Source organism: Bradyrhizobium sp. HKCCYLS20291, assembly GCF_051167715.1.
Lineage (GTDB): Bacteria > Pseudomonadota > Alphaproteobacteria > Rhizobiales > Xanthobacteraceae > Bradyrhizobium.
In genome coordinates this window covers 1-56,715 of sequence record NZ_JBNPTO010000013.1, presented here as the reverse complement: position 1 = coordinate 56,715, position 56,715 = coordinate 1, and the positions used below count along the sequence as shown (strand labels likewise).

The 56,715-nt window shown below is 65.8% G+C and carries 52 protein-coding genes (1 of these 52 only partly in view); 20 read left to right on the top strand and 32 right to left on the bottom strand.

Translation table 11 applies throughout. From position 1 onward, the window contains the following. From ACQR07_RS25305 to ACQR07_RS25275, 7 genes are all read left to right on the top strand, one after another. Positions 1 to 896, top strand: the 3' portion of a protein-coding gene (locus ACQR07_RS25305) for a sugar ABC transporter ATP-binding protein (protein ID WP_434904836.1). It extends 628 nt beyond the left edge of the window; only the last 896 of its 1,524 coding nucleotides appear in the window; its start codon lies off the left edge, out of view; its stop codon occupies positions 894 to 896. Then, the gene (locus ACQR07_RS25300; protein ID WP_434904835.1) at positions 889 to 1,944 is read left to right on the top strand and encodes an ABC transporter permease subunit; all 1,056 of its coding nucleotides are present in this window, start codon (positions 889 to 891) and stop codon (positions 1,942 to 1,944) included. The genes ACQR07_RS25305 and ACQR07_RS25300 overlap by 8 nt, the downstream gene beginning before the upstream one ends. Before the next feature lie 99 nt (positions 1,945 to 2,043). Further along, the gene (locus ACQR07_RS25295; RefSeq protein WP_434904834.1) at positions 2,044 to 2,991 is read left to right on the top strand and encodes an ABC transporter substrate-binding protein; all 948 of its coding nucleotides are present in this window, start codon (positions 2,044 to 2,046) and stop codon (positions 2,989 to 2,991) included. A gap of 237 nt (positions 2,992 to 3,228) precedes the next feature. After that, positions 3,229 to 4,014: a hypothetical protein gene (locus ACQR07_RS25290; RefSeq protein WP_434904833.1), complete on the top strand. Its 786-nt coding sequence runs from the start codon at positions 3,229 to 3,231 to the stop codon at positions 4,012 to 4,014. Then, positions 4,011 to 6,116: a hypothetical protein gene (locus ACQR07_RS25285; protein WP_434904832.1), complete on the top strand. Its 2,106-nt coding sequence runs from the start codon at positions 4,011 to 4,013 to the stop codon at positions 6,114 to 6,116. The genes ACQR07_RS25290 and ACQR07_RS25285 overlap by 4 nt, the downstream gene beginning before the upstream one ends. Continuing rightward, positions 6,098 to 7,975 (top strand): DNA translocase FtsK, encoded by a 1,878-nt coding sequence (locus ACQR07_RS25280; protein WP_434904831.1) that lies wholly within the window; start codon positions 6,098 to 6,100, stop codon positions 7,973 to 7,975. The genes ACQR07_RS25285 and ACQR07_RS25280 overlap by 19 nt, the downstream gene beginning before the upstream one ends. Positions 7,976 to 8,089: 114 nt before the next feature. Further along, positions 8,090 to 8,428, top strand: a complete 339-nt coding sequence (locus tag ACQR07_RS25275; RefSeq protein WP_434904830.1) for a Rieske 2Fe-2S domain-containing protein — start codon at positions 8,090 to 8,092, stop codon at positions 8,426 to 8,428. Between the two features lie 66 nt (positions 8,429 to 8,494). Here ACQR07_RS25275 and ACQR07_RS25270 read toward each other — a convergent pair whose 3' ends face one another. Together ACQR07_RS25270 and ACQR07_RS25265 are read right to left on the bottom strand one after the other, a co-directional pair. After that, positions 8,495 to 9,805: a methyl-accepting chemotaxis protein gene (locus tag ACQR07_RS25270; protein WP_434904829.1), complete on the bottom strand. Its 1,311-nt coding sequence runs from the start codon at positions 9,803 to 9,805 to the stop codon at positions 8,495 to 8,497. Next, entirely contained in the window at positions 9,783 to 10,304 is a 522-nt protein-coding gene (locus tag ACQR07_RS25265) for a PAS domain-containing protein (protein ID WP_434904828.1), read from the bottom strand. The genes ACQR07_RS25270 and ACQR07_RS25265 overlap by 23 nt, the downstream gene beginning before the upstream one ends. A 547-nt stretch (positions 10,305 to 10,851) precedes the next feature. Here ACQR07_RS25265 and ACQR07_RS25260 point away from each other — a divergent pair. Beyond that, positions 10,852 to 11,250 (top strand): hypothetical protein, encoded by a 399-nt coding sequence (locus tag ACQR07_RS25260; RefSeq protein ID WP_434904827.1) that lies wholly within the window; start codon positions 10,852 to 10,854, stop codon positions 11,248 to 11,250. Positions 11,251 to 11,301: 51 nt separating this feature from the next. On the opposite strand, the gene adh is transcribed toward ACQR07_RS25260, so the two are convergent. Together adh and ACQR07_RS25250 are read right to left on the bottom strand one after the other, a co-directional pair. Further along, positions 11,302 to 12,819 (bottom strand): aldehyde dehydrogenase, encoded by a 1,518-nt coding sequence (gene adh / locus ACQR07_RS25255; RefSeq protein WP_434904826.1) that lies wholly within the window; start codon positions 12,817 to 12,819, stop codon positions 11,302 to 11,304. Positions 12,820 to 13,119: 300 nt separating this feature from the next. After that, a complete protein-coding gene (locus ACQR07_RS25250; RefSeq protein WP_434867820.1) occupies positions 13,120 to 14,082 on the bottom strand; it encodes a helix-turn-helix domain-containing protein in 963 nt (320 codons plus the stop codon). 327 nt (positions 14,083 to 14,409) lie between these two features. Between ACQR07_RS25250 and aroQ the strand changes: the two genes are divergently transcribed. The 3 genes from aroQ to ACQR07_RS25235 all read left to right on the top strand — a co-directional run bounded on the left by aroQ (position 14,410) and on the right by ACQR07_RS25235 (position 16,721). Then, positions 14,410 to 14,865: a type II 3-dehydroquinate dehydratase gene (gene aroQ, locus ACQR07_RS25245; RefSeq protein WP_434904825.1), complete on the top strand. Its 456-nt coding sequence runs from the start codon at positions 14,410 to 14,412 to the stop codon at positions 14,863 to 14,865. Further along, entirely contained in the window at positions 14,862 to 15,899 is a 1,038-nt protein-coding gene (locus tag ACQR07_RS25240; RefSeq protein WP_434904824.1) for a Gfo/Idh/MocA family protein, read from the top strand. Before aroQ ends, ACQR07_RS25240 begins: the two co-directional genes overlap by 4 nt. A gap of 288 nt (positions 15,900 to 16,187) precedes the next feature. Further along, on the top strand, positions 16,188 to 16,721 hold the full coding sequence (locus ACQR07_RS25235; protein ID WP_434904823.1) for a hypothetical protein: 534 nt from the start codon (positions 16,188 to 16,190) through the stop codon (positions 16,719 to 16,721). 111 nt (positions 16,722 to 16,832) lie between these two features. Here the strand turns inward: ACQR07_RS25235 and ACQR07_RS25230 are convergent, their stop codons facing one another. The 4 genes from ACQR07_RS25230 to aspA form a co-directional block, all read right to left on the bottom strand. Further along, complete coding sequence (locus ACQR07_RS25230; RefSeq protein WP_434904822.1) at positions 16,833 to 18,254, bottom strand: CapA family protein; 1,422 nt, start codon at positions 18,252 to 18,254, stop codon at positions 16,833 to 16,835. Beyond that, positions 18,254 to 21,082: a DUF3160 domain-containing protein gene (locus ACQR07_RS25225; RefSeq protein ID WP_434904821.1), complete on the bottom strand. Its 2,829-nt coding sequence runs from the start codon at positions 21,080 to 21,082 to the stop codon at positions 18,254 to 18,256. The genes ACQR07_RS25230 and ACQR07_RS25225 overlap by 1 nt, the downstream gene beginning before the upstream one ends. 258 nt (positions 21,083 to 21,340) lie before the next feature. Then, on the bottom strand, positions 21,341 to 22,657 hold the full coding sequence (locus ACQR07_RS25220) for a dicarboxylate/amino acid:cation symporter (protein WP_434904820.1): 1,317 nt from the start codon (positions 22,655 to 22,657) through the stop codon (positions 21,341 to 21,343). 25 nt (positions 22,658 to 22,682) lie between these two features. Next, positions 22,683 to 24,182 carry an aspartate ammonia-lyase gene (gene aspA, locus ACQR07_RS25215; RefSeq protein ID WP_434904819.1) on the bottom strand — a complete coding sequence of 500 codons (1,500 nt, stop codon included), beginning with the start codon at positions 24,180 to 24,182 and terminating at the stop codon, positions 22,683 to 22,685. 223 nt (positions 24,183 to 24,405) lie between these two features. On the opposite strand from aspA, the gene ACQR07_RS25210 reads away from it, so the two are divergent. Next, positions 24,406 to 25,293, top strand: coding sequence for a LysR family transcriptional regulator (locus tag ACQR07_RS25210; protein WP_434904818.1), 888 nt, complete (start codon positions 24,406 to 24,408; stop codon positions 25,291 to 25,293). 93 nt (positions 25,294 to 25,386) lie between these two features. Next, positions 25,387 to 26,097 (top strand): aspartate/glutamate racemase family protein, encoded by a 711-nt coding sequence (locus ACQR07_RS25205; protein WP_434904817.1) that lies wholly within the window; start codon positions 25,387 to 25,389, stop codon positions 26,095 to 26,097. 94 nt (positions 26,098 to 26,191) lie between these two features. Here ACQR07_RS25205 and ACQR07_RS25200 read toward each other — a convergent pair whose 3' ends face one another. The 4 genes from ACQR07_RS25200 to ACQR07_RS25185 all read right to left on the bottom strand — a co-directional run bounded on the left by ACQR07_RS25200 (position 26,192) and on the right by ACQR07_RS25185 (position 30,081). After that, on the bottom strand, positions 26,192 to 27,811 hold the full coding sequence (locus ACQR07_RS25200) for an outer membrane protein (RefSeq protein WP_434904816.1): 1,620 nt from the start codon (positions 27,809 to 27,811) through the stop codon (positions 26,192 to 26,194). Positions 27,812 to 27,898: 87 nt separating this feature from the next. Further along, positions 27,899 to 28,438, bottom strand: coding sequence for a hypothetical protein (locus ACQR07_RS25195; protein WP_434904815.1), 540 nt, complete (start codon positions 28,436 to 28,438; stop codon positions 27,899 to 27,901). A 64-nt stretch (positions 28,439 to 28,502) separates the two neighbouring features. Continuing rightward, positions 28,503 to 29,483, bottom strand: a complete 981-nt coding sequence (locus ACQR07_RS25190) for a catalase family peroxidase (RefSeq protein ID WP_434904814.1) — start codon at positions 29,481 to 29,483, stop codon at positions 28,503 to 28,505. Between the two features lie 208 nt (positions 29,484 to 29,691). Next, complete coding sequence (locus tag ACQR07_RS25185) at positions 29,692 to 30,081, bottom strand: VOC family protein (RefSeq protein ID WP_434904813.1); 390 nt, start codon at positions 30,079 to 30,081, stop codon at positions 29,692 to 29,694. Between the two features lie 243 nt (positions 30,082 to 30,324). On the opposite strand from ACQR07_RS25185, the gene ACQR07_RS25180 reads away from it, so the two are divergent. Further along, positions 30,325 to 30,843, top strand: a complete 519-nt coding sequence (locus ACQR07_RS25180) for a ParB N-terminal domain-containing protein (RefSeq protein WP_434904812.1) — start codon at positions 30,325 to 30,327, stop codon at positions 30,841 to 30,843. A gap of 170 nt (positions 30,844 to 31,013) precedes the next feature. Here ACQR07_RS25180 and ACQR07_RS25175 read toward each other — a convergent pair whose 3' ends face one another. After that, positions 31,014 to 31,271, bottom strand: coding sequence for a hypothetical protein (locus ACQR07_RS25175; protein ID WP_434904811.1), 258 nt, complete (start codon positions 31,269 to 31,271; stop codon positions 31,014 to 31,016). A gap of 208 nt (positions 31,272 to 31,479) precedes the next feature. Between ACQR07_RS25175 and ACQR07_RS25170 the strand changes: the two genes are divergently transcribed. Further along, positions 31,480 to 31,776 (top strand): hypothetical protein, encoded by a 297-nt coding sequence (locus ACQR07_RS25170; RefSeq protein ID WP_434904810.1) that lies wholly within the window; start codon positions 31,480 to 31,482, stop codon positions 31,774 to 31,776. 92 nt (positions 31,777 to 31,868) lie between these two features. Here the strand turns inward: ACQR07_RS25170 and ACQR07_RS25165 are convergent, their stop codons facing one another. The 5 genes from ACQR07_RS25165 to ACQR07_RS25145 form a co-directional block, all read right to left on the bottom strand. After that, complete coding sequence (locus ACQR07_RS25165) at positions 31,869 to 32,918, bottom strand: L-idonate 5-dehydrogenase (protein ID WP_434904809.1); 1,050 nt, start codon at positions 32,916 to 32,918, stop codon at positions 31,869 to 31,871. After that, a complete protein-coding gene (locus ACQR07_RS25160) occupies positions 32,915 to 34,321 on the bottom strand; it encodes a TRAP transporter large permease (RefSeq protein WP_434904808.1) in 1,407 nt (468 codons plus the stop codon). The genes ACQR07_RS25165 and ACQR07_RS25160 overlap by 4 nt, the downstream gene beginning before the upstream one ends. A 4-nt stretch (positions 34,322 to 34,325) precedes the next feature. Continuing rightward, a complete protein-coding gene (locus ACQR07_RS25155) occupies positions 34,326 to 34,904 on the bottom strand; it encodes a TRAP transporter small permease (RefSeq protein WP_434904807.1) in 579 nt (192 codons plus the stop codon). 83 nt (positions 34,905 to 34,987) lie between these two features. Then, entirely contained in the window at positions 34,988 to 35,962 is a 975-nt protein-coding gene (locus ACQR07_RS25150; protein WP_434904806.1) for a sialic acid TRAP transporter substrate-binding protein SiaP, read from the bottom strand. Between the two features lie 54 nt (positions 35,963 to 36,016). After that, the gene (locus ACQR07_RS25145) at positions 36,017 to 36,751 is read right to left on the bottom strand and encodes a FadR/GntR family transcriptional regulator (RefSeq protein WP_434904805.1); all 735 of its coding nucleotides are present in this window, start codon (positions 36,749 to 36,751) and stop codon (positions 36,017 to 36,019) included. A gap of 135 nt (positions 36,752 to 36,886) precedes the next feature. On the opposite strand from ACQR07_RS25145, the gene ACQR07_RS25140 reads away from it, so the two are divergent. Further along, positions 36,887 to 38,368: a mannitol dehydrogenase family protein gene (locus ACQR07_RS25140; RefSeq protein WP_434904804.1), complete on the top strand. Its 1,482-nt coding sequence runs from the start codon at positions 36,887 to 36,889 to the stop codon at positions 38,366 to 38,368. A gap of 14 nt (positions 38,369 to 38,382) precedes the next feature. On the opposite strand, the gene ACQR07_RS25135 is transcribed toward ACQR07_RS25140, so the two are convergent. The 12 genes from ACQR07_RS25135 to gspD all read right to left on the bottom strand — a co-directional run bounded on the left by ACQR07_RS25135 (position 38,383) and on the right by gspD (position 49,576). Then, positions 38,383 to 38,982, bottom strand: a complete 600-nt coding sequence (locus ACQR07_RS25135) for a hypothetical protein (protein ID WP_434904803.1) — start codon at positions 38,980 to 38,982, stop codon at positions 38,383 to 38,385. Positions 38,983 to 39,056: 74 nt separating this feature from the next. Then, a complete protein-coding gene (gene gspM / locus ACQR07_RS25130) occupies positions 39,057 to 39,620 on the bottom strand; it encodes a type II secretion system protein GspM (RefSeq protein WP_434904802.1) in 564 nt (187 codons plus the stop codon). Further along, a complete protein-coding gene (locus tag ACQR07_RS25125) occupies positions 39,617 to 40,681 on the bottom strand; it encodes a PilN domain-containing protein (protein WP_434904801.1) in 1,065 nt (354 codons plus the stop codon). Before ACQR07_RS25125 ends, gspM begins: the two co-directional genes overlap by 4 nt. Before the next feature lie 15 nt (positions 40,682 to 40,696). Beyond that, entirely contained in the window at positions 40,697 to 41,665 is a 969-nt protein-coding gene (locus tag ACQR07_RS25120; RefSeq protein ID WP_434904800.1) for a general secretion pathway protein GspK, read from the bottom strand. Next, positions 41,665 to 42,405, bottom strand: a complete 741-nt coding sequence (locus ACQR07_RS25115) for a PulJ/GspJ family protein (RefSeq protein ID WP_434904799.1) — start codon at positions 42,403 to 42,405, stop codon at positions 41,665 to 41,667. Before ACQR07_RS25115 ends, ACQR07_RS25120 begins: the two co-directional genes overlap by 1 nt. Next, entirely contained in the window at positions 42,402 to 42,797 is a 396-nt protein-coding gene (locus ACQR07_RS25110; protein WP_434904798.1) for a PulJ/GspJ family protein, read from the bottom strand. The genes ACQR07_RS25115 and ACQR07_RS25110 overlap by 4 nt, the downstream gene beginning before the upstream one ends. Then, entirely contained in the window at positions 42,787 to 43,260 is a 474-nt protein-coding gene (locus ACQR07_RS25105) for a prepilin-type N-terminal cleavage/methylation domain-containing protein (RefSeq protein WP_434904797.1), read from the bottom strand. Before ACQR07_RS25105 ends, ACQR07_RS25110 begins: the two co-directional genes overlap by 11 nt. Positions 43,261 to 43,269: 9 nt before the next feature. After that, positions 43,270 to 43,752 (bottom strand): type II secretion system major pseudopilin GspG, encoded by a 483-nt coding sequence (gene gspG, locus ACQR07_RS25100; RefSeq protein WP_434867848.1) that lies wholly within the window; start codon positions 43,750 to 43,752, stop codon positions 43,270 to 43,272. Positions 43,753 to 43,765: 13 nt separating this feature from the next. Beyond that, on the bottom strand, positions 43,766 to 44,977 hold the full coding sequence (locus ACQR07_RS25095) for a type II secretion system F family protein (RefSeq protein ID WP_434904796.1): 1,212 nt from the start codon (positions 44,975 to 44,977) through the stop codon (positions 43,766 to 43,768). A 3-nt stretch (positions 44,978 to 44,980) separates the two neighbouring features. Next, entirely contained in the window at positions 44,981 to 46,702 is a 1,722-nt protein-coding gene (locus ACQR07_RS25090) for a GspE/PulE family protein (RefSeq protein ID WP_434904795.1), read from the bottom strand. Continuing rightward, a complete protein-coding gene (locus ACQR07_RS25085) occupies positions 46,699 to 47,256 on the bottom strand; it encodes a tetratricopeptide repeat protein (protein WP_434904794.1) in 558 nt (185 codons plus the stop codon). Before ACQR07_RS25085 ends, ACQR07_RS25090 begins: the two co-directional genes overlap by 4 nt. Beyond that, a complete protein-coding gene (gene gspD / locus ACQR07_RS25080; protein ID WP_434904793.1) occupies positions 47,228 to 49,576 on the bottom strand; it encodes a type II secretion system secretin GspD in 2,349 nt (782 codons plus the stop codon). Before gspD ends, ACQR07_RS25085 begins: the two co-directional genes overlap by 29 nt. A 631-nt stretch (positions 49,577 to 50,207) precedes the next feature. On the opposite strand from gspD, the gene ACQR07_RS25075 reads away from it, so the two are divergent. From ACQR07_RS25075 to ACQR07_RS25065, 3 genes are all read left to right on the top strand, one after another. Then, positions 50,208 to 51,233: an amidohydrolase family protein gene (locus ACQR07_RS25075; protein ID WP_434904792.1), complete on the top strand. Its 1,026-nt coding sequence runs from the start codon at positions 50,208 to 50,210 to the stop codon at positions 51,231 to 51,233. Continuing rightward, entirely contained in the window at positions 51,230 to 52,069 is an 840-nt protein-coding gene (locus tag ACQR07_RS25070; RefSeq protein ID WP_434904987.1) for an IclR family transcriptional regulator, read from the top strand. Before ACQR07_RS25075 ends, ACQR07_RS25070 begins: the two co-directional genes overlap by 4 nt. A 217-nt stretch (positions 52,070 to 52,286) precedes the next feature. Then, a complete protein-coding gene (locus ACQR07_RS25065; protein ID WP_434904791.1) occupies positions 52,287 to 53,465 on the top strand; it encodes a cytochrome P450 in 1,179 nt (392 codons plus the stop codon). 156 nt (positions 53,466 to 53,621) lie between these two features. On the opposite strand, the gene ACQR07_RS25060 is transcribed toward ACQR07_RS25065, so the two are convergent. Then, complete coding sequence (locus ACQR07_RS25060) at positions 53,622 to 55,037, bottom strand: argonaute/piwi family protein (RefSeq protein ID WP_434904790.1); 1,416 nt, start codon at positions 55,035 to 55,037, stop codon at positions 53,622 to 53,624. Beyond that, complete coding sequence (locus ACQR07_RS25055) at positions 55,034 to 56,461, bottom strand: SMEK domain-containing protein (RefSeq protein ID WP_434904789.1); 1,428 nt, start codon at positions 56,459 to 56,461, stop codon at positions 55,034 to 55,036. The genes ACQR07_RS25060 and ACQR07_RS25055 overlap by 4 nt, the downstream gene beginning before the upstream one ends. A 46-nt stretch (positions 56,462 to 56,507) precedes the next feature. On the opposite strand from ACQR07_RS25055, the gene ACQR07_RS25050 reads away from it, so the two are divergent. Next, the coding region (locus ACQR07_RS25050; RefSeq protein ID WP_434904788.1) for a hypothetical protein at positions 56,508 to 56,715 on the top strand (208 nt) is incomplete at its 3' end.

Sequence of the window (56,715 nt, the reverse complement as noted above, 5' to 3'; positions counted from 1 at the left end):
ACCGCGTCACCGTGCTACGCGACGGCCGGCTGGTCGGCTCGCTCGACAAGCCGGAGATCCGCGCCGACAGCATCGTCCGCATGATGGTCGGCCGCGACGTCTCGTCGTTCTACAAGAAGGATCACGACCCGCACGCCAAGCGCGATCGCGCGGTGCTCACGGCGGTCGATCTCGGCGATGGCCATCGCGTCAGGAACTGCTCGCTCACGGTTCATGCCGGCGAGGTGGTCGGTCTTGCCGGGCTGATCGGTGCCGGGCGGACCGAGCTCGCCCATCTCATCATCGGGGCTGCGCCGAAGACCACCGGGCATCTCGAGCTCGACGGCGAGCGGATCGAGATCGGCACCCCGCGCGATGCGCTCGATGCCGGCATCGCCTATCTGACCGAGGACCGCAAGGCGCTCGGCCTGTTCCTCGACATGTCCTGCGCCGACAACATCAACCTCGCCGTGATCGGCCGCGATGCGCGGCTCGGCGGCATTCTCGATCGCGACAAGGCGCGCAGCCGCGCCGACGAGGCGTTCAGCGCGCTCGGCATCCGCGCGCCGAATCCGGGCGTCACGGTCGGCGGCCTGTCGGGCGGCAATCAGCAGAAGGTGCTGCTGTCGCGTCTGCTCGCGACCGCGCCGAAGGTGCTGATCCTCGACGAGCCGACGCGCGGCGTCGACGTCGGCGCTAAATCCGAGATCTATTCGATCATCGACAATCTCGCCAAGTCGGGCACCGCGATCCTGGTGATCTCGTCCGACCTGCCGGAGATCCTCGGCATCTGCGACCGCGTTCTGGTGATGCGCTCCGGCCATCTCGCCGGCGAGCTGCAGCAGAACGCGACATCACCCATCACCCAGGAAGACATTATGGCGCTGGCCACGGGGACGGAGCACGTCGATGCCTGACAACAGCCCAGCTCAAGCCCAGCCCGCGGCAGCGCAATCCAAGGCGGCGGCGGGCCTGCCGGCCGCGTCCGACAACAAGCAGCAGCGGCTGCGGCTCGTGGTCCGCGCCGCCGGCATGCTTCCGGTGCTGCTGATCCTGTGTATCGGCTTCCATATGCTGTCGGAAGGCCGCTTCTTCACCGGACAGAATCTGGGAATCGTGCTGCAGCAGGCTGCGGTCAACACCGTTCTCGCGGCCGGCATGACCTTTGTCATCCTGACCGGCGGCATCGATCTCTCGGTCGGCTCGATCCTCGCCGCTGCGGCGATGGCCGGGCTCACGCTATCGAAGATGCCGGATCTCGGCGCATTGTGGCTGCCGGCCGCCGTGTTGACGGGACTCGCGTTCGGTGTAGTCAACGGAGCTCTGATCGCGCTGCTCAGATTGCCTCCGTTCATCGTGACGCTGGGCTCGCTCACCGCCGTGCGTGGTCTCGCTCGCCTGATGGGCAGCGACACCACCGTGTTCAATCCGTCGATCCCCTATGCCTTCATCGGCAACGCTTCGCTGACGATCATTCCAGGTGTCGTGTCGATCCCCTGGCTGTCGGTGATCGCCCTGCTGGTCATCCTCGGCTCGTGGCTGATCCTGCGCCGTACCGTGCTGGGCGTGCACATCTATGCCGTTGGCGGCAATGAGAGCGCGGCACGCCTCGCCGGCATCAAGGTCTGGGCCGTTCTGCTGTTCGTCTATGGCATGTCCGGCCTGCTCGCCGGCCTCGGCGGCGGCATGCAGGCGGCGCGGCTGTACGCCGCCAACGGCCTGCAGCTCGGCCAGTCCTACGAGCTCGACGCCATCACCGCGGTCATCCTTGGCGGCACCTCCTTCGTCGGCGGCATCGGCTCGATCTGGGGCACGCTGGTGGGCGCGCTCATCATCGCGGTGTTGTCGAACGGGCTCATATTGGTCGGCGTGTCCGACATCTGGCAATACGTCATCAAGGGGCTCGTGATCATCGGCGCCGTCGCGCTCGACCGCTACCGGCTACAGGGATCGGCCCGCACCTGAGACATCGGCGAGCGCCGCCCGCGCTCGCCACAATGAATTCTTCCACGGTGACTGGTCCGCCGTGCGTAGACGAACAAGGAAGGACCAGGGAGGAAACCAATGTTGAAGTCGATGTTGTTTGCCGGTGCCGCGCTGGCGCTCGTCATGAGCTCCGCGCCGTCGTCGGCCAAGGAGCTGAAATCGATCGGCGTGTCGCTGGGCTCGCTCGGCAACCCGTTCTTCGTCGCGTTGTCGAAGGGTGCCGAGTTCGAGGCCAAGAAGACCAACCCGAACGTCAAGATCACCACGGTCGGCTTCGAATACGACCTCGGCAAGCAGGTCACCCAGATCGACAACTTCATCGCCGCCGGCGTCGACATGATCCTGCTCAACCCCGGCGATCCCAAGGCGATCGGTCCGGCGATCAAGAAGGCGCAGGCCGCAGGCATCCTCGTCGTCGCCGTCGACACCGCGGCCGAAGGCGCCGACGCCACCGTGACGACCAACAACGTCCAGGCCGGCGAGATCGCATGCCAGTACATCGTCGACAAGCTCGGCGGCAAGGGCGACGTGATCATCGAGAACGGCCCACAGGTGTCGGCGGTGATCGACCGCGTCAACGGCTGCAAGAATGTGTTCGGCAAGGCATCGGGCATCAAGGTGCTGTCGAGCGACCAGGACGGCAAGGGCTCGCGCGAGGGCGGCCTGACGGTGACGCAGGGCTATCTGACGCGCTACACCAAGATCGACGCGATCTTCGCCATCAACGATCCGCAGGCGATCGGCAGCGATCTCGCCGCCCGCCAGCAGGGGCGCACCGGCATTGTCATCACCGCGGTCGACGGCGCGCCCGACATCGAAGCGGCGCTGAAGGATCCGGCCGCCCAGCAGATCCAGGCCTCTGCCTCGCAGGATCCATTCTTCATGGCCCGCCGCGCCGTGCAGATCGGCGTCGGCCTCCTGAACGGCCAGAAGCCGGCCTCGACCGTCGAGCTCCTGCCGTCCAAGCTGATCACCCGCGACAACGTCGGAGAATACAAGGGCTGGACCTCGGAGCGGAAGGAGTAGAGTCCTCCGCTTGATCAGCGTCGCGCTGCATAAACTTGAGAACGCCGCCCGCCTGGGCGGCGTTCTGTTGACACGCTCCGTCTTTGGCATCGTGGTTCCAGCCAACGCCCGACAGGAAGCACGGACGACTGACTCGCGCCCCGCCGGGAGATATGGCAAACAACGAACGCGACGGAGAATTCCGGCGACGCCAGTCGCATCGAAGCTGGCGAAAGTCCTTTTCGGGGATGAATGCCGATGGCTGCGACGCTCGACGACCTCTTGCCTGCGATCACCAAGGCCGGTGATCAAGGACTGAGCCTGGCGAAGATCAAAGCCGCGTTCGGCAGCAAAGCGGCGGCCAAAAAAGGCTCGCCGGAACTTCGAGACAAGCTGGCCACGCTGGTCCGGAGTGGTGATGTCTGGGGCCCGCTGAAGCAGGGCGTGGCCCAATTGTATTTCGCCAGGGGGCGCGGCCCTTCCATCGAGACGGCGAGCCATGCCATCGTGACGGCGATCGGCTCCTCCGGAGTCAAGCTGATTTCCAAGCCGGGTTTGGAAAAGAAGATCACCGGCACGAACAAGAAGTTCTTCCCGGACGGCCTCAAGCACGCCATCGCCAGCCAGGCGATCGTCGAGCTGACCTGCGGCAGTTCGAAATATTATCTGCATCGCAACGTCGCGGCGGACTATTTCGGTTTCGAGGCCACGACGTCCGATCAGGCGCCGACGCCATCCCGGGCGCGCGATGGAGCGCCTGCTTCAGGGCCCACGCTCACGTTGGAGGACCTGCTCCCCGCCTATCGCCATCTCAAGGCCGAACAGGGCGGCTTCTCCGCTGTGAAGATCTTCGACCTGATGAAGGCAAGCGGTGAAGCGAAGGAAGATCTTCATCGTCTGCTGATCGAAGAGACCAGAGCGGGCCGTGTGACGATTCATCCGACGACCACCGTCGACCTTCCCAGGGAGGAGATGGACGCCGGCATCCGGCTCGCCGGCTTTCCCGAGCCATTTGTGACGGTGGTGGTCAAAAACGAACCATGACCGACGCCTACGTCGACATCCAGGTCAATCCGTTCGAGGACGCCATCGTCCGCGAGCCCCGGGACGTGACGTTTTCGGTCAGCGGTCTCAATGATGCGCCACTCGACCGCGTGCTCGCCAAGTTCACCGCACTCGACCGGGGCGAGCTGCCGCGCAACAGCCCAGTCAAGGCCGACCGCGCCCAGCTCGTGGTCTCGCCCGATCGCGGCTACGGCAAATCACATCTGCTGGGCCGGCTGTTCGCGTCGCTCGGCCGCAAGGCCACCAAGGTGTATCTCCGTCCCTTCCAGGATCCCTACAAGGCCTGGCAGTCGATCCTGCTGCTGACGGTCCAGGAGCTGGATCGCCCCGATGACGGGACTGCTGATGCGCCGACCCAGCTCAGCTCGCTGGCCATCGGAACGTTGGCGCATATCGTTGCCGACTTCGCACAGAACGGAGCGCCTGAGATCAACGCAGCGGTGCCGGCGCTGCGGCAGTTGGCGAGCGGCACACTTCCCGCAGCCGAGATGCCGGCCCGGCTCGCATGGCTCGGCGCGCTGTTCGCCAGCAACGGGCCGATCAACCGGCTGGTTGGCCTTCTCAGAAGCCGGCACATCGACCTGCATGGACACGAGAAGGCCTGGCTCAAGATTCTCGTGGCCTGCGCGTTCGACGAGCCCGACGGCGAGCGGCGGCGCGCCGCGCTCAAATGGCTGCGGGCCGAACCGCTGGAGCAGGACGAGGTCGAGCAGCTTCGCCTGGAGCAGTCCGACAATGACGGGCGCGGCGACGCCAGCCCCCAGGAGATCAACACCCTGAGCTTCCGCCGTCTGCAGGGTCTTTGTCAGCTCGCGTCCTACTACCGCCCGTTCGTGTTCTGCTTCGACCAGACCGAGTGCTATGCCAGCGATCCCCTGCTGATCAAGGCGCTCGGTAATTGCATTGAGCAGCTCTACGCCGAGCTTCGCAATCATCTCACCGTCGTCACGGCCAATCAGCGAAACTGGGTCGACGACATCAAGCCGCATCTGGAGCCGGCGCACCGCGACCGCTTCTCCCAGGAGATCGCGCTCGAAGGCATCAACAAGGCCGGCGCACGCGAACTGATCGAAGCACGGCTGAAGAGCGGCGGAGTGCCGGCCCGGAGCATTGCGCGCTTTTTTGCCGACAACTGGTTCGACGAGCTGTTCTCGACACTCGTCGAGCTCGGCGTGCGCGCGCTGCTGATGCGCGCGGAGGATCGGTTCAGGGCCCTGGCGCGCCCCAATGCTGCGCCGCCGGCCCTGCAGACGCTCGACGATCTCTTCCAGATCGAGCTCAACAACATCCGCTCCCAGAAAGCGCTGCAGGCCTACAATCAGGATTGCCTGATGTGGTTCGCCAAGGATGTCGGCCAGGCGATGGCCTGCGTGAAGGTCGGCCGCACCTCGGGCCGGCGCTACTTCTCGTTCGAATGGCGCTGGCCGGATCGCAGCGTCTATTTCGCCTTCGAGGGCGGCGACCATTGGCGGCGCTGGAAGGCGATCGCTGACGAGGCGATTGCCTTGGCCGATGCGCAGGCCGGGCGGCGCACGCTCAGCTATGTGTTCCGCACACCCGATCTCGCCCGGGTGCCGCGCGCGTCCTGGGCAGTCGCCAAGGCGACCATGGATCGCGCAAGCGGCCGCGGCTTTCACATCGTCGAACTGACCGCCGATCAGGTCTGCGAGCTCCACGCCGCGCGCGAGCTCTATTCCAACGCGCTGCAAGGCAACATCGCCTTTGGAGGCGCGGAAACGCTGGCCTGGCTGCAAACGCGGTTCGCGGCGATGCTGTCGGACATCGTATCCGCCGGACTGCCGATCCGGGTCCGCCGCGTCGATGCCGGCGGTCCGGCCCCGAAGGAGCGTGCGAAGGCGGAACAAACCTCCGCTGCATCGGACGGGCTCGATGGCGAGCAACTTCGTCGCGTGCTCGACCTCGTCCGCGAGCAGCGCGTCGTCGACATCTCCGTCGTCCTCGACAGGCTCGGCCGAGTTGATTTGCGCGATCCGCTGTTGCGCAGCGTCGAGGCCCATCCCAATCTCAAGGCCCATCCCGGCCCCAAGACGATCTTCCTGCAATGGCGCATCACAGCATAACGGCGACCGAGCTCACCTTCGCCGTGCTCGAGCCGGACTGGCGCAAGAGATGGCTTGATGGCGAGAAGCCGTCGACCAAGAGCTTCGCGCCGCCCGGGACCGCGCGTGCCATGGGCGTGCAGTTCCACAAGGAGGTGGAGAAGGTCGTCACCTGGCTGACCGCGCCGGGTAGCCTGAAAAAGGCAGCGCGCATCGACACCGCCAGCGGCCTCGTCGACCATGTCTGGGCTACCACGCTGCAGGCCATGACCGACAAACTGTTCGAGGCGGGACGCGGCGAGGATGCCGCCGCCTTCACCGAACGCATGCGTCATTTCTGCGCCCGCCTGATCGCGCTGAGAACGCGAGCGCGCCACTTCGAGACCTGGCAGGACGTCTTCGTCGGCGCCGAGCAGGATCTGGCTTCGATTCCCGTCCGTGTCGGCGATGGAACGGTGGAGGTCCGCGGCCGCGTCGACGCCATCCGCATTCACCCCGCCGGGCATCTGGAAGTCATTGACTACAAGCTGAGCCAGGGCGCGCGGCAGAAGGCCGACCTCGTGCAGCTTGCGATCTATGCACACCTCCTGCCGATCTGGCGTCCCGGCTGCGAATTCGCCGGCACGCTGGAGTACTACCTGCCGGAATTCCAGGAGGTCTCGGTCGCACCCGACGAGCTGAGGGACATCTTCACCGGCATGGTCGAGCCGGTGCTGCTGGAGATGTTCAGCCACGAGGCCGGCTCGCCTGCGCGCGCTGCGGCCACGCCAATCAAGGCACGGCCGATCGCGCCGATACCAGCCGAGGAAAGCGCGCACGCAGCACCGCCCGGCTCGAATTCACTCGGCAAGGCCGTCGTCGAGGCGTTCCGCAGCTTCAACCTCGCGGTCGAATGCGCCGATGTCATCGAGGGACCGCAACTGATCCGGCTGCGTCTCACGCCGGGCTCCGGCGTGAAGGTGTCGTCCCTCGCCAACCGCGCGGCGGACCTGCAGGTGAAGCTCGATCTCACCGAACCGCCGCTGATCAAGGCCGGCAAAGGCTTCGTCATTCTCGATCTGCCGCGGCCCGATCCGAAGCCGTGCCTGCTCAAGGACGCGCTGGCCGGTTCGCTCGCGTCCGCCTTGAAGAGCATCGTGAGCTTCCCGATCGGCATCAACGTCGACGGCAACATGATCGTTGCGGATTTTGCCGATCCCAACACCTGCCATGCGCTGGTCGCCGGCTCGACCGGCAGCGGCAAGAGTGAATGGCTGAAAGCCATGGTCGCGAGCATGCTGCTGCGGGGCTCGCCCGACCAGGTGAAGATCGCGCTGATCGATCCGAAGATCCTGACCTTCGCGGGCGTCGAGGGCAGCCCCTATCTCTGGCGTCCGGTCGCCACGACGCTGACCGAAGCGCTAAAGATCCTGCGCGATGCCGTGAAGGAGATGGATGCGCGCTATGCCATTCTGAGGCGCGAGAACGTCGTCAATCTGGGCGACTACATCAAGGCCGGAAAATCGGACCTGCCATTTCTCATCCTGATCTTCGACGAATTCGCCGACCTGATTCTGACCGGGAAGGAGGACAAGAAGGAATTCGAGACCCTCGTCGCCCGCATCGCCGGCAAAGGCCGCGCAGCCGGCATCCACCTCGTGCTGGCGACGCAGCGGCCGGATCGCGCCGTGGTTACGGGCCTGATCAAGTCCAACCTGCCGCTGAAGGTCTGTCTCAAGGTCGCCAACGCCGTGAACGCCCAGATCGTGCTCGACGAGCCCGGCGCCGAGAGCCTGTTCGGCAAGGGCGACCTGCTCTGCGATCTCGGCCGCGGCCTGGTGCGCGCGCAGGGTCTGTTCATCCCCCAGGCTGAATTCCTCGCCGCGCTCGGCCGCAGCTAATCGGCCTGTCGCGTTTGCGACAACGATGCAGGCCTCCACGCGATTTGTAGGCTGTCTCCGCTGGTCCGGAACTTGCGTGAGGCTGCCTGACGGCATCAATCAGCGGGTGATCCGATGGCTTTCACTGCAGTCTGTCCGACAAGCGCCATGACCGAGGGCGGCATGGGCCTGTATCAGGTCGGCAAGAAGAGCGTGCTGCTGCTATGGCCCGCCGGCGGAGAACTGAGGGCCTATCGCGGCCGCTGTCCGCATGCCGACGTGCCGCTGACCGAGGCGACGTTCGATGGCAAGACCATCATCTGCCCGCACCATCAATGGGGCTTCGACGGCGTGAACGGCAGGTGCGTGACCCATCTCGTCCGCAATGCGCTGCACGCCTACCCGCTGCAGGTCGAAGGCAGCGAGATCCAGGTCGACGTCGGTCCGGTGAAGCCGGCGCGCGCCGCCAACTGATCGGGTCGAACTCGCCGCGGCTGCGCGACGTCCGCGCAGCAAACGGCGGGCGACGGGTTGCCCCGACTATCCCGTCGCCATCAGCCGCTTCATGAACTGGTCGACCTCGCGACGCAGCGTTTCGACCTGACCATGAACCCGCTCGGACGCGTTGTTGACCCGCGACGCGATCCGGCCGGTGTCGGCGGCAGCGCTGCTGATCGCGCCGATGTTGGACGCGACCCGTGCCGTACCGGACGAGGCTTCCTGAACGTTGTGCGCGATGTCCTGCGTCGCCGCGCCCTGCTGCTGGATCGCGACCGAGATGGTCGAGGCGATCTGGTCGATCTCCGCGATCGTTCGTGCGATCGCCTCGACCGCCGCGACCGACGTGGAGGTCGAGTGCTGCATCTCGGTGACCTTGGCGCTGATCTCTTCGGTCGCCTTGGCGGTCTGGTCGGCAAGACTCTTGACCTCGGCCGCAACGACGGAGAAGCCGCGCCCGGCTTCGCCGGCTCGCGCCGCCTCGATCGACGCATTCAGCGCCAGGAGATTGGTCTGTTCGGCGATTTCGCTGATCAGCTTGATCACGTCACCTATCCGGACCGCGGCATTGGCAAGCTCGCGGATCTCGCTGCCGGCACGATTGGCCTCACCGACCGCACGCCCCGCGCTTTCGGTGGAGCGTGAGACCTGCCGGCCGATTTCGGCGATCGAAGAGGCGAGCTGATCTGCCGCGCCCGCTGCCGTCTGAACATTGGACGACGCACGCCCCGAGGCGGCGATCACATCTTCGGTCTGACGGCTGGTTTCCGTCGCGGCGGTCGCAACGTGGCCGGCGTCGGACTCGAGATCCTCCGCTGCCCCGGCGAGGCCGACGACGATCTGATCGAGTTGCGTGCCGAATTGCCGCGCAAGGCCCGCGATCTCGACCACCCGGCGGCCGAGGCTGTCGGTGCCCTGGTTGATGAGCGCTGCCGAGCGGCGGAATGCACCAGGCAAGCCTCGCACCATGATCTTGCGGAAATGCTTGCCTCGGCTGGCATAGTCCATCGACGCCGACGCCTCGCGCACGAACGCATCGGTGATGTCGAGCATGTCGTTGATCGATTTCTGCAGCAAGCCGAGGTCGCCGTGCTGGCGCCGGCTCAGCACCCGCGGCTCGAGATTCCCCTTGGCCGCGCTGTGGCAGACCATGGCCGCCTCCGCGACCACGGCGGCGGCGACCCGGAGCTGCCACAGGGCAAGGCCGAGCAGCAGCACGACCGCGATGAGCAGCGCCACGCCTCCGGCGAGTGGGGTCGCGCCGGCGACGACGAGCCAGACCATCCCGCCGAGCGCCAGCAGCGCAGCGGCCGCGATCGACATCTGCGCCTTAGAGAGAGAGCACGAACTCATCATATTCAACGCCCTGTTGTTTGATCACGCCGACCATCATGTCGAAGCTTGCACGCAGGCCGTCCTTGGCATTGGCGTGGCGCGCCTCTTCGTCGCACAGCGTCTTGTAGATGGGCTTGAGGCGCTCGATCGGCGCCCGCTCCGGTCTGCGGCGGTTGGAATGATAGCCGATGATATTGCCTTGGTCGTCCAGCGTCGGCGTCACATGGGCGAGCACCCAATAGTGGCTGCCGTCCTTGGCCAGGTTGATGACATAGGCGAAGATCTCGCGCTTGGCCTCCAGCGTATCCCACAGCAGCTTGAAGACGCAGCGCGGCATCTCGGGGTGGCGGATCAAATTGTGCGGCGCAGCCAGGAGCTCATCATAGCTGTACTTGGCCATGCGGATGAAGACGTCGTTGGCGTAGGTGATGCGTCCCTTGCGGTCGGTCTTCGAGACGATCAGGTCCTCTTCGCCGAGCATGTGCTCGATTCCGGTCGGTCGCACAATATGGGCCATGGCTGGTCCTTCTCGCAGTCATCACGATGCAGGGCGGACAGACGGGATGGCCCGGTCGACGCGTTGGCAGAACCGGCGCCGCCCGGCGAGCGGCCGGGTGTCGCCAGAACCCCCATCGGCCGGCTTTCGTCGGCGCCAAGGAAAAGGCTGTCCGCCTCCCGGGCCTCAATATGACGTTAACTGTCAAACATCCCGTTAACCTGGAGCTCCGCCAAAATACAGAAGCGGCCCGCGGCGGGGCAGGACGTTTCCCTGCTCGGCAGCGCCGCCGAGCAGGTCGCCGGCCGCCGCGAGCTGATGTACGGCGAGCCAGCTGCCATGGTCGATGATCTCGATGGCGAGACCGGGCGACAGACGATGACGAGCGCCGCGAGACGTCGTGGATCGTCGACCAGACCCAGACGTTCGGGGTGAGTTCGAGGACGAGGCCTATCCGTCACGGCGGGACGAAGTCGGTTCCGCACGCAGCGCGGTTTCGGCTATATCGGAGGTGGCCGCCCGACCGGCGGCGACGTGAGCCACCGCTGCACCGGAGACCGCGATCCAGATGGACCTCTCGACCGAGGAACTGCTCGGCCTGTCGGAGCCGGCCTTGATCGCGGCCTACGCCGATGCGCGCCGCCGCTTCGTGCAACAGAAATTTGCGCGGGACACGCAGCGCGCGCGGCTCGAATGGATGCGGGCCAAGGCATTCGTCAACAGCTCTGGCAACGTGACCGAGCGCAACATGGCCGTGATGTTGTCGGACGAACTCGCGCGCAAGGGCCAGGAGGTCCGTGAGCTGACGCGGGAGTTGGACCTCGCCAAAGCCGAGGTCGACGTGATCGACATGGTGATCCGCCTGCGCGGCGCACATGGGCTTTCGTCCCGCTCATCGTCGACCGGACAAGCCGACGAGCCCGGCGAGGGTCTCGCCGAGCCGGATGCCGAGCAGGATCTGGGCTGACGCACGGGCCGGTCGGGGCGCTCATGCCCGACCGGCCCGGCGCCCCCTGCCTCAGAAGAAGCCGAGCTTCTTCGGGCTGTAGCTGACCAGCATGTTCTTGGTCTGCTGGTAGTGGTCGAGCATCACCTTGTGGGTCTCGCGTCCCACGCCCGACTGCTTGTAGCCGCCGAACGCCGCATGCGCCGGATAGGCGTGATAGCAGTTGGTCCAGACGCGTCCGGCCTGGATCGAACGGCCGAAGCGGTAGCAGGTGTTGGCGTCGCGGCTCCACACGCCGGCTCCCAAGCCGTACAGCGTGTCGTTGGCGATCGACAGCGCCTCGTCCTCGGTCTTGAAGGTCGTGACCGAGACGACGGGTCCGAAGATCTCCTCCTGGAACACGCGCATCTTGTTGTGCCCCTTGAACACCGTCGGCTTGACGTAGTAGCCGCCGGCGAGATCGCCGCCGAGCAGATTGCGCTCGCCGCCGATCAGGAGCTGCGCGCCCTCGTTCTTGCCGATGTCGATGTAGGATAGGATCTTGGCCATCTGCTCGGACGAGGCCTGCGCGCCGATCATGGTCGCCGGATCGAGCGGGCTGCCCTGCACGATCGCGCCGACGCGCTTGAGCGCACGCTCCATGAAGCGCTCGTAGATCGACTCGTGGATCAGCGCGCGGCTCGGGCAGGTGCAGACCTCGCCCTGGTTGAGCGCGAACATCACGAAACCTTCGATCGCCTTGTCGAGGAAGTCGTCATCTTCCGCGCAGACATCCTTGAAGAAGATGTTCGGCGACTTGCCGCCGAGCTCGAGCGTGACCGGGATGAGGTTCTGCGAGGCATATTGCATGATCAGCCGCCCCGTCGAGGTCTCGCCAGTGAAGGCGATCTTGGCGATGCGGGGCGAGGACGCCAGCGGCTTGCCGGCCTCGAGGCCGAAGCCGTTGACGACGTTCAGCACGCCTGGCGGCAGCAGGTCGCCGATGATCTCCATCCAGACCATGATCGAGGCCGGGGTCTGCTCCGCGGGTTTCATCACGACGCAATTGCCGGCGGCGAGCGCGGGCGCAAGCTTCCAGGCCGCCATCAGGATCGGGAAATTCCACGGAATGATCTGGCCGACGACGCCGAGCGGCTCGTGGAAGTGATAGGCGATGGTGTCGTGATCGATCTCCGCGATCGAGCCTTCCTGGCCGCGGATGACGCCGGCGAAGTAGCGGAAGTGATCAATCGCAAGCGGGATGTCGGCGGCTGTGGTCTCGCGGATCGGCTTGCCGTTGTCCCAGGTCTCGGCCAGCGCGAGCTTGGCGAGATTGGCCTCCATGCGGTCGGCGACCCGGTTGAGGATCAGCGCCCTCTCGGTCACGCTGGTGCGTGCCCAGCCGTCCTTGGCCGCATGCGCGGCATCGAGTGCCGCCTCGATGTCGGAGGCGTCGGAACGCGCGATCTGGCACACCGTTTGGCCGGTGATCGGCGAGACGTTATCAAAATACTTGCCGGCGTTCGGAGCCTTCCAGCCGCCGCCGATGAAGTTGTCATAACGCGCAGCGAACGGCGGCTTGAGCGCCGCATTGACGTCAACCTTGGTCATCTGTCTCTCCCATTCACGCCGATGCACACGGCGTTGAGGACAAGCTCGGTCAAATGCGCGCGACAAGCCAGAGGCCGGCTCGACCCCTGCTGCGGAAGTGTCGCAGTTCTGAGACAGATGGCAGTGGAATGATGGAGGAGCGGACGCGATCAGAACTCCTGATCGGACGAAACGATCGCCACAGGATCGTCAGCCCGCCGGCCCGCGCCGCCACATTGTTAGTTCCGCGAAGACAGCTACGCCCGGAGTAAGATCCGGGCGTGACGACGAACTAACGACATTGGTTCTAGTTGCGACTGGTCAGCGCTCGAGCCCGAGCCGCTTCATCTTCCGGTGCAGCGTCGCGCGCGACATGTCGAGTTCTTTCGCCGCCTTGGAGACATTGCCGCCGGCGCGCGCCAGCGCGCGCTTCAGCACAGCCCGCTCGGCGGCGTCGATGTCATCGTCCCCGGCGGTCGTGCCCTTGATGACGTCACCGGCCGGCACCGGACGCGCCAGGGCTGAGCCGGACAGGCCCAGCGCGCGGCGGGCGGCGCGCGTGGCACCGACGACGAGGTCGTTGTTGTCGACCGCGAGCAGCGAGTTGATCTCGCGCTCGCTGTCCGGCGTCAGCACGATGCGGGCGTGCGGGAAGGCCTGGCGGAAATTCTCCGCCTCGATCAGCCGCGCGGCATCGGCCACCGTGGTCGCGATCAGCCGTCCGAAGCCCTCGGTGAGATCGGTGCGGCAGGACGACACGTCGAGCGCGGCCTTGAGCTGGCCGTGCTCGTCGAAGATCGGCGCAGTCGTGCAGAACAGCCGCGCATTGCGGGTGAGGTAGTGCTGATCGCGGTCGATGGTCAAAGGCCGCTTCTCGACCAGGCACGTGCCGATGGCGTTGGTGCCCTCGTGCCGCTCGCTCCAGACCGCACCGGTCCATAACCCCCAGGACTCGAAGGTCGAGTCGTCGCCGCGCGCGCCGCGGCGGTCGAGCACGGTACCATCGGCATCGGCGAGCAGCACCGAGCAGCCGACGCCGCCGACGGCGAGGAACAGGCGATCGAGGCTCGCCTGCGCGATCGCGAGCAGCCTCCCGAGCCGCTCGCGCGCGGCGGCGATCTCGGCCGCCGTCAGGCGGCAAGACGGGGCGTGGGTGGCAGGGTCGAGCGCATGCAGATGACCCGAGCGGCGCCACGAGGCGGCAAGCGCCGACACCGCCGGCCCGCCATTGGCGACGACGTCGAGCACATGGTCCGAATGGGAATTCCCGGGCAAACGCCCCATGTCCTTCCTCCGGCCCTCTCCCAGCCCCTGCGGCCCTCAAGGGTCCCGCGGGTATTTTCGTCATATTGAAGGGACTACAACACCCCGCCTTGATCCGCGTCAAGGATCGGCGGATCGGACCTGCGCCGGCTCCGGTGTTGCCAAGCGCGTGAGCTTCGTGGCAATCAACTCCCCGCGCCATGGCGGCGTGGCATACCGTTGGTCGTCCAGGCACTTGCGGCAGAACGAAGCGACCGTCGGATCCGCCGCACGGTCGCAAAGCGCCGCAAGGCCGCCGTTCAGACGCAGGCGGCAAACATCGGGCCGCCCCCGAACCGGAGTTCTCGCATGAGCCGCCTCGTCTATGTTCTCAACGGGCCCAACCTCAACCTGCTCGGCAAGCGTCAGCCGCACATCTACGGCCACGAGACACTGGCCGACGTGGAACGGGATTGCCGGACGCTGGCAACAGAACTCAGGCTGGAGATCCGCTTCCACCAGTCGAACCGCGAATACGAGCTGATCGACTGGATCCACGAGGCCCGTGAGACGGCGGGCGGCATCGTCATCAATCCGGCGGCGTTCACCCACACATCGGTCGCGATCCTCGACGCCCTCAACACGTTCGATGGCCCGGTCATCGAGGTCCACATTTCGAACGTGCACAAGCGCGAGGAATTCCGTCACCATTCCTTCGTCTCCAAGCGCGCCGACGGGGTGATGGCCGGATTCGGCACCCAGGGCTATCAGCTCGCGCTGCGGCGCGTGGCCAGGCTGATCGACGAGGCCAAATCGGGATCATGACCCGCCCGCGCGTCCGGCTCGCCGTTGCCGGCGCTGGCCTCATCGGCCGCCGCCACATCGAGCAGATCGGCGCCTCGCAAGAGGCGGTCCTGACGGCGATCGTCGATCCCGCACCGGCGGCGCAGGAGCTCGCACGGGAGCTGAACGTTCGCTGGTTTTCATCGCTCGACAAGATGGCCGCCGAGGCCCGGCCGGACGGCGTGGTGGTCGCCACTCCGAACCAGATGCACGTCGCCAATGGCATGGCCTGCCTCGCCGCCGGCCTGCCTGCGCTGATCGAGAAGCCGCTCGCCGATGACGTCACGGCGGCCGAGACGCTGGTCGAGGCGTTCGAGCGCGCCGGCGTGGCGCTGCTGACCGGCCATCATCGCCGCCACAATCCGATGATCCAGCGCGCCAAGGCGGAGATCGAGTCCGGCCGGCTCGGCCGGATCGTCGCGGTCAACGGCCTGTTCTGGCTGATCAAGCCGGATGACTATTTCGACATCGCCTGGCGGCGCGAGCCGGGCGCCGGACCCGTGCTCGTCAATCTCATCCATGACATCGATCTGCTGCGTCATCTCTGCGGCGACATCGTCGCGGTGCAGGCGGCGCAATCCAACCGGGTGCGCGGCCACGACGTCGAGGACACCGCGGCCATCATTCTCCACTTCGCCTCCGGAGCGCTCGGCACGTTCGCCGTCTCCGATACGGTCCAGGCGCCCTGGAGCTACGAGTTCACCAGCGGCGAGAATCTGGCCTACAGCCGGACGCAGGAGAGCTGCTACCAGATCGGCGGCACGAAGGCGTCGCTGGCGATCCCGCAGCTCGACCTGTGGCATCATCCGGGCGCGGCAAGCTGGTGGACGCCGATCGCGCGCGAGCGGCTGAGCTACGAGATGCACGACCCGCTCGGCCTGCAGATCGCCAATTTCTGCGCCGTCATCCCCGGCACGGCCGCACCGGTCGTCAGCGGCCGCGAGGGCCTGAACACGCTGCGCGTGATCGCCGCGATCAAGCGCGCGACCGCCAGCGGGGCGTGCGAGCAGGTCTGAAGCACGGCGCCCGCCCTCGGCGGGCCCGATTCACTTATGGATGAATCTCTATATTTACACTATCTTGACGTGTATCAGCACGAATAGTAGCTTCATAGTCGGAATGCCGATTGATCCGCGACGCCGAAGCAGCGTCGCTCTAGCAATGCAATGACCTAGACATTTTCAGAGAATGCGACGGGTGCTGATTGGCGCCTCGTGGCCCGAGGACGTCAGCTGGAGGTGAGCGCGACAGACGCCGCCGCTCATCCCTCATCAGCTCATCCCGCCGACAAGGAGGACCAGACCATGAAAAGCCAATCCACAAAGCGTATGGTCTTGCTCGGGTGTGCGGTGTTCGGCTTTCTCAACGTGCCATCACAGAGCTGGGCGCGGAGCACCAAGCCTCAGTGTCAGATCAAGCACGTGCCAGCCCTGCTCGAGGGCTGGAAGACCGCGTTGAACAAATCCACGCCACAGAATCCATCGCCGGTTCTCGATACCTATCAGTCCGATGCCGGCCGCAATCAGGCGGTGCTGCTGCCGACCTGCGCCAATGGTCCGCTCGTCGGCCAGAAGGAGATCAAGGGCTATTTCGAAGAATTTCTGAAGAAGAGCCCTCAAGTGGAGATCGACGTCGACAAGGCCAAGATCAACGGCAATTGTGACTACGCCGTTGCCAGCGGTCTCTACGAATTCACGTTGAAATCGCCGTCGCCCAGCCCGACCGTGCTGCTTCGCGCGCGCTATACATACGTCTTCCACAATCGAAAGATCGTGCAGCATCACTCCTCCGTAGAGCCCGATTCCGGGCCTGGAAATGTCTGCCCTCCCAAGCCTTAGGGATCATGAACCACGGACGAGCTTGAAAGGCATGCCGGTCGAGCCGCCCTGCAGATCGCCAATTTTTGCGCCGTGATCCGCGGCACGGCCGTCTAAGCGAAAGCGCCGCACTCACCCACCGTGGTCGAAGCGCTTCGCGCAGCGCGTAGCGAGGTCGCCGTCAGTCACGCCGGTGAAGCCGAAACCATTCCAGGCATAGACCTGCGTCCGGGTCGATGAGGGCGTCGCCGTATCCAGCATGATGAAGGAGTCGCCGCGATGCAGGGCGCAGAGATAGGACTGCCCTGAATCGTCGGCGACCAGCGCCGCATCGAGCAGCGGCCAGGCCAGCGCCGATCCGCGCCACTTTGCCACCAGCCCATGACCAGTGACCTCGTAGACATAGGGTCGCGGACCGTCCTCGCCGTCGATCGGCGAGGCGTGGCGCTCGAGCGTGAACAGCAGCGGCGGCTGATCAGCAGCAAGCCTTCCGGCTTCCGCCGACAGCAGCGCGCGCGGCGGCGTGCGCCAGCGGCTGGCCTCGGCGCGGCCTTCGAGAACGAGGCGGTCCGAGGCGATCGCGCCATTGCGGATCCATGGGCTGATGGCCTGCCCAGCTACACGCAGCGGCGTCCCCGCCTTGACCGGACATTGCGCAAGACTCGTCGGCGACGAGTCTTGGGCCTTCGCCAAGGCCGGATATGCCGAGCCCTCGGGAGTCCTGGTGTCCAGGCCGCCGCAGACGAGGCGATCACCGTTGATCTCGCAATCGGCGATCAGGCCGCGCTTGGTCTGCGGATATTTCTGGTCGAACACATGATTGCCGAGTGAGTAGAACACCGGCTTGCCGTCGACGCAGGCCGGCGGCTGCACCACATGCGGATGCGCGCCGATGATCAGATCGGCGCCCTGCCCGATCAGCCATTTCGCGCCGGCCTCCTGCTCCGGGACCACCCAGTCGGCGAGCTCCTTGCCCCAGTGCACCGAGACGATCACCCACTCCGCCATGCTTCGCGCCAGCCGCAGCTTCTGCGCCACCTGCCAGGACGGCAGCCGGTCGATCTGCCCGTCGCGACCGGCCACGAGGTTCAGGCTGATCAACGCGATCGTCCGCCCGCGGACATTGACGAACGCCGGCGACTCCGCCGACCCGATCGCACCGAGGCCAGCGGCCTGCAGCGCTTCGCGCGTCGCCCTGCGCCCGGCCTCGCCGAGATCGCCGCTGTGATTGTTGGCGATGCCGAGAGCAGTGAAGCCGGCATCCTTGAGCAGCGGCACCAGATGCGGATCGACCGCGAAACACAGCTCCTTCGGCGCCTCGCATGCCTCGGAGGCGCCGACCGTGGCTTCAAAATTGCCGAGCACGAGATCGGCGCCGCGGAGCACGTCGCGCAGGCCATGCCACGGCGACAGCCCGCCGCGCGCGGCGATCTCGCGCGACACCTGGCGGGACAGCATGATGTCGCCGGTGAGCAGCAGCCGCGCCGCGTCGGCGTCCGCCGCCTCTGCTCGCACGCTGACGAGCGCGAGCAGCAGCGCTAGCCAGATCCGCATCACGGCTGGCGCGCGGGACACGACAGCACGTTCGCCGACAGATGCCGCGACACCCAGTCCGGCCGCGCCTGCCCGTCGACCATCTTCCGCCACTCGGCATCGTCGAGCGGCCGCGGCGATGCGAACTCGTAGTAGGAATAGACGCCGCCCTTGACGATCTCCGAGCGGCCGTAATGCGGCACGATCTGATCCCATTCGAGCGGCCTGCCAACGCCGAGCTCGCGCGTGCCCGATGGCGCATCGGCGACGTCGACCACCTTCATCATCGGATCGGGATTGGACAGCGCGTATTGCGGATTCGACAGGCTGGAGAAGATCAGGAAGTTGTGCTCGGCAGCGCGGCCGACATATTGGATGAGCTTGTAGTCCTCGGCGCCGAGCATCTCGCCGCGCAGTTCCTTTTCCGCGATCCTCTGATACTTGCGAACATTGTCGCGCGATTCCGTCAGGCGACGGACGATGCCGTCGCGGAGCCGGCCATTGGCGGCGGGATCGGCGGCGAGGCTCCGGCTGTCGCGCACCATGGCGATGGTCGCATCGAACAGGTCGGCGATCGCCGCGAAGCTCGCCGGATCAGGCTCGACATAGCCGCGCGGCGGCTGCATCACGATGGCCTCGAAGCCGCCCTCGCCGCATTCGGCCACCGTTTTGTCGTTGACCAGCACGGTGGCGTGGCGCAGCGTCGCCCATGACGCGAGGCCGGTCTGCAGGCGCTTGGCGTTCCAGACAGGACCCGCGACCGCCGAATTCGTGGTGCTGTCGGCCCATTGCGTGGCCAGCGCGGCGATCCAGGAATCGTAGAGGCCGTTGCGCGACCTGCCGCCGGCTGCGGCAAAGCGCTGGCGCACGGCGGCGATGCGGCCGCCGAGATTGGGATAGGCGGCGATGTCACTGGCGAGCAGTTCTCCGGCGAGACGATTGCCGGCGACGGCCGCGAAATCGAGGCCCGAGGGCAGCAGGCGTGAACCACCATCGCGCGTCACGATGCGTTCGGATGCCGGCCGATCAGAATGGTCGACCACATTGTCGAGCGCCTCATTGTCCCAGCCCCAGGACAGCGGAAACAGCCGCGTGCCGCGCGTGTCCGGATGCGAGGCGATGGTCGAGGCCGCGCCACCCCAGACCAGGTCGAGCCGCGACGACGCGATGAACGGCCGGTAGACCGCGATCCAGTCGGTCGCAGCCTTGCCGACGGCGGCATCGAGGCCGCGCAGGACAGCGGTGTCCTCGGCCGACAGCGGCAGGGCGCTGAGATAGCGCACGGCGCCGAAGTAGCGCTTCTGCTGATCGGTCGTGTAGTGGCCGCGCGGCTTGAACTGGGCGAAGTCGAGCGGCGCCTGCAGCGCCAGCGACTGCTCGGTACCGCGCGCCGCGACGATCAGACGGGCCTCGGCATTCGTCTCGCCGCGACCATCCATCACCGCATGCGCTGCGGCAAAGGCCTTGGCCATGCGGCTGCCGGGATGGCGCTTGGCGAGCTCCGCATCGGCCGCGGCAACGAAGCGTGCGAAGGCCGGCGACGCCTGCTCGCGCTCGAGGATGATGAACAGCCCGTCGAAGGCGGCGCTGTACAATTCCCAGAACAGGTCCGTGGTCACGAAATACGGCCGCGTCGGCACCCGCGTATCGGGCGCGCCGCATTGATAGGATTCGGTGTCGTACAGCTTGAAGAGCTGGTCCATCTCCGGAAGCCGCCGGAACAGGCCGCGGTCGCGCAGGAAGGCCTGCTGATCGCCGGCGCTCTCCATGTACATCCAGGCATTGGCGACGTCGGCGAGCGGCACCGAGATCGGCAGATAGCGCAGGGTTTTCGTCGTCCCCTGAGCGGTCAGCGCGACGACGCCGCGGCCGTCCGGCATCTGCGACGGCACGGAATCCAGCTTGAACTCGTTGAGCGCCGACTGGTCGGAGCCGTCGATCAGACCCTTGATGCGAATGCCGGGCTGGCCGGCCTGCCAGTCGATCGCCGCGATGCCGTTCGGCGTGTAGGTCAGCGTATGGCCGCAGTCGCGGCCGAACGGCACGCTCTTGCCCCAATTGTCGGCGGCGTAGCTGAGCTTGTGCAGGCATTTCTTCTGGTCCTCCCAGACCAGCTGATTGCCGGCGGGATGGAATTGCAGCGGCAGCGCCGATTGCGCGATGGTCGTGTTCGGCGTCTCGTCGTCGTCCTTCTTGCCGGCGTCGCGCTGCGGCCCGACCACCGTATACAGCCCCTTGCCGGTCTCGGTGACGGTGCGCAGCGCGTAGGCGCCGCTGGCGAGCTTCTCGCCGAAGAACAGGCGCAGCACCGGCGTCTTCTCGCCATTCACCTCATAGGGGCGCGGACCGACGACGAGCCGTCGCAGCGACGCGGCGCTGGAATACACCGTCTGCGCGGTGAAGCTCGCCGCCTTGGCGTCGAGCTTCAGGATCTGCGATCCACGCTCGCTTGTCGCGAGCAGAAACACCGCCTTGCCGCGCGGGTGCCAGGTGATCGAGGCGAGCCTGATCTGGGCCGGCACGTCGATGCGGCGGGAGAATCCGTCGCGGCCGAACGTCCAGAACGCCACCTGCTGGCGGCGGGATGCGTCCTCGATGATGACGGCAACCTCGGCCCCGGTCGGCGATGCCTCGTAGTCGCGCAACGAGATCCCCTGCGGCAGATCGAGCGCGACCGCCTCGGCCGGCGATCGCGCCACCACGGTCTCTTCCTCGTCATAGGCGAACGGCCCCTGATAGGGCTCGCTCGGCGCCGTCGCCTCGTCGACGAGCGGAGCCTGCGCGCGGGCACCGGTCATCACCAGCAGGATGGCACAGCCGGCCAGCAGCGCGCGGGATACGATCGTCATGCGGTTCTCCGTTTCCCTGCACGCAGCCGAGTACGCCCGGCTCGATGGTCGGATCAATATGTCCGCGCGCGGCATCGAAACGTTCAATGGCACGGCTCGTTCGCGAAAGTCTGCGGCCGAGGCGCGCCATATGATGCGAAGGTCGATGACGGTGCAAGGGTGGCCTGGCCGAGCACGGCATGAGCGAAGACCACCGCAAGCGAAACGGGCCCCGCCGATGAGCGGAGCCCGTGCGCTGACGATGGATGTTCGGAAGCCTCAGCCTGCTATCGCGACCTCAGCCGTGACAGCCTGTTCGGGCGCCGGGCTTTCGTGCATCTCCCGCTCGCCCTCCCAGGTCGCGACGGCCGCGGTGGCGATGCCGTTGCCGATCACGTTGGTCATGGTGCGGCCCATGTCGAGGATCTGATCGATGCCCATGATCAGGAGGATGCCGCCGACCGGCAGGTTGAACAGCGGCAGCGTGGCGGCGACCACGACCAGCGAGGCGCGCGGCACGCCGGCGATGCCCTTGCTCGTCACCATCATCACGAGCAGCAGCGCGACCTGCTGCGCGATGCTGAGCTCGATGCCGTAGGCCTGCGCGATGAACAGCGCCGCGAAGGCCTGGTACATCATCGAGCCGTCGAGATTGAACGAGTAGCCGAGCGGCAGCACGAAGCTGGTGATGCGTCCCTTCACGCCGAACTTGGCCAGCTGCTCGATCATCTTCGGATAGGCCGCCTCGCTGCTGGCCGTGGAGAACGCCAGCAGCATCGGCTCGCGCAGCAGCCTGATCAGGCGGAACACCGGCGTTCCCAGCACGACCAGGCCCGCAATGATCAGGATCGTCCAGAGCACGAGCAGGCTGAGATAGAACGTCGCGATGAACTTGCCATAGGTCACGAGCACGCCGAGGCCCTGCATCGTCACGACCGCAGCGATCGCAGCAAACACGCCGAACGGAGCGAAGCGCATCACGAAGCTGGTGATCTGCAGCATGACGAGCACGAGCTCGTCGATCGAGGTCGCCAGCGTCCTCGCGTAGCCGGTTTTCAGCCGGCTGAGTGCCAGGCCAAAGAACACCGCGAATACCAGGATCTGCAGCACTTCATTGGTCGCCATCGCCTGCGTGGCGCTCGCCGGCACGACGTGGGTGATGAAGTCCTTCAGGTTGATGCCGGCCGTCTGCAGATTGGTGGCCGCGTCGGCATTGGGCAGCTGCAGCATCAGATCGTGACCGGGCGCGAACAGGTTCGTGAAGATCATGCCGAGCCCGAGCGAGACGACGGAGGCGGACACGAACCAGCCCATCGACCGGGCGGCGATGCGCCCGACGGCGCGGCCCTCCGTGCCCAGGCTGGTGATGCCGGAGACGATGGTCGCGAACACCAGCGGCGCGATGATCATCTTGATCAGGCGCAGGAACACGTCGGTGACGATCGAGAAATAGCCGGCGATGGTCTTGGCCACCTCCGGCGTCGGCGCCATGATGTGGCAGATATAGCCGGTCACGATGCCCAGCAGCAGGCTGGCGATCAAGGCATGCGTGAGGCGCTTGGAGTGCATCGTCGAATTGTCGGCGGCGCTCGTCATGGTCGTTTGGTCTCCCTTGATTTTATCAGTTCAGGTTCGTGGCGGCCGGCCGCTGCCCGTCGGCCGCGCAGTCCTTGCGGCGATCCCGCAGCGGCGGTGGCCGCACCGCGCCCTCCTTGTCGCCGGCAGGCACGAAGATGCTTTGCGGCCGCGTCAGGTTTTCCGGCTTGAGAATCTCGGCGAGCTTCTCATCCGAGAGCAGGCCGCGCTCGCGCACGAGTTCGGCAACGCCGCGACCCGTGGCATGCGCTTCGACGGCGACGGCGGTCGCTGCGGCGTAGCCGATGTAGGGATTGAGCGCCGTGACGAGGCCGATCGAATTCTCGACATCGGCCAGCAGCCGGTCGCGGTTGGCCGTGATGCCGTTGACGCAACGCTCCTCCAGCGTCAGGCAGGCCTGCCGCAGATGGCTCGTGCTCTTGAACAGGCTGTGCGCGATGATCGGCTCGAAGGCATTGAGCTGCAGCTGGCCGGCTTCGGCCGCCATGGTCACCGTGAGATCGTTGCCGATCACCTCAAAGGCGACCTGGTTCACCACCTCCGGAATCACCGGATTGACCTTGCCCGGCATGATCGAGGAGCCGGCCTGAACCGCCGGCAGATTGATCTCGTTGAAGCCCGCGCGCGGCCCGCTCGACAGCAGCCGGAGGTCGTTGCAGATCTTGGAGATCTTCACCGCGATGCGCTTGAGCACGCCCGAGACCTGCACGAAGGCGCCGCAATCCTGCGTGGCCTCGACCAGGTCCGGCGCAGTCATCAGCGGCAGACCGGTGATCGCGATCAGGTGCTTGCAGACGATGCGGGCATAGGCCGGATGCGAGGCGATGCCGGTGCCGATCGCGGTCGCGCCCATGTTGACCTCCTGGATCAACAGTGCAGCCTCGTGCAGGCGCTCCTGGTCTTCGCCGAGCATGACGGCGTAGGTATGGAATTCCTGCCCCAGGGTCATCGGCACCGCATCCTGCAGCTGGGTGCGGCCCATCTTGAGCACGTCCTTGAATTCGTCCGCCTTGCGGGCGAAGGCGAGGCGCAGGATGTCCATCGCTGCAGCGAGATCGCGCAGGCCCCGGCAGGTCGCGATCTTCAACGCCGTGGGATACACGTCGTTGGTACTTTGGCTCATGTTGACGTGCTCGTTGGGATGCAGCCGCGCATAGTCGCCCTTGGCGTGGCCGAGCAGCTCCAGCGCGCGGTTGGCGATCACCTCGTTGGCATTCATGTTGGTGGAGGTGCCGGCGCCGCCCTGGATGGCATCGACCGGGAAATGCTCATGCAGCTTGCCGGCGCGAACCTCCTTGCAGGCCGCGACGATCGCCTGGCCACTGATGTCGTCGAGCAGGCCGAGCTCCATGTTGGCGAGCGCCGCGGCCTGCTTGATCGCGGCGAGCGCGTTGATCAGCTGCGGATAGCTGGAGATCGCGACGCCGGTGATGCGGAAGTTTTCGGCCGCACGCAGCGTATGCACGCCATAGTAGGCCTCGGAAGGGACCTCGCGGTCGCCCAGCAGATCATGTTCGGTACGCACGTCTCTTCCCTTCGTTGTCGTTGACGGTCACGCCACATTGATGCGTCGCAGCGCGCGGGCCCGATGCGGCGGATGTTTTGTTCAGGACGCGGCAACGATCCAATGCTATGTGCGCACCCGTCATTCCGAGTTTGCATGAACTCCAACGCTGCAACCGGGTATGACGCCGCTGACGCCTCCTCCGATCGAAGGGCTTGCGCAGTGGGAGGAACGAGGTCGGATCATGGAATTGAAGTGGCTCGAGGACTTTCTCAGCCTCGCGCGCACCCGCAGCTTCTCGCGCGCCGCGGAGGAGCGCCACGTCACGCAGTCCGCATTCAGCCGCCGCATTCAGGCGCTCGAGCTGTGGCTCGGCGTATCGCTGATCGACCGCTCGAGCTATCCGACCACCCTGACCGCCGAGGGCCGGCTGTTCCTCGAGACCGCCGAAGAGACCGTTCGTATGTTGCATGCCAGCCGCGTCTCGCTGCAGGCCAACATGCGGCCGAGCACGCAGATGGTGTCAATCGCGGCACTGCATACGTTGTCGCTGCGCTTCTTCCCGCGCTGGTTTCGCAGCATCGAGCAAAGCATCGGGCAGGTCGGCAGCCGGCTCTTGCCAGACGATTTCCATAGCTGCCTGCAGGCGATCGTCGAAGGCAGCTATGATTTCCTGCTCACCTTTCACCATCCCCACGTGCCGATTCCGCTGGAGCCAGAGTTCTACCCGCATCTCGTCGTCGGCACCGACAGCCTGGTCGCGGCGCGCAGCCCGCAGCTGGCCGGCGGCGAGAGCGCGCCGCTGCCGCTGCTGAGCTATGCGACGAGCTCTTTCCTCGGGCGGCTCGCGACCTTTGCCCAGGCGCAGTTCGCGCAGGCCGAGGGGGCGCCGCCGGTGCAGGTGGCCCATACCAACGAGAATGCGATGGCCGACGCGCTCCGCTTCATGGCGCTGGAAGGCCACGGCCTCGCCTGGCTGCCGCGCAGCCTGATCGCCCGCGACCTCGATGAAGGCGCGCTGATCCTGCTCGGACCGGAGATTCCGCTCGAGATCCGGCTGTATCGCAGCCTGCGACGGACCCGCCCGGTGGTGGAGCGGGTCTGGACCGCGGCGAGGCAGCTGTCGCCCTAAACTATGCCAAATCGGAATGGCGCTGTCGGCCTCGGCATTGGATTTGACCGCGCCGCCCCCGCATTGTCAGCGGGACAGAGAGGAAATGAGACGATGATGCTTGGCGTTCTCGGCGGCATGGGCCCGATGGCGACGGTGGATTTCATGGGCAAGGTGATCCGGAATACGCCGGCGGCCTGCGACCAGGACCACATCGAGATGGTGGTGTGCTCGGCCACCTCGGTACCGGACCGCACCGCCGCGATCCTCGATCAGGGCTGCGATCCCCTGCCCGCGATGCTCGACGCGCTGAAGCGGCTGGAACGCTCGGGCGCGACCTGCATCGCCATTCCCTGCAACACCGCGCATCATTGGCACGGCGAGCTGCAGGCGCGCACCGCGGTGCCGATCCTGCACATCGTCGATGCGCTCGCCGATGCGCTGGCCGAGCGCGGCCTGCAGGGCGCGGCGATCGGCTTGCTCGCGACCGACGGCACGGTCCGCGCCGGCATCTATCAGCGCCGCCTCGCCAAGCGCGGCTTCACCTGCGCGATGCCCGATGCGGATGGGCAGGCCGAGGTGATGCGCGCCATTCGTTTGGTAAAGGCCGGCCATGTCGACACCGCGACCGCGATCCTGAGCCGCGAGGCAAAGGCGCTGATCGCCGAGGGCTGCGCCCAGGTGGCCATGGCCTGCACCGAGATCCCGCTGGCGCTCGCTGCCGTGCAGGACGATCTGGCATCACGGCTGCTCGACCCGACCGACACGCTGGCGCGCGCCTGCGTCCGATCGTGCCTCGCCGGGCCCGAACGGCGGGTGGCCTAGACGAGCCGAAGACCGCAGACGAAAGAGGCCGCCTAGAACGAACCAGGCGGCCTCTTTGTATCGTCGTCGTGCAGCGCGCTGAACGCTGTCGTCGTCACCGGCCGCGCGACAGCGTCCCGAAGTGATAGTTGACGCCGATCAGAGCCGTGTGGATCTGGGTCTTCTGGCTGACGACGTTCGGACCGCCGGTCACCGCGGCTGCGCCGGGCAGCGTTCCGGTCACCGTTCCGAAATCGGCGTAGTCATATTCGGCGAAGGCCGACCAGTTGCGGGCGAACATCCATTCGGCGCCGGCGCCGACCGTCCAGCCGCTGCGGTTGAAGGCCACGCTCGCGGAGGCCCCCGTAGCAGCGTTGGTCGCCGTCACGCCGGTCCGCGTCCACGCGGCACCGCCACGCGCATAGAGCAGCACCTCGGGCGTCACGAGATAGCCGGCTCGCAACGTCGCAGTGTAGAGGTTGCTGGTGCGCGAGTTCAGCGTCAGCTGCGGCGACACGGTGGTCGACGCGTTGGTGATGCCGAGATCGGCCATCGCCTGGATGCCGACGACGAAGCGATCGACCTGATAGTCGCAGCCGAGCTGGATGCCGCCCACGACGTCGCTGTTGTTGGTGGCGACGGAAGCCGGAATCTGCAGCGCCACCACGGGCAACGGCAGCACGCCACCGCCACCGGGCGGCGGATTCTGCGGCGGCTGTCCGCCGCCATTGTTACCCGGCGGTGGCTTCATCGGCCAGCCCGGCTTGTTGGGCGGCATCGGCTTCCAAGCCCAGCCGCCATGGTCGTGCTTCTGCCAACCATCCTTCGGCCAGTTATCTTTCTGCCAGTTGTCGTTCTTCCAATTGTCCTTCTGCCAGACGTCCTTCTGATAGCCGCCCTTCTGCCAATTCTTGTCGTGGTCGTCGTCGCGGTCCGGCTTCAGCCAGGCGTATTTGTCGTACTCGCCCTTGCCCGGCTTCGCCCAGACGAAGCTCGGCTTGTCGTGATCGTCCTTGTGATCGTGTCGCAGCCAGTCGTAGCGGTCGGAATAGCCGCTTGAGCGGAGTTGCGACCAGCCGCCGGACTTGTCGTGATCGTCGTCCGACTTTTTCCCGAACCAGCCGCCGCCGGCATATTTCTCGTCTTTATAGCCGGGCTTGTCGTCGTCCTTGTCCTTGCCGCCCTTGTACGGCTTCGCCTGCCACGGCCAGCCATGATCGGCATGCTCATAGCCGCCGCCCTTGCCGATGTGCGGCCAGCCATCGCCATCGTCATGATCCGGCTTGTCGTACTTGTGGTCATGCTTATCCCACGCATGATCCTTGTCCTTGCCGCCGTGATGGTGCTTGTCCGGCTGCCACCAGCCGCCGTGATCGCCATAGACCGGCGGTTTGTGAGGCGGCTTCCATCCGCCATGGTTCCCGCCAGGGTTGTTCGGCTTCGGCGGCGGCTTGGGCGGCGGATTGACGACCGGCGGGTTGACGACCGGAGGATTGACGACTGGCTGGCCAGGGGCCGCGGGCGCACCGACGCCATTGACGCCCTGGTTCCAGGCCTGCTGCTGGCGCGACCAGGCGATGCCGGCATTCGCACCGGCATGGCAGCCACTCCACCTGTAGGCGAAGACGTCGGGCGGCGGAAGCGGGGGAGGCAGGGCAAGATCAGTCGCCCAGACCGATGTCGTACTTCCTGCGAAAGTAGAAAGACAAAGACACACGCCAAATACGCGACGCATCGAACTCACAACTCCTGAACACGTGCCGCAACAAACGACGGCCGCATCAGGAGGGTCAGATTGTGTCGCGATCTGAATTGAAAAATGTCAGCCGTAGGAAATGCGCGTCGCGATGCCGACGCGCTCAAACTTGAAGATTGAGTGTTGCAAGCGGGACGCAGGATTCTGGCGAAATGTAGTAACGCATGTGAAGCGATCGCGACGCGGTTGCGCGCAGACTTCATCACACGCGGCCAACGCGGCGCGCATGTCGATGCATACGCGGCATCGGCATCGCGAGGATCGCGCGCGACGCTGGCAGCCTGCTGCAGCAGCCTTCGCGCATCCGGGCGACGCGCGCCGCCGGTCGCCACGATGCGAGCGCGGCCCGTCGCGCGCCGCGTCGTCGCGACAATCATAGTGAGGAGCGATGCCGGAGACGGCGCCGCATCGGACATGCACGCTCATCGTCCTGCCGCATCCGAGATGGCGATGACGGCGTGCGATGTTGCGCAGCGGCCACGACGATGCGTACGCGCGCGCCACATGATCGCGCGCATTGCCGCCGTGCCGCTGCAGTTGCGGCGTGATTGACGAGGCGATGCGGGGGAACGGCGGCCGAACTTTGTCCGCATCCCGGCGCGCCATGGTTTCGCGCGCGGGCTTCGACGCATTCGCGCCGCGACGGCGTAGGTCCGCCGCGGCGCGACGATCAGGGATTGCGGCGGGAGAACGAGATCGCGTAGGCGGCGTTGCGGATGTCGATCATCGGATCGTCCGACGTCTCGATGCCGTCGGCGAGCTGGCCCGGCAGGAACAGCAGCTTCTTCTGCGCGGCGTCGCTGTCGTCGACCGCCTTGTCGATGGTCAAGACGCCGAGCTCGACCAGCTTGCGATCCTCAGGCCAGGGCTTCGCAGGATCCTTGGTGTCGTCGCCGGCAGCGGCGAGCTGCGCCATGAAACGGAACGCCACCTTGCCCTGCTTCAGCCGCGCGGGCAGCTCGGCCATCAGGAAGTCCGGCGCGCGCCTGGCGGCGTCGTCCTTGTCGAGATGCACGACCTTCTCCGGCAGCATCTGCCAGCGCACGGCCTGCCTGGCGCCGGCCTTGTTGACGAGCACGAAGGCGTTGACGCCGAAATAGGCCTCGTCGGCAAAGCTGTCCGGCGTCGCGATGGTGCCGAGCGCCGCCGGCACCGACGGGTGGCTGCCGATGAACTGCTCCAGCTTGGTCGGCTTGGCCGCGTTCGGCCCGCTATCGGCGATCGCCAGGAACAGGTCGCGCAGCTCAGCACCGGTCGAGACCGGAAAGAACTTCAGCGAGTTGATGACGAGGTCCATCTCGCTGCCGTCGGCGAGATGAAACTTCACCGCCATGCCGTGCGGGTTGGCATCGCTGGAGCCGTCCGGCAGGTTGGGCACGCCAGTGGAGTCCGAGAACCGGACCGTCACCGGAATCTCAGCCCCGCCGAACAGCGAGGCCTTGCTCAGGCTCGCCGCCTCCGCCGACGGCTTGAATTTGCCCTCGACCACCACGCCCTTGGCATGATTGGCGCGGAACCCGGCATGCACGCCGAACACCTTGTTCATCGCATTGACGAGTTGCTCCTCCACCGGAGCGTCCTGCGCGAAGACTGCGGCGGGCAAGGCGATAACGATGGCGGCCAGCGTGGCGACGCGTGCGCGATGGATCATGAGCAGCATCCTCCAGTTAAGAGCACCGCAGCTTAGCAGCCTCGATTGACATGCGAGCGACTTTCGCCGGGAAGACGTTGCTCATTATTATCGCAATCGGCTTCGCGGCGATGGAACTCCACGCGCACACCGGTCATGAGTTCCCAACATCCGGCCATGGTGACGGAGTCCGGGCTCGCGCTTCGCGCGCCCGGGAATGACGAGGGGCTCAAGCCGCCGTCGTGGCGCTGATCGTCACGTAGTAACCGTCAGGATCGCGCAGCGAAAACTCCGGCGTTCCGGTGTTGGGGTTGAGATGCGGCTCCTCGGAGAGCCGCGCAGCGAGCTGACGCGCGCGCAAAAGGGCGTCGTCGAACGCGTCGAGGCGAAAGAATAGCAGGAACCCGTTGCCCGGCGTGCCCGCGTGCGGCGACGCCAACGACGGATGATCGTGCGCGCCCCAGGCATGGCAGCAGAGCAGCATCGTTCCATCCGACGCGATGACCTGCCCGAAATAGTCATGCGCCGGCACCCCATCGGGCAGGCCCAGCAGGGCCTGATACCACGCCACACTGCGCGCCACGTCGGCGACGCCGATGATCGTCCACAGGCGTGTCATCCGTTCCTCCCTGCAGTGACAATACCCCGGGCCGGTCGCGACCGGGCCATGATCAACGCCATCAATGCGATGCCGATCCGCGCTGGACCTGGCGCCCGTCAGCCGCGCCTTGCCGCGAGCGGCGGAATGTCCCTATTGTATCCCCTCGTGCCCGCGTCTCCATCCACGTCCGGTCTGCCCAGTGTCCGGAACCCGGGGTCGTGACAGTGTCCGACCGCGCACGCCCATGACGGAGTTTCGATCGTGTCCGCACCGGAAAGCTTTGCCATCGACAAGATCCACGTTCCAGAGAAGAAGCGCAAAGCGCTCAAGCAGGACGTGGTCGACGCGCTGGCCGAGAGCATTTTGGAGTCCGGACAGCGCGAGCCCATCCTGGTGCGCCGCGACAAGGACCATTTCGTGCTGGTCGACGGCCTGCACCGCCTGGAGGCCTGCAGGGCGCTCGGCGAGCCCGCCATCAAGGGCGTGCTGATCTCGGCCGAGGAAGCGCGCCAACGCGAGCTGCCGCCACCGCCGCCGGATCCGGAGCGCGAGAAGATGGAGCGGCTGCGCAAGCTGCGGCTGGAGAAGGAGGAAGCCGACAAGCTCTCCGCGATGCGCGGCGGCCAGGGCGCCCACGCGGCCATGCGTCCGCGGGCGGAGACCGCAGGCGGAAGCGGCCGCACCGCGGCAACGAAGCCGACTCGCCCAGCGGCGGGAGCAGCGCCAAAAACATTGTCGGACTGGATCAAGCAACAGGAGCGCAGCGGCGGCCGTTATTGATCTCGTCCGTTCGCCGATGAAGCCGGTGCGCGATCGTGCACCAGTCGGCAAGCCGTCGTCAGCGCCAGCACTCAATGGGCCTCTGCAGCCGGCTCCGTCCACGCATTGGCAGGAACGTGAGGCCACGGGCCAAGTGCTGTCCTTGCCGTCCGGCCGACCGGATCTCATGCTCACCGCACCCGCTGCCAGCCCCTCGGTGTCCAGCGCAGGAGCATATTGGAGAGCGGCTTCGGAGCGCGGACCGTGAGATGGCTGGCAAGCGTCCGCAGTGCGTCGATCGCGGCGGGCGACTCCTCGCCGCTATAGAGCATGAGGTCCGGAGACGGCGGCGCCCAGCTGTCGATCAGCGCCAACCAGCTGCTCTCATAATAGTCGCCGGTGATGTGGCCGAACTGTCCGGCCGGCACCGCCTTGGCCACCGTACCCATCGCGTGCCCCGCGAATGCTGCAGGACTGGCGGCGCGGCAGCAGGACAGTTTGACGCGCTTCGGCCGCAGCCCCGTTCGGAACGCCCCGTGGGCCCACACGTTGCCGAACCACGCGGACCGACAGCGCGGTGCTGCCGAGCAGCCGAACCGTCCGCGTCATCCATGACATACGGCTCAGCGCGAGCCGCGACGACGAACTGGAGCACCGATGCGAGCGACCCTTGTTGCCCTTTCCGCGATTCTTCTCACCGGCTCCGCCGGAGTGTCCGCCGCACCGGCGCCTTCTGTGACAGTGGCGCGCGAAGCGGTGACGGCTCCGATGCAGCTCGCACAGCGCGATCATCGCGACGGGCGCTGGCAGCACGAGCAACGCCGCCATGACATGCGCGGCCACCACGGCCGCCGCCACGGTCCTCCCGCCGGCTGGCAGCGCTACCGCTATCGGCCACACGACTATCACCGCCGCGGCTGTACGCAGATCGGACCGGCGTGGTTCTGTCCGTAGGCCCGAGATCGTCCCGCGCGCGTCCTGTTCAAGGGACCCGCGCGGGGCTCGCGGACCGCTCGAGCGCGGGCCGAAGCCTTACTCCCTGCGCATCAATGACCCGTCAGCACCACCTTGACGCTCTGTGAACGATCGAGCGCAAGGCGCAGCGCATCTGGCGCGGAGCGGAGCGGACGTTCCGCCGTCACGAGGGCAAGCACGTCAACACTGCCGTCGGAAATCAGCTCGACGGCAGTCATGAACTCCGGACCGAAGCGGAATGAGCCGCGCAGGTCGATCTCCTTGGCCATGATCGCATTTGACGGCGTCGGAATTTGCCCGCCCGGCAGATTGCCGATCTGCACGACCACGCCGCCGCGCCTGATGATGCCGATCGCGCCGGCAAGCCCGGCCGCCGTTCCCGACACCTCGAACGCGACGTCGAACGGAGCGGCAGCCGCCTGGGCCTTCAGGCCATCGTCACCGCCGGAAATGTCGAAGACATGGTCGGCGCCGAGCCGGCTCGCGAAAGCGAGCGGGGCCGGGGCGATATCGACGACCGTGATGTCGGCAGCGCCGGCGCGGCGCGCGGCGAGCATGGTGAGCAGCCCGATCGGACCGGCGCCGAACAACACGACGCGCTCGCCCTGGATGCCGCCGGCGCGTGCCACGGCGTGCAGGCAGACGGCGAGAGGTTCGGCCAGCGCTGCAGCCTGATAGGAGACGTGATCCGGAATCTTCACGCACTGCGCGGGAATGGCGTCGAAATAGCTGGCAAAGCCGCCCTGCATATGTGGGGTCTTCGAGGCGGAGCCCATGAAGAAGATGTTCTCGCACAGGTTCAGGCGGCCCTCGCGGCAGGGTCCGCAATGGCCGCACCAGCGCGACGGGTTGACGGCGACGCGGTCGCCGACCTTCACGCCGGATACGGCGCCCGAGACTTCCATCACCTCGCCGGCGATCTCGTGGCCGAGCACCAGCGGCGACGTCACGACGAAGTCGCCGGTGCGGGCATGGCGGAAGTAGTGCATGTCGGACCCGCAGATGCCGCCGGCGCCGAAGCGGACCCGCACCATGCCGGATGCGAGCGGCTCGAGCGGCCGCTCCACGATGCGCAGATCCTCAGGGCCAAACAGCGTGGCGGCAAAGCTCGTCAAGGTCATTTCGCAAGTCCCATGTATCTCGGAAGTCCCAGCGTGAGCTCGGGGATGTAGGTGATGGCGATCAGCGCGAGCAGCAGCGGGACCAGCCAGGGAAGAATCGCCATCGTGGTCCGCTCGACCGACAGCTTGGCGACGCGCGCCAGCACGAACAGCACCATTCCGAGCGGCGGATGCAGCAGGCCGATCATCAGATTGAGCGTCATGACCAGACCGAAATGGATCGGATCGATGCCGAGCTTGAGCACGATCGGCATCAGGATCGGGACCAGGATGGTGATCGCCGCGATCGTATCGATGAAGCAGCCGACGAACAGGATCAGGATGTTGGCCAGCAGCAGAAACACCCACTTGTTCTGCGTGACGCTCAGAATGGCATCGGTCAGCGTCTGCGCAGCCTGCGACACCGTCAACAGCCAGGCAAAGATCGAGGCGGCGGTGACGATGAACAATACGGAGGCGGTCGTCTCGATGGTGTCGAACGTCGCCTTCGCCACCGTGCGCAAGGTCATGGTGCGATAGCGCACCAGGCCGAGGAACAGCGACCAGATCACCGCCGCAACGGCGGCTTCCGTCGGCGTGAACCAACCGAGCGTCATGCCGCCGATCAGGATCACCGGGGCCATCAGCGCCATGACGGCGGAGAAGTCGAAATACCAGTCGATTGCGAGCAGCACGACCAGACCGAGTCCCACCGCGAGATTGACCGACAGACCGGCGACGACGAGCAGCCATACGGCGAACGGAAACGCCAGCACGATCAGAACTTCGAGCGCAGCCGAGCCGAGCTGCGGCCAGGAAAACGGCGAGTCGCTGCCCCAGCCGTTCTTGTGGGCGAAATAGGCCACCGTCGCCATCATGGCCAGCGTCATCACCGCACCCGGGATGAGGCCGCCCAGGAACAGCGCCCCGATCGAGACGTTCGCCATCATGCCGTAGATCACGAACGGAAGCGACGGCGGGATGATCGGCCCGAGCGTGGCGGATGCGGCCGTGACGCCCACAGAGAACTCCGTGGAGTAGCCGTGATCCTTCATCGCCTTGATCTCGATGGTGCCGAGACCGGCGGCGTCGGCGATGGCCGTGCCGGACATGCCGGAGAAGATCACCGAGCCGATGATGTTGACGTGCCCCAGGCCGCCGCGCATCCAGCCGACCAGTGCGACCGCAAAGCGGTAGATGCGGCCGGTCACGCCGGCGATGTTCATGAGATTGCCGGCCAGGATGAAGAACGGAACGGCCAGCAGCGGAAAGCTTTCGACGCCGGCGATCATGCGCTGCGCCAAGGTGACGTCAGGCGTGATGCCGGTGACGAGGATGTAGAGTAGCGAGGCCACGGCCATCGCGAGCGCGACCGGCAGGCCAACCAGCATCAGGAGGAGGAACGATCCGAGCAAGATCAGCATGGCGTCAATCCTCCGTGCCGTCGAACGCGCCGGGACGTTCGAGAATGGAATAACCGCGGCGCCAGTTCTGAATCGCAACCTGGATGGCGCGCGCGCTCATCAGAACGAAGCCGAACAGAACGAGATAGTAGACGTACTTCTTCGGAAACTTGATCGTCGTCATCCGCTCGTCGCCGATCACCTCGATGAAGACCCAGACGAGCTTGATGACATAGGTCAGAAACGCGATGCGGATGACGTCGATCGCCGTGGAGAGCGCGCGCGCCGGAAGCCGCGGCAGATAGCGAAACACCAGGTCGACCTGGATGTGCCGGGACATCCGCACGCACATCGCCGAGCCCACGAACACCACCGCGATCAGGCAGTAGGTCGCGATCTCCTCGGTCCAGGCGTAGCTGTCGTTGAGCGCGTAACGGGTGAAGAATTGCAGGAAGACGCAGAGCGCCATGATCCAGAAGATCGCCAGCGCGATCCAATCTTCGGCCGCATAGGGGCTGAGGTCGGCGGTGACGGGCTCGCCTTCCTGGAAGGTATGCGCAATTTCATCGGCCGTGGCCTGCCGATGCAATTCAGCGGTGGACATGGGAATTCCTTAAGCGCGCTAGGTGGTGGAGGCAACCCGTCCTTCCCGCCGGAGCGGCGGAAAGGACGACAGCTGCGCCGGCGTTACTTGACCGCCTGGATCCGATCCCAGTCCGACTTGCGATAATCGAAGCTCTCGAAGCTGATCGCCTTCATGACCGCGTCGCGGAACTCGTCCTTGTTCACCTCGGTGACGGTGAGCCCCTTGTCCTTGAAGAAGGCAACCAGCTTGGCCTCGTTGGCCTTGATCTCGCCCGTCGCCTTCGCAGCCGCCTCCTGCGCCACGTCGGTGAAGATCTTGCGGTCCTCTTCGCTCAGCTTCTTCCAGAGCCCGCCGGCGACGACCGTGTTGAGATGGTCGACGATGTGTCCGGTCAGCACGATGTACTTCTGCACCTCGTAGAACTTCTTGGCCTCGATGGTCGTGAGCGGGTTCTCCTGCGCGTCCACCGTGCCGTTCTGCAGCGCCAAATAGACTTCGGCGAATGCAATCGGCGCGGTGTTGGCACCGCAGGCGCGCGGCATCGCCAGATAGGCCGGCACGTCGGGCACGCGCATCTTCAGGCCCTTCATGTCGGCACAGCCCTTGAGCGGCTTGTTCGACGACGTCTGCCGCACGCCGTAATAGGTGACGGCGAGGATGTGATGGCCGCTCTTGTCCTCATAGCCCTTGGTGAGCTCCTTGAAGACGTCGCTCTTGGTGTAGGCCAGCAGATGGTCTGCATCGCGGAACGTGTAGGGATAATAGGTCACGCCGATCGGCGGATAGGTCTTGGCCGCAAAGCTCGAGCCGGAAATGATGATGTCGACCGAGCCGAGCGACAGGCCCTGGTTGATGTCGGTCTCCTTGCCGAGCTGCGACGCCGGATAAACGTCGATCTGATAGCGGCCGTTGGTCCGCTTGCCGATCTCCTGCGCCGCCCACACCGAAGCGGTATGGAACGGCTCCGAGGTCTCATAGACATGGGCCCATTTCAGCTTGGTCTGAGCCATGCCGGCGGTCGGCGCGGCGATCAATGCGGCGGCCGCGATGGAAAGAACCGTCAATCTCTTCAACATTCCAACTTCCTCCCCTGGTTTGATGTTCTGTTCTTCTCAAATGAAACGACGATGTCATCCGCTTCGCGAGCGAACCCGCGGTGCTGGCGTTTCTGCACCGAAGCTCTGGGCAAACCGGCTTTGCGAGCGCGCCAGATGGTCGCGCATCGCGCCCTGGGCCCGTCCGGAATCGCGCGCCACGATGGCCCGGCGGATCTCCTCGTGCTCGGCATACGCCGTCCGCCACGATTCCGGATTCTCGAAGTAGTTCGCGAGCTGCGTGAAATAGGGATTGAGGCGCTGGTCGAACAATTCGCCGACCACGCGCATCAGGACGGCGTTGCCGAGACATCCGGCCACCGCGATGTGGAAGGCGCGGTCGTGCACCATCATCGATTCACTGGGATCATCTGCGGCAGCCATTGCGGCCAGCGCCGCATCGATGCGCGCGACGTCCTCCGGTGTCGCGAGCCGCGCCGCTTCACCTGCAATCGCGCCCTCGATGAACTCGCGCGCCCGCAGCAATTCGAACGGGCCTTCGATGATCCCGGTGGCCGGCACGGCGAATGCGGGCGCAGTGGGCTCGATGACATAGATGCCGGAGCCGACGCGGATGCGGACCCTGCCCTCGACCTCGAGCGCGATCAGCGCTTCGCGCACGGTCGGGCGCGACACTTTCAGTTGTTCGGCAAGCTCGCGCTCGGTCGGCAGGCGGCTGCCGACGGGATACTCGCCGCCGTCGATCAGCGCGCGCAGTTGATCGGCGACCTGGCGGTAGAGGCGTCGTGCTTCCACGGCTTCCAGCGGCACACCGATATCCCTTCCCCAGCAGGGCTTTCTTTTGGCCAATTGGCCTGACCAATTGACCAGAGCATTGACGGAACTTGGTGGACATGTCAAGCGAGTGACCGAAATCCTCCACTTCCAGCCCCCATTGGAGGCATTTTGCGCCTCTCTGCCTCGACACTCGATCGGCTGCCGGCCGCCATCCGCCGCCCCCGCTACGACCGGACGACCGTCAAACCGGGCATCGTCCACCTCGGCGTCGGTGCGTTTCATCGCGCTCACCAGGCCGTCGTCATCGACGACCTGCTCGCCGCCGGATCCGCCGAATGGGGAATCGTCGGCGCGAGCCTGCGCAGTCCCGAGACGCGCGACGCGCTGGCTCCGCAGGATTGTCTTTATACTGTGGCGGTCAGCTCCGGCGCCGGCACCGAGATCAGGGTGATCGGCTCGCTGCTGGCGATGGAGGTGGGTAAGGAAGATCCGGAGCGCCTGATCAGCCGGATGGCCGATCCGGCGACGCGCATCGTGTCACTCACGGTCACGGAGAAGGGCTACTGCCACACGCCACAGACCGGCGAGTTGGATGAGACGCATCCCGACATCGTGCATGATCTCGCCAACCCGCACGCGCCGCGGTCCGCCCCGGGATTTCTCGTCGAAGCCCTGGCGCGCCGGAAAGCGGCGAACCTGCCGCCCTTCACGGTGCTGTGCTGCGATAATCTTTCCGCCAATGGCCGCACCGTGCAGCGCATCGTCAGCCGCTTCGCCGAACTGCGCGCGAAGGACCTCGGCCGCTGGATCGAAGACCACGCCGCCTTCCCCTGCACGATGGTCGATCGCATTGTGCCGGAGACCACGGCGGCCGACCGGTCTGCGATCGCTTCCGCACTCGGCATGACCGATGCGTGGCCGGTCATGACCGAGCCGTTCACGCAGTGGATCGTCGAGGATCGCTTCACCGCGGGGCGACCGGATTTCGCCGCTGCCGGCGTGCAGCTCGTGTCCGACGTCACCCCGTTCGAGCACATGAAGCTGCGCCTGCTCAATGCCAGCCATTCGGCGCTCGCTTATCTCGGCTATCTCGCGGGCTACGAGACCATCGCAGCGACCATGACTGACGCGAGCTTCGCAGCGTTGGCGGCGCGCGTGATGGACGACGCGGCGGTCACGCTGCAGATGCCGGCGGGTACCGATCTCGCCGCCTATCAGGCCTCCCTCCTGCAGCGCTTCGCCAATCCGGCGCTGCATCACCGGACCTGGCAGATCGCCATGGATGGATCGCAGAAGCTGCCGCAACGGCTGCTCGGCGCCATGCGCGACCGACTGAAGCTGGGCTTGCCGATCGAACCCCATGCGCTCGCGGTCGCCGGCTGGATGCGCTACGTCACGGCGCGCGACGAACGTGGCAACGACATCGATGTGCGGGATCCGATCGCGGCGAAGCTGAAAGCGATCGCGCAGGAGACAGGTCCCGTCGCCGAACGGCTCGCGCCGGCCTTGCTGGCGGTCGAGCCCGTGTTCGGGACGCTGGGAAGCGATCCCCGCGTGGTAAGCGTGGTCACCAGGCAATTGGCGCAACTGTTTCGATTGGGTGCGCGACAAGCGGTTGCCGAACAGGCGATGCCCCCCCGCACGAGATAGAGATCGCGCCGGCTTCAGCGGCGCGGCTCAACGCTCCATGGCAGATCCGCCGTTCCCTGGGCCGTCATGCTCTCGGTCCGGTCGCGCGGCACGGCAACCGCGGCCGGGCTCGGCTGCGGCAAACTCAGCACCGTCTTGCGTTGGTCGCGCTCCAGGATCACCTCGCGCCCTTGTACCGAGCGCAAGGTCCAGCCCTGGAATTCGTCGCCGAGCCGCAGCCGCAGCCCCACCTTGGTGGCCTGCTCGACGAAGATTGCAAAACTCTCCGCATCGCTTCCGACGGTGCCGACCAGGATCAACTGCGGACGCTCGTCCTGCGGCGGCTTGGCTGATGGCGCGACAGGCTTCGGCACGGCGGTCGCCGCGGGAGGCAGCGGCCGTCGCGACGACGAGAAGATGGGACGCTCCCGCGTCACCGTCAGGCTGGAGAGCGGAATCTCCCAGAGCGGGTTGGGGCTCAGCGTACGCTCAGCCGCAGCGGACGGCTGTGGCGCCTGCGGCCGAACGACGATGACCGGCTCTGGCGCGGGCTGCTCCCACACTGACGACGGCCCCGAAGGGGCATCCTGGCGTGATGATGTGTCGAGATCAGGCGCGCCAGTCGGCAGCGCCATCGTGACTCCAGATGTGGCAAGCGAGGCTGCGACCAACAACGCGAGCCTCGCTCGGCATTTGCGCGAAACGTTCATCATGATCTGGCGCCTTGCCATTGTCCGGACACGCTGAGCAGAACGCGCAATTTGCCTGCGCCCGAAGAGCCCAGGCTGGCCGGCACCTGGACCGTCAGCTGCTCCAGGAACAGGAAGGGCTGGCCCGCCTCGAGATCGTAGAGCAGTTGCTGCAGGCCGGGTTGGTCAATGTCGCAGCTCGCGACGATGGAGAGAAAGCCGTTCTTGGCTTGCGTGCCCTGCAGGTCGACCTGCGACGACAGCACGTTGCCGCCAAGCTTCGTGACCGCGGCCGTAACCCGCTGCAACAGCGCCGCGCCTGCAATCGTGACGGTCGCGCCTTCGAGAAACGGCGACCCGGCGGGACCCGTGACATCGTCGATCTGTCCGCGGGATGTCACCGGCTTTCGGCCCTCGAACTGCGCGAGCATCGTCTGCAGGTTCGAGACCTCGGCGTGCTGGCTCAGGACATCGGTCACGGCACTGCCGATGGCGAACAGCAGCAGCAGCATGACGCCGAGATATGAGCCAGCGGCAAAGATCGGCGTGGCGACGAGACTCCTCAATGTCAGCTTCCGAGTCATGAGCGGGATCCGAAATCGGCGGTGATGTGCGCCTCGATGTGAAAGCGCTCGCCCGGTTCGTTCTGGCCGCGCGTGGTCGGCGCGAAGAACGTCGCACGGGTGAACTGTGGCGACTGCTCGATCAGCCTGATCAGGGACGGCGCATCCTGCGTGAGACCCACGACCTGAACCTTGTCGCCATCGATCCTGAGTTCCGTCACATAGGTCGTGTCGGGCAAGGCGCGGGAGATCGCTTCCAGCACCATGACGCCCGACGGCGAGGTCTGCTTGCGCCTGGCAAGTAGCGCTTCCGCTGACCCACCCATCTGGTTGGCGCGCAATGCAGTGCGGTGCCGGGTGATCGCGCGCGCCAGGTCCTGCTGCTCGGCCTCCAGCGCGCCGCCGACATAGGCTGCAACCACAAACGAAGCGGCGGCGGACATCGCCACGCCGATCAGCAAGCGTCGCAACAATCGCGGCATGTCGATGGCCGCGCCTGCCGGACCGAGTCTCCGTTGAAACACCTTGATCGGCGCCGTCGTTCCGACTGCGTCATCCGGCTCGACCAGCCCGGCAACCGACGCCGCGCCCGCGCGCGCCGCCAGTCCGACGAGTCGCTGGACCCTGTGCTGCGATGTCGCGGCAACGATCAGCGCGATCCGCTCGCCCGCGACCGGCGCTGGCGCCGACAAGCCAAATACGGCATCGGCGGCGGTCCATGGGGTCAGGCGATCGATCTGGGCACGGACCATACCCTGGAGGAAATCGGTCGCGGCTTTCGGAAACTCGACCGTGCGGCATAGCACCTGATCTGATCGCATGATCAGCTCGATGTGGCTGCCGCGCAGCGCGGCCTGCCATTCGCGGCTGAGCGCCGGTTCGAACCCGCCGTCCCACAGACGGAAATCAGTCGGCGGCAGACCCGCGCGCTTGCCCGGCGCCTGCTGCGCGGAGAAATGATCCGCTTCGCCTTCCACCAGCCGGACGCGCCTCGGTGGCTTGATCCGCGCCAGGGCCGCGTCGATGGCCGCAGCCACCGCCTCCATCCAGGCTACGAACAGATCCTTGATCTCCGAGATCATCGCTTTGCGCTCCCGTCACATCGCAGCCGGCCGGCGAGTCTGCGCGGCGGTGGCGTCCTGCCATGACAGCACACGGAAAGGATCCTCGCCGTCGCGCATCGAGATGACCACCTCCGAGCCGAACTCGCGGCCACTCGCGAGCCGAACAAGGATTGCAAGGCGATAGGCCTCGCTTGGCGCCGCCGCCACGCTTGCCCTGGTGACGCCAAGGGCGGCTGCGACCGCCGCCGGTTCGCTGGCTAGCCCGCCTCGATCATTGAGAAACTGCTTGAGCCGCAGCGGAGTCATGCCGGGAAGTGCTGCGACTACCTCCGGCGGCGCGTTGAGCGCGTCGACACCGGGCATGCCGGAAAACACTGTGACGAACGGCAGCGCGCGCTCGACGAGTGCGGGCGGAAGACCGAGCACGAGCGCCAGCTCGTTGACGTGTGCAAACGGCGCCTTGCGCGGCGCATAGGTCCGGCCGGCTGCCAGATAGAGTGAATCTTCACGGTCTGACGTCTCCGCGGTCGCCCTGCTGCGCCAGCCCACGATGCGCTCGGCATGTTGCGAGGCTTGGTCCGACGATGCGCCGAGCACGGCCATCAATCCGGCGAGCAATTCCTTCGGTGCAGCATTCAGATCGATCCGCGCAGCCTCCGAGACGAAAGCCACGAACAGTTCGGCACCTCCGAGCTGCGCCTGAAACGCGCCACGAGGGGGGCGGGAGCGCGTGCGTGGAAGCTGGTTATCCTCACGCTGCGGCGGCGCCTGTTCGTCGGCAAGCCATATGCGATACGCAGTGAGCTCGACCGCCGCAGCGACGAGGGCCTCGGCCTGCAGCTCCGTGTCGTTGAGCGCGAGTGCCCGCGCCGAATTCGAGAGGTGCACGGAGAAGATCACGGCGAGTGCTGCGAGCACGGCGATCAGCCAGAGCACCGCGACCAGGACGAAGCCACGCTGGCAAGAGGCTGGATGACGAAGCGGAGAGGTCGGTGCCATCATCAACGTCTCCGCTCCGATCTCGTCCCGCCGGCGGCGTTGTCGGCACCAGCAGCTTCCTTTTGAGCGTCCTTTTGAGTCCCCTTGCCGTCATCGTCGGCCGTTCCGCCGCGAGCAGGAGCCTCGACATGAACACGCGTGACGGTCGATGCCGCCAAGGCGCGCTGACTGGCCGCATCCCGCACGGTCAGCCTGATCGCCGTCGGCAGTGCTTCCATGTCGCGCCACACGTCATGGAAGATATGATCGGGACCGGCATAGGCGAACGACAGGCTGAACGGCGGCCGCAGCAGCACGACAGGGTCCGCCACGCGGATTCGGCCGGCTTCGGCGCCTGCCGCCAACGGGACGAACGGCACGCGCATCCGCGCGGTCACCAGGCGTCCTTGATCCATGATCTCGCCGAACCGCACGACATCGAGGCCAGTGCCGGCATTGGGCCCCAATGCCGTGCGCACGAAGGTCACCGCCAGCGCAGTGCCCTCGAACAGCGGCTTCGGCGACGTACGGCCGGCGGCGACGAACTCGGCGGCAGCAAGATCGGCTGCAATTCGCCGCATCGAAATCCCGATCAGCTCGCTCTGCTGGATCCGGTCAAAGCCGCGATTCCAACTCGGCAACCATTGCGCCGTCAGCGTGGCCAGCGCGGACAGGACAAGGCCGGTCAATGCCAACGACGCCAGCGCTTCGATCAGCGTGAAGCCCTGCTCGCCGGGGCGAGCGACTGCCCCTTCCGTCCTCACCGTTTCGGCCCCCGCATCAATCGGACAGTTTCGAGCTCGATCGCCGCACCGGAGGGGGAGCGCACGTGGACCCGGACCTGCGCCGGGATCCACGCCGCCTCGCCACGATCGTTCATCGCGCGTCCAGCGAATGGAGCAATGTCAACCTGCCAGCGGTGATCGTTGATGTTGCCGGTCAACCGGCCCGGCGCCAGATCCTCATGGAGAGGGATGGCGGCTGCGAACACGGCTTGCGTGGTCTGCGCCAGGGCGACGTGATCCTCGAGCGTGCGCACGCCGCGGGCATTGGTCGACATCACATGGCCGATGGCCACGATCGAAAGGGCGAAGATCGCGAGCGCGGTCAGCACCTCGATGATCGTGAACCCGGCCTCGTCGGCTTCAGCTGGCACCTTGACTGCGTGAAACAACTTCCACCCTTCCCGTCAGCCAGTTGACACGAATTTCATAGGAACTATCGAGCCCGGTCAGCGCGACGGCGCCGCCGCAGCTGGTGCCGTCGGCAAAGAAGCTGATCGTCGACAGCACGGCCCGCCGCCGGCAGGTCTGCGGCAGCAGCGCATCGAAGCGCACGTCGGAGGGGATGCGGATCGCCTGCCCGGTCGCGCCCGATCGGATCGCGCGCGAGGGCGCATCCACCAGCGTCGACATTTCGCCGCCGCCACGGATCGCGGCGTTGCGATCCGCCTTCAGCAGTGAGGCAGCCTCGAGCGCATAGGCGTGCAGCCGCGCCCGCGACGTATTGCGCGGGAGCAATGGCAGCGCCACGGCGGCGAGCATCGCGACGAGCGCGATCACGCAAACCACCTCCAACAAGGTGAAGCCGTGTTCCGCCCTCCTGGCCTCGGGCCTCATCGGACGGCCTCACTCGCTGCTCGTGCCGGTCACACCGTCGAGCGAGATGTCGGCTGCCGTGCCGCTGCCACCTTCCTGCCCGTCGGAGCCGAGGGAGACGATGTCGAAGGCGCTGCGACCGCCCGGCGCACGATAGATGTACGGATGGTTCCAGGGATCGTTCGGGACGCTGCCGCCCTTCAAATAAGGGCCGTTCCAACCTGCTATCCCCGGCGTGCGCCGGGTCAGCGCGACCAGCCCCTCCGAGCTCGACGGATAGCGTCCGGCATCGAGATTGAACAGATCGAGCGCGCTGGCCAGGCTCTGCATCTGGATCTTGGCGGCCTTGACCTTGGACTCGCTCAGATAGTTCAGCACGCGTGGGCCGACGAGTCCCATGATCAGCCCGATGATCGTGATCACGACCAGCATCTCGACCAGGGTGAAGCCCTGCTCGCCGCAGCGTGCCCTGCCCTGACCAGCGCCGCGTGCATGAACTAATCGTCTCGACATCACTCCTCCTCCCCTATCCGACAAGCTGGGTCACCGAAAGCAGCGCGGTCATCACGGACACGATCAAGCCGCCGACCACGGCGCTGATGAAGATGATCGCGAGCGGCCCGATAACGGCGACGACGCGATCGAGGCTCCGCTGCAGCTTCGCTTCGTAGAATTCGGCGACCCTGCCCGCGAGAACGGGCAGCTGGCCGGTCTCCTCACCGAGCCGCAGCATCCGCACCGCCATCGGCGGCAGGCTGCTCGACGCGGACAAGGCATCGGACAGCTTGCCGCCCTGCCGCACGCGATCTGCGGCCGCGTCCCAGGTCCCGGCCTTGCCGGTCACCGCCATGATGTCGACCAGAATGCGCAAGGTGGCCGTCAGACTGACGCCGCTGCCGAGCAGCACGCCGAGATTGCGGCAGAACAGACTGACCCGATAGAACTGAACGATGCGGCTGATCCCTGGAAAACCTGCAACCAGACCGATGATCATGCTCCGTGCGTGAGGCCGGCGCAGCACGACAATAAGCAGGGCGATCAAGCCGGCGCTCGCGAGCAGCAGCGCGGTCGCGTTGGCGCGCATGAGATCCGACAGGCGAATGAAGAAGCTCAGCGCCGAGTCCGACTTGCCGCCGAAGTCCTGCAGCACCGAGGAGAATTGCGGCAGCACGAACAGAATGAAGAACAGCATCACCGCGATGGCCGCGATCAGAACGAACAGCGGATACTGCATCGCATCCGTCAGCTTTCGGCGCATCGCTTCGGCGCGAAGCCGCTCCTGGCCCAGCAGCTCCAGCACCTGGTCGAGCGTTCCGGAGATCTCGCCGACCCTGACCAGCGCGACATACATCTGCGGAAACAGCGTGGCATGAGCGCCGACCGCATCGGCGAAGCTCTCTCCGCTGAGCAGTGCCGTGCGCAACCGGGCGACGACGGGACGAAGCCTGCCGACATCGGCATCGCTCGAGAGCAGCTCGAGCGCATCGTCGAGGCGGGCACCGGCCTTCAGCAGCAGCGCGAGGTCGCGGGTGAAGGTCGTCACCTCGCTGCGGCCCGGCTGGCCGAAGCTGCCGAAGCCGCCGGCCGAGGTCGGAGCGCGCTTCTCCTCCACGGTCTCGATCGGCAACAGCCTGAGATATTCGATCCGGGCCGCGACCTCGGTCGCATTCGGCGCCGACAGCCTGCCGTTCACGATCTCGCCGGTCTGCGTCAAAGCGCGGTATCGATAGTGCGGCACGGCTCACCTCGTCGTGGTGACGCGGAGGATCTCCGCCGGGCTGGTCAGGCCTGCACGGCACTTCGCGAGCCCATCGTCGAGCATCGTCGTCATGCCCCGACGAATCGCTGTTTCGTCGATCTTGAGGCCGTCGGTCTTTTCACCGATCAGCGCGCGCAGTTCGCCGTCGAGCTCGAGCACCTCGAACACACCGATCCGGCCACGATAGCCGGACCCGCCGCAGCGCTCGCAGCCGGCCGGCTCGTGAACGGTTTCGCCGGCGCGGAAGCCGAGCACGCCGAGCCGCGGGTCCTCGGCGAGATCGGCTTCGCAGAGCATCCTGCTCGACTTGCAGCGTTCGCAGAGCTGGCGCACCAGCCGCTGCGCGATCACCGCGCGCAAGGTCGAGCGCAACAGGAACGCCTCGATGCCGAGATCGAGCAGGCGCGGCAGCGCCGCTGCCGCGGTTTCGGTGTGCAATGTCGTCAGCACGAGATGACCGGTCAGCGCGGCGTGGACCGCGACGTTCGCGGTCTCGGCATCGCGCACCTCGCCGACCATGATCACGTCGGGGTCCTGGCGGACGAAGGAGCGCAGCGCAGTGGCGAAGGTCAGGCCGATGGCAGGCTTGATCTGCGACTGGTTGATGCCGGGAATCTCGTATTCGACGGGATCCTCGATGGTGAGGATCTTGCGGACGGGCTCATTGAGGATCGACAGGATGGTGGCGAGCGTCGTGGTCTTGCCGCTGCCGGTCGGTCCGGTGATGACGATCATGCCATGCGGCAGCTTCAGCAGCCGCCGCAGGCTCGCTTCGTCGCGCGGCGCAAAGCCGAGCCGGTCCATCACCAGCAATCCACGGTCCTTTGGCAGGATACGAATGACGGCCGCTTCGCCGTGCTGCGTCGGCATGATGGCGACGCGGATATCGATGTCGGCGCGGCCGGCGCGCAGCCGCGCCGCGCCGTCCTGCGGCAGCCTCCGCTCGGCGATATTGAGGTTCGCGATGATCTTAATGCGCGAGATGACGGCCTGGGCAGGCACCGCCGCGGGCGCTGCGACCTGGCGCAGCAAGCCGTCGATCCGGAAGCGCGTCGTCAGCCCGGCCGCGAACGGCTCGATGTGGATGTCGCTGGCGCGCAGCTCGACGGCCTTTTCCAGGAGATCGTTGACTGCACGCACGACAGGCGCACCGCTGGCGAGGTCGCGCAGGCTCTCGATGTCGTCCTCGCGAAGCTGCGAGAACGCGGCGGCGGCAATGGCGGCGTCCGGATTGTCGCTCGCCAGGCGCTGGTCGAGCACGGCGGCGAGATCGTCGAAGGCCGCGACCTTCATCATGACCGACGGGCCGAGCACGATTTCGGCGGCGCGCCTGGCCGCAAGGTCGGTCGGATCGGCCACCGCAAGCACGGTCGTCTCGTCCGGCGATCTGAACGGAAACATCAGCGTGTCGCGCAGGAAACGCTGCGAGAAGGACGCGACCAGCGGCGCGGCCTCCAGCATCTCCTGCAGCGTGACGCGGGACAGGCCATGGAAGGCGGCCGCCGCGTCGGCGAACTCGCTCGCCGAGAGATCAGTCAATTCCCACAGCTTCTGCTGCGCGCCGAACGGCTGATCGCGCTGTGCGCTCTCGCCATCCCGTCCGGATGCAGCGGGATTGGCAGACGCAGCGCCGTCAGCCGACCACCGATGCTCGGAGCTCAGGACGTGGCTGGCAAATCGCGCCGCTTCCTGACTTGTGCTCATGGCCGTCGTCCATGGCGCGCTTCGACCGCCCACTGCGCGGCGAGCCGCTGGCCCTCGGCGATCTGTTGGGTGGCCATTTTCGACGCGACCGCATTGCGCAGCCGAACGAAGTAGTCGCGCTCGTGCTTCGGGGCGCCTGCCGCTGCGAGGTTCAGCCATTTGTAGGCCAGCACAACGTCCTGCGGCACGCCATGGCCCTTGTCGTACATCAGGCCGAGCATGGCCTGGCCGAACGGGTTGCCCCGGATCGACGCCTTCGCGTAGAGATCCGCGGCGACGACATAGGCCTGCGGTGCGCCATAGCCGTTCTCGAACATGAAGCCGAGCATGGCCTGCGCGCGCGAATTGCCGCGCAGCGCGAGCGGGGTCAGGACATCGACGGCCTGAACGTAGTCTCCCCTGGCATAGGCAGCGTCGGCGCGCGCCAGCGGGTCGGCATGGGCGCCGCGCATCTGGAGCACGCAACAGACGACGAGCGCCAGCGCAGCGCCCCGCGCCATCAGGCGCGCGGCGGCGAGCGCTCCGTCAACGGACCGTGTGACTGCTGAGGTCATCGGTGCTCGCTCCGACCGTGCCGCGCAATTTCGACCGCAGCTCCTCCGCGACATGATGCGCGTCCGAACTGTCGCGAATGATCTGCGGACGGATGAAGATGATCAGCTCCGTGCGCGTGCCCTTCTTGTCCTGATGCGAAAACAGATCGCCAAAGCCCTTGATTTCGTCGAGCAGCGGGATGCCGTCGCGCCGGCCGTCCTGCTGTTCGCTGATCAGGCCGGCGAGCAGCACCGTCTGGCCGGACGCGACCGAGATCGAGCTCTTGACCCGCCGCTCGGAGACCGTCGGCGTCAGGCTGGTGGCCGATTGCGGGGCGACGTTGCTGATCTCCTGCTCGACGTCGAGCCGGACATGGCCGTTGACGTTGATGCGGGGGGAGACGTGCAGGATGATGCCGGTGTTGCGATAATCGATGGTGTTGACCACCGTGTTGCTGGTGGTGAGCACGGTCGCGCTGCCGGTCGAGACCGGCACGACGTCGCCGACCTGAAGCGTGGCGACCTGGTTGTTGATCACGACCAGCGACGGATTGGACAGCACTTTGACGCTGGTCACGGCATGCAGCGCGTCGAGAATGGCGTTCGGCTGCGCCTCGGCGCCGATCAGGAAGTTGAACCCGGGAAGCGCGCGGTTGATCAGCGCCTTGGCCACGGCGCCGGCTGTGGTGTCCGGCCGGGTCTGGGTATTGAGCGCCGACCCCTGGTCCGGACGCAGGCCCACGTTCCTGCTGTTCAGATAGAACTGGACGCCGTAGCTCAGCTCGTTGGTCAGCGTCACCTCCGCGATCGTCGCGTCGATGGCGACCTGCAGCGCAGGCTGGTCGATCCGGAGCAGGGTCGATTCGATGATGTTGTAGTTGGCGCGATCGGCGTAGATCAGGATGGTGTTGTTCACCACGTCCGGGGTGATCCGGACGCCCTGCATCAGCGGCTGCCCGGCCGCGGCCGAACTGCGCGTGTCCGCCTGCGTCCCGCCGGGGACGAGGCTGCTTGCGGGCGGCGGCGTTCCGAGACCCGCCGACATGCCGGACGCCGCTGCCGCGCGCGGGCGCTGACCGAAGCCGGCGGGCTGCGACGACGTGCCGCTCGTAGTCATCGACAGGCGGTCGCCGCTCGAGCTCGCGGACAGGCCCGATCCCGGCGCCAGCTGATTTTCGGCGCTGTCGAGCGAGGACGTCGCACCGCCGACGAACATGTCGGTCAGCACGCGCGCGATCTGGCGGGCCTCGCCATACTTGACCCGGTAGACGTGGACGCTGGTGCGGGCGGCGTCGGTGCGATCGAGCCGCGCGATCCAGGTCGCCGCCGTCTGCAGCAGCGCCGGCTTGCGGCTCACCACCAGGATCGCGTTCAGCCGGGTCACCGGCTGGAACTTGACCACGCCCTGGCTGAGGCCGCTCTCGCCGGAATCCATGATCTTCTCGAGCTCGGCGCTGATCACGTCGGGCGTGCTGTTGCTCAGCGGATAGATGCCGACCGATTGGCCGCGCATCCAGTCGACGTCGAAGCTGATGGCGGTGTCGACGGCGGTGCGGCGCTCGGTGCCGGTGCCCTGGATCAGCAGGAGATTGCGCGCGGGATCGGCGCGAACGCTGCCGGGTTTGGTAGCAAAGGAATCGATCAGCTTGAGGACCGCCGGCGCCGACACGTAGCGCAGCGGCACGACCGAGACGCCATAGCCGGGCTCGGGACTGGCGGCGGCCTGGTCGACGCGGCCGCCGCCGGGCGCCTCGCCGAGCGGCACCAGGCGATAGCCCGCGGCATCGCGCAGCAGCACGATTCCGGACACCCGGAGCGCACTCTCCACCACGAACACGATGTCGGACTTCGCGACCGGGCGCACCGAGACCAGGCTGACCGTGCCCTGCACGCGGGGATCGATGACGTAGCCGGTGTTGAGGATGTCGCCGATGACCACCTTGGCGACGGTTGCGATCGGCGTGCTCTCGAAGTTCAGGTCGTAGCCGCCGCCGCCGGCCGCCGGCCGCGCGGGGGCCTCGCCGACGTCGGAAATCTCCGCGCCCTCATACACCGCGGCCTGCCCGCGCCGGCCGGCACTGGCGGCCTGCCGATCGACCGGCGGGGTCTGCCGCGGCAGGATGTCGAGCGAACGGACCTTGTCGAGCACGTCGATGTCGGCTGGCGCTGCGGTGGTCCCGTCCGTCAGCTTGCAGGCGGCCAGGACGGGCAGACCGAGCACGACCAGCACGACGGCCGCGGCGCTGCCGCGACGGGCCCCGAAGGCGCCGAGCCGATGGACGCATGACCGATACGCACCGGACAGAGCAGCCACAGATCTCGGCACGACCGGCACCCTCATGACGCATCCCGCAACCAGCATCCATCGTTCGGGCGGCGATGAGCTCGCCGACCGTTTGTTCGTGCTCTCAGTAAGACATTCCTCGTGAGAAATCGGTCGGCGCTGACGTGCCCTCGGGCATCCGCAGCGCCTGCAATCCTCCCCCGCATTCTTCGTTAGTTGCGGACCGTTTTATAAGCGAAAACAAATTTTGTCAAAGAACACGTCGCGAAATCGCCGCGGAATCGACTTCGCGTGCAAAGCGAAAGGCACGCACGGGCGAGACAAGCGCAGTGCAACTGCACTGCAGCGACGGCACTGCACCGCCCCGTAGTCCGGAGATGCCGCACCGCGATGCATCTGCTGGTTGTGAATGAAAGCCAACTGGAAACCTGATTAGTACGCTCCTCCCCCACGTTTCGACGGCCGAAACGACGCCTATGCGCAGCGTATTCTGTAATCAAACTGAATTAGTTGAACGTCTCTCCCGGGGCGAACGCAGGCCGGCTCCAACCATGCCATCGCGCCACTCTACCGCAACGCGATTAGTGATTTCTTTGACAAAACAAAATTTCGCCTATAAAAACTCGCCCGCACTCAACCACAGCGTGGGGAGTGGCGAGAATGGGGAAACAACAAGGAGAAGAACTCCATGGGCATTCGAACTAATTTCTTGCGTAGTTGCATGGGCGCGCTGGCGCTGATAACGCTGCAGGGCGCATCGATCGCGGCGAGCGAGGAGGCGAGCCAGATGGATGCGGTCAACGACTATCTGACGGCGTTCAAGCAGCGCGGGCACGCGCGTCCGATCGTGGAAACGCACATCCACTTCTACAAGCCGTCGCGGCCGGGCGGCGTGCCGTGGCCGGACTGCCCGTCCGCGCTGTGCCGCGACGTGCTGCCGCCGGAGTACAAGGCGGTGGCGGCGGCCAACGGCATCGTCACGGCCGGCGTCGTCGAGGCGAGCCCCCTCTTCGAGGACAATCTGAAGGTCCTGGACATGCTGGGCCGGGACCGGTTCTTCTCGTTCTACGTCGGACAGCTCGAGATCGGCTCATCCAGCTTCATCTCTGGCCTCAACCGGCTGTCGGCCGATCGCCGCTTCGTCGGCATTCGCGGCTATCTCTGGAGCCCCGCCGAGGGCATCACGCTGAGCGCGGCGCAGCTGCGTGACCTGCGCGAGCTGGCACGGCGCGGCATGTCACTCGACATCATCAGCCGGTCCGACAAGAATCCGAAGAACCAGGTCGAGGCGCTGTGCACGACGGTCCCCGATCTCAAGATCATCATCGACCATCTGGGCGGCGCCAAGGGCCCGCCGCCGGTCGATCACGAGTGGGAGTTCTCGATCCGCCGCCTCGCCGATCTCTGCCCCAATCTTTACATGAAGTTCTCGTCGTTTTATGACATGTACGCGCCCGGTGATGTTCCCTTCATCTCGCCGACCGACCTGCCGTCCTACAAGGCACATTTCGACGTGCTGATGACGGCGTTCGGTGCGGACCGGTTGATCTGGGGCAGCAACTGGCCGGTCTCCGATCTGCACGGCACGATGGCGAACGAGATCAAGCTGGCCGAGGACTACCTGGCGCCGCTCGGCGAGCAGGTCCGCGACAAGGTCATGTTCAAGAATGCGTTGCTGTTCTATCGCAGGCATCAGCCCGGAGGCGAAGACTGATCAAGCGTAGCAATCGCGCCGGCGGAAGAACTGCGGGTCCGCCGGCGCGCCGCAAGCAGCGGCCCGCCGAAGTTCGCTATCCCGTCCCGGCCCTCGACAAGGGGCTCGACGTGCTGGAGCTCCTGGCGCGCGAGCCGGAGGGACTGCTGCTGAACGAAATCGCCAGCTCGCTCGGCCGGACGCCGAGCGAGCTGTTTCGCATGGTGATCGGGCTGGCGCGCCGCGGCTATATCGAGCAGCGACAGGGCGAGCGCTATACGCTGACGCTCAAGCTGTTCGAGCTGGCGCACCGTCACCGTCCGATCAAGTCGCTCACCGCAGCGGCGGCGCCGCTGATGCTCAGGCTGGCGCAGCGGGCGCTGCAGTCGTGCCATCTCACCGTGTTTCATGCCGGCCGCGTCATGGTCGTCAGCGAGGTCGACAGCCCCGAGCGCTATGCGTTCGGCATGAAGATCGGCGCCCTGGTCGGGTTGACCGACACGGCGTCCGGCTACGTCCTGCTCGCGTTCCAGGACGAGGCGACGCGGCGCGCGATGCTGGAAGCGCATCAGAAGGCGGAGGGCGAGCTCGACGTCGATCCCGTCAGGCTGATGAAGATCGTCCGCGAGGTCGAGCGGCAGGGCTACGCCGAGGTCCAAAGCCGGCAGACCCACGGCGTCACCAACATCGCCTTTCCCGTGTTCGGCGCGACCGCGCATGCGCACGCGGTGCTCAACGTGCCCTACATCAAGCGCATCGACAACAAGGTCACGCCTTCGATCGCCGACATCAAGGAGCTGCTGCGCGAATCCGCCGCCGAGCTGTCGGTGCTGATGGGCCACGTCGCCAGCGACTGAGCGCCGGACTCCGCGCCGACAGCACGCGCAGCCGGGGGCCCGCTCGCGTCGCCGTTCCGCCCTGCGGAATCACGCCGTCGCGGAACGGAGGAGGCCGGAACTCGTTTGGCACTCGACGATCGTCCCCGCCGAGGCGCCGGCACAGCATTGCACCGGTCCATCGCTGCGCCTATCCTTGCGCGGATCCGCGCTGGCCCGCCGCCAAGAGGAGCGCCCCATGCCGACCCTGGCTCCCCTGGACGAGACCATCGGCATCGCCGAGCTGACGCACGATCCCTATCCGATCTACCGGCGCCTGCGCCGCGAAGCGCCGGTGTTGCGGGTCAAGTCGGTGGGCCGGACGTTCCTCACCAAGGCGGCCGACACCAAAGTCGTCAAGGACAACGCGGCGCTGTTCTCGTCCGACGATCCGAACACGCCGATGAAGCGCGCCTTCCTCGCGCACACCCTGATGCGCAAGGACCACGACGAGCACCGCGCCGAGCGCATGGCGATGATGCCAGCGCTGATGCCGAAGACGATCGAAGCCGTCTGGGAGCCGCTCTACACCAAATTCGCCGGCGAACATCTCGACCGGCTGCCGCGCGGCGAGATCGTCGACCTGTTCCCGGCGCTGGCCGGCCCCTTGGCCGCGCGCATCCTCGCGCATGTGATGGGCGTCCCGGACGCCAGCGATGCCGACATGCAGCGTTGGTCGCAGGCCCTGATCGACGGCGCCGGCAATTTCGGCTGGACGCCGGGGCCGTTCGACGCCTCCGACATCGCCAATGCCGAGATGGACCGCTGCATCCTGGCCAACATGGATCGCGTCCGCGAGGCGCCGGAGTCGTCCGCGCTCTCCTTCATGGTCAACGCGAAGAACCCGATCCCCGACAGCCAGATCATCGCCAACATCAAGATCGCGATTGGCGGCGGCATCAACGAGCCGCGCGACGCGCTGCTGACGATCCTCTACGGCCTCTTGACCAACCCAGAGCAGTTGGAGGCCGTGCGCGAGCAGGAGAAGTGGCGCGCCGCCTTCGAGGAAGGCGTGCGCTGGGTGGCGCCGATCCAGGCGAGCTCACGCCTGGTGATGGAGGACACCGAAATCCGCGGCTGCCTGATCCCGAAGGGCGACACCGTGATGACGATCCAGGCCTCCGCCAACCGCGACGAGGACGTCTTCACCGACGGCGAGCACTACAACGCGCTGCGCGACCCCAATCCCCACCAGGCCTTCGGCAACGGCCCCCACCACTGCGCCGGCGCCCACCTCTCCCGCCGCACCGTCGGCGCCATCCTGCTGCCGATGCTGTTCGAGCGGTTTCCGAAGATGGAGCTGGTGGATGCGGCGAGCGTGCGGTGGCATGGGTTTGGGTTCAGGGGGCCCCTGGGTTTGGCGGTGAAGATGGGATAGGAAGGGCGGCGAGGCGCTGGCTCTTTCGTATTGCCTCACCGTATCTGATCTGGCCGCAGGTTGATCGATCATGCTCTGTGGCGTGGCACGACGCACACAGGTTGCCGCCACTGATATCGAGATCTCAACATGGTACGCTGCCCAATAGCCAAGTTGCTACATATAGAAGCTATAGCTGACTTGCGGCTTTTCGGTCGGGCTGACGTATTTCATGATGTCTCCGATTTTCCGGGCGCATTCCAGCGTGATCGGCAGACGACCATCCATCTGAGTGTTGTTCCAGTTCATCTTGGTCAACCCCAGTATCTCCTCGCACAGACTCTCGAGAGATGAGTCTTGCTCGTAAACAGTGACCTTCAGAGGAGCAGGCACATACATGCCGGGATAGGTCTTGTAGAAATCGACAGTGCCTCGCGTGTAGAGCACGCCCTCGCTCTCAGAGATCGTCATCAGCGTACCGCGCTTCGGTGGATAGTCCCCGTCGCCGAACAGCCTGATGTCCGTGTCCGTTATCGCGACAAAATCTTTCGCCCGAATACCCTTCTCCTTGATAGCCCGAACAAGACCCTTGCGTTCGCTGTCGCGAAACTGGCTCGACTTGTGGATGACAATGCGTGCCGGCATGTGCCCAAGCGCACGACCGTACTCGTCTAGCGCGTCTCGCAGCAAATCATAGGCCTGATCCTCGCTCAAGTAAGGGCGACGATCCTTCTTGTCGATCGATACCGGCGTACCGCGAAGAATGATGCCGTGGCCAAACTCGTCGAAGACCTGAGCTAGGCTTGAAGATACAGTCTCCCCATCGCGGCTCTTGTAGAAACCGATACCGATGTAGCATGATCGCAGCTTCGCTGTGTCCTCAACAAGCCGCCAAGGAATTGTCTTGTTACCCTTGTAGTATAGCGCGGTGACGAAGTTCCAAGCTTTCGTGGCCGGATCCTGTTGATCGCCCGCCTGCTTGGTGATTAGGATGGTCTTCTCACGAACCAACTGCAGTGGCGTGCCGAGATGCATGCTCTTGGCCTTCAGGATGCGCCTGAAGTTGTGCTCAAGTTCACTCTCCCCCGAATCGCCGTCGTCGCTCTCTGCCGTCGTCGTGACGGAATCGAACATCTCGTTCGGCATGACGCAGACGATCACGTCAACCGATCTGTTCTCGGCCAGGAAGCGAATCTGTTCGTAGTAGAGCGCAACGGCTTTCTCTACTCGCTCCACCCGAGACGTAAGCTTGACCACCGCGGAGATATCCGACTTCTTGATAGTTCGGGTGTATTGCGGGGAATTGATAATCCTAGTCAGGAATCCGTAATCCTGATTGATGCCGCCGAAGCCGCGAAACAGGTTCAGCAGCTTGGACCCCTCCTTGCGCTCGATCCCATCCCGGCATCTCTCCAGCCAATCGTCCAGAAGGTCGATTCCTTCTCCGCGTCCGACCACACCGATCCGCAGCTCGGTTCGACGCAAATCGTCCCGCTTGTCGTAGACACCCAGGTGCTCGATCCCCGTTCGCGGGCAGACATGCGTGCCGGTACCGAATTCGAGCAGAGGCTCCGGTAGCGTCGTGAGCTTCATGCTGCTGCTCCTCCAACCGCTTGGATATCTTCCTCGTCGTCACCAACTGGCTCCGCCTCCTCTGCATCCTGAGCGTTGAATTCAAGGAGGGAGAGAAAGCACAGCCCACGGTCCTCGTCATCAATCTTGCCGACGCCGGACAGGAAGTAAGCGACAAAACGAACCATGTTTCGAACGGTTGCGTTGTGCTCAAGACGCTTCTGCGCCGACAACAGTTCGTCGTGCCAGCGCGATTGCCTGTGGCCGTCATAAGAATAGTACCAACTCGGCACGATCTGCGCATACCAATCGTTCCCCAGCTTCGTGAACGTCAGGTCAAACGAGAAATGCTTCTGGTGCGCAACCTTGGAGGGATCCTTGCGCTGGTACTTGACCTCGAATACGCGGCGGACCGCGGTCCTTTTCCCGACCCAAGTTTCCTTCCGCTCAAGCTGTCCCTCCTCAGTCGGTCCGAAGTAGAAGAATCCGTCGATGTTGTGCATGCGCACGTGGTGCTTCTTCAGCAGCTCCCGCGTCTCAGCCGATAGAAGCTGCTTCAGGATGTTCACGTTGTCCGTCTCGGCGGAGTCGGCCAGGTCCGAGACGTCCAAGCGCTCTACCGATCCCGCGTCTACCACGCTGATCAGGCCGCACTCCGCGATATCGTGGAATGAGAAGAGCTTGTTCTCGTGGCAGACCCAGGCATCTGTATCCACATCATTCAGGAGCAGCGCCATCTTCACGACTGACTTCCTGCCCCGCGCCTTTCCTCCGTAGTTGAGCTTTGCCTTCCCCTGCGTGATGACTTTGCTATCTTCGATCGTCAGTTCGGCCACGTAGACCGCCTTGGGCAGGTTCACGATCTGAAGATTGGACGTGATGGCCGTTGGTGCGGCGATACTCTCCGAGCTGAAGCTGATGTACGCGTCGACTTCGCCGAGGATGCGCTTGAACTCGGACAGCACTCGCTCCTGGGCAGCGAGCCGCAGACCAGCCACTTGACCGAGAAGGTCGCCGAGATCGATGATGTGCTTCTTGCAGTTGAAGGTGAACTGGTCGGTCAGAAGCTCGTTCACCGATGCTTGGCTGTAGGACGACTGCTTATGCCCGAGCATGAGGATGTAGAGCTCGTCGAACGTGTTGTAGTAGGCCCGTTCCATGAACTGCTGGATGGTCGACTTCACCTTTTCGAGCGTCGTCGTGGACGTTATTTGGAACGCCACGCGGTCGTGGTCGTCGCCTAGATCGATGCCCGGAAAGTTCTTTTGCTTGCGATTCAGATTGATGAGGTGCGGGAGGTTGTAGACCGATTTCAGTATGGGAATGAAGGCGTCCTCCAGCGCCAAGTTGATATCGGTCCGCCCCTGAGAAGTCGCCAATTCAACCTGAACGATGATTCGGCTGACCACATCGCGGAGTTGGTTCTCGACCTCAAGTTGCCTCATCCCGCGCCCCATCCTTTAGACGATCAACTCTACTTGGGAACGCACAGTGAACATTTCAAGGATCGACCTGAAGCTGCGACAAGGTCCGTTCGCTACTGCAAAAGAAAGCGGTCCGTCTGCGCCAACTGCCCGTCGTGCCAGTTTGTCGCATTCCGTCGGGCAAATCTTCGCTTGTGTCGTCGGGCAAATCAGATCGATCTTCCTCGCCGTCTCCTGCTCGCTGAAGGGGCGTTTCGCGATCGTCACGGACCGTG

Excerpts from the sequence above, each read along its gene's own strand:
- ACQR07_RS25165 (WP_434904809.1), bottom strand. The coding sequence starts at position 32,918 with ATGACCTTGACGAGCTTTGCCGCCACGCTGTTTGGCCCTGAGGATCTG.
- ACQR07_RS25075 (WP_434904792.1), top strand. The coding sequence starts at position 50,208 with ATGGGCATTCGAACTAATTTCTTGCGTAGTTGCATGGGCGCGCTGGCG.
- ACQR07_RS25150 (WP_434904806.1), bottom strand. The coding sequence starts at position 35,962 with ATGTTGAAGAGATTGACGGTTCTTTCCATCGCGGCCGCCGCATTGATC.
- ACQR07_RS25190 (WP_434904814.1), bottom strand. The coding sequence starts at position 29,483 with ATGATCCATCGCGCACGCGTCGCCACGCTGGCCGCCATCGTTATCGCC.
- ACQR07_RS25210 (WP_434904818.1), top strand. The coding sequence starts at position 24,406 with ATGGAATTGAAGTGGCTCGAGGACTTTCTCAGCCTCGCGCGCACCCGC.
- ACQR07_RS25300 (WP_434904835.1), top strand. The coding sequence starts at position 889 with ATGCCTGACAACAGCCCAGCTCAAGCCCAGCCCGCGGCAGCGCAATCC.
- ACQR07_RS25200 (WP_434904816.1), bottom strand. The coding sequence starts at position 27,811 with ATGCGTCGCGTATTTGGCGTGTGTCTTTGTCTTTCTACTTTCGCAGGA.
- ACQR07_RS25240 (WP_434904824.1), top strand. The coding sequence starts at position 14,862 with ATGACCCGCCCGCGCGTCCGGCTCGCCGTTGCCGGCGCTGGCCTCATC.
- ACQR07_RS25265 (WP_434904828.1), bottom strand. The coding sequence starts at position 10,304 with ATGGCCCATATTGTGCGACCGACCGGAATCGAGCACATGCTCGGCGAA.
- ACQR07_RS25055 (WP_434904789.1), bottom strand. The coding sequence starts at position 56,461 with ATGAGGCAACTTGAGGTCGAGAACCAACTCCGCGATGTGGTCAGCCGA.
- gspG (WP_434867848.1), bottom strand. The coding sequence starts at position 43,752 with ATGTCGAGACGATTAGTTCATGCACGCGGCGCTGGTCAGGGCAGGGCA.
- ACQR07_RS25270 (WP_434904829.1), bottom strand. The coding sequence starts at position 9,805 with ATGAGTTCGTGCTCTCTCTCTAAGGCGCAGATGTCGATCGCGGCCGCT.
- ACQR07_RS25235 (WP_434904823.1), top strand. The coding sequence starts at position 16,188 with ATGAAAAGCCAATCCACAAAGCGTATGGTCTTGCTCGGGTGTGCGGTG.
- ACQR07_RS25175 (WP_434904811.1), bottom strand. The coding sequence starts at position 31,271 with ATGGGTACGGTGGCCAAGGCGGTGCCGGCCGGACAGTTCGGCCACATC.
- ACQR07_RS25225 (WP_434904821.1), bottom strand. The coding sequence starts at position 21,082 with ATGACGATCGTATCCCGCGCGCTGCTGGCCGGCTGTGCCATCCTGCTG.
- gspM (WP_434904802.1), bottom strand. The coding sequence starts at position 39,620 with ATGACTCGGAAGCTGACATTGAGGAGTCTCGTCGCCACGCCGATCTTT.
- ACQR07_RS25125 (WP_434904801.1), bottom strand. The coding sequence starts at position 40,681 with ATGATCTCGGAGATCAAGGATCTGTTCGTAGCCTGGATGGAGGCGGTG.
- ACQR07_RS25260 (WP_434904827.1), top strand. The coding sequence starts at position 10,852 with ATGGACCTCTCGACCGAGGAACTGCTCGGCCTGTCGGAGCCGGCCTTG.
- ACQR07_RS25060 (WP_434904790.1), bottom strand. The coding sequence starts at position 55,037 with ATGAAGCTCACGACGCTACCGGAGCCTCTGCTCGAATTCGGTACCGGC.
- gspD (WP_434904793.1), bottom strand. The coding sequence starts at position 49,576 with ATGAGGGTGCCGGTCGTGCCGAGATCTGTGGCTGCTCTGTCCGGTGCG.
- ACQR07_RS25275 (WP_434904830.1), top strand. The coding sequence starts at position 8,090 with ATGGCTTTCACTGCAGTCTGTCCGACAAGCGCCATGACCGAGGGCGGC.
- aroQ (WP_434904825.1), top strand. The coding sequence starts at position 14,410 with ATGAGCCGCCTCGTCTATGTTCTCAACGGGCCCAACCTCAACCTGCTC.
- ACQR07_RS25290 (WP_434904833.1), top strand. The coding sequence starts at position 3,229 with ATGGCTGCGACGCTCGACGACCTCTTGCCTGCGATCACCAAGGCCGGT.
- ACQR07_RS25230 (WP_434904822.1), bottom strand. The coding sequence starts at position 18,254 with ATGCGGATCTGGCTAGCGCTGCTGCTCGCGCTCGTCAGCGTGCGAGCA.
- ACQR07_RS25135 (WP_434904803.1), bottom strand. The coding sequence starts at position 38,982 with ATGGCGCTGCCGACTGGCGCGCCTGATCTCGACACATCATCACGCCAG.
- ACQR07_RS25120 (WP_434904800.1), bottom strand. The coding sequence starts at position 41,665 with ATGATGGCACCGACCTCTCCGCTTCGTCATCCAGCCTCTTGCCAGCGT.
- ACQR07_RS25155 (WP_434904807.1), bottom strand. The coding sequence starts at position 34,904 with ATGTCCACCGCTGAATTGCATCGGCAGGCCACGGCCGATGAAATTGCG.
- ACQR07_RS25285 (WP_434904832.1), top strand. The coding sequence starts at position 4,011 with ATGACCGACGCCTACGTCGACATCCAGGTCAATCCGTTCGAGGACGCC.
- ACQR07_RS25065 (WP_434904791.1), top strand. The coding sequence starts at position 52,287 with ATGCCGACCCTGGCTCCCCTGGACGAGACCATCGGCATCGCCGAGCTG.
- ACQR07_RS25195 (WP_434904815.1), bottom strand. The coding sequence starts at position 28,438 with ATGGCGCGCCGGGATGCGGACAAAGTTCGGCCGCCGTTCCCCCGCATC.
- ACQR07_RS25170 (WP_434904810.1), top strand. The coding sequence starts at position 31,480 with ATGCGAGCGACCCTTGTTGCCCTTTCCGCGATTCTTCTCACCGGCTCC.
- ACQR07_RS25185 (WP_434904813.1), bottom strand. The coding sequence starts at position 30,081 with ATGACACGCCTGTGGACGATCATCGGCGTCGCCGACGTGGCGCGCAGT.
- ACQR07_RS25105 (WP_434904797.1), bottom strand. The coding sequence starts at position 43,260 with ATGAGGCCCGAGGCCAGGAGGGCGGAACACGGCTTCACCTTGTTGGAG.
- ACQR07_RS25295 (WP_434904834.1), top strand. The coding sequence starts at position 2,044 with ATGTTGAAGTCGATGTTGTTTGCCGGTGCCGCGCTGGCGCTCGTCATG.
- ACQR07_RS25220 (WP_434904820.1), bottom strand. The coding sequence starts at position 22,657 with ATGACGAGCGCCGCCGACAATTCGACGATGCACTCCAAGCGCCTCACG.
- ACQR07_RS25090 (WP_434904795.1), bottom strand. The coding sequence starts at position 46,702 with ATGAGCACAAGTCAGGAAGCGGCGCGATTTGCCAGCCACGTCCTGAGC.
- ACQR07_RS25250 (WP_434867820.1), bottom strand. The coding sequence starts at position 14,082 with ATGGGGCGTTTGCCCGGGAATTCCCATTCGGACCATGTGCTCGACGTC.
- ACQR07_RS25205 (WP_434904817.1), top strand. The coding sequence starts at position 25,387 with ATGATGCTTGGCGTTCTCGGCGGCATGGGCCCGATGGCGACGGTGGAT.
- ACQR07_RS25085 (WP_434904794.1), bottom strand. The coding sequence starts at position 47,256 with ATGACCTCAGCAGTCACACGGTCCGTTGACGGAGCGCTCGCCGCCGCG.
- ACQR07_RS25160 (WP_434904808.1), bottom strand. The coding sequence starts at position 34,321 with ATGCTGATCTTGCTCGGATCGTTCCTCCTCCTGATGCTGGTTGGCCTG.
- ACQR07_RS25280 (WP_434904831.1), top strand. The coding sequence starts at position 6,098 with ATGGCGCATCACAGCATAACGGCGACCGAGCTCACCTTCGCCGTGCTC.
- adh (WP_434904826.1), bottom strand. The coding sequence starts at position 12,819 with ATGACCAAGGTTGACGTCAATGCGGCGCTCAAGCCGCCGTTCGCTGCG.